This window comes from Sanguibacter sp. TS_SC_8, from assembly GCF_055361235.1.
Genome location: NZ_CM143955.1, coordinates 2,682,484 through 2,740,154, shown reverse-complemented (window position 1 = coordinate 2,740,154; position 57,671 = coordinate 2,682,484). Strand labels below are relative to the sequence as shown.

Below are 57,671 nucleotides of genomic sequence, written 5' to 3'. Positions count from 1 at the left end.
CCTCGACGACGCTGGGATCGCCGTGACCAGCCCTCCGGGCCCGGCGCTCCGCGGGGTGAACACGATCCGGGCGGCCTTCATGGAGGTGTGCGCGCGGCTGCCGGACCAGGCCCGGGGGCTGGTCCCCGGGGTCGCGATCGGTGACACGTCGATGCTCGACCCCGAGCTCGACGAGGCCCTGGTGACCACCAGCCTCACGCACATGACCGCCGTCTCCGGATCCCATTTCGCGATCATCGCGGCCGCGACGTTCTGGCTCTGCGCGCTGGTCCGCCTGCCCCGGTGGGGCCGGGCCGCGGGCGCAGCCCTCGTCCTGACCGGGTTCGTGCTCCTGGTCCACCCCGAGCCCAGCGTCCTGCGCGCGGGCGGGATGGGCGCCCTCACCCTGCTCGCCGTCCTGCTCGGGCGGACCGCCCAGGCCATCCCCGCGCTCTGCGCCACAGTCGTCGTGCTCCTGGTGACCGACCCGTTCCTGGCACGATCCTTCGCCTTCACGCTCTCCGTGCTGGCCACCGCGGGGCTGGTGATCGGGACGGCACCGCTCACCCGCGCCCTGGAACGGTGGCTGCCGTCCTGGCTCGCCCTGGCCCTGGCCGTGCCGATCGCCGCCCAGCTCGCCTGCGCGCCGGTGATCGTCCTGCTCGACCCGTCCGTCGCGATCTACTCCGTCCCCGCCAACCTGCTCGCCGCCCCCGCGCTCGTCAGCGCGACCGTCCTGGGCGTGCTCGGTGCGCTGTGCGCGCCGTGGTGGCCGGCGGCGGCCTGGCTGCTCGCCCAGGTCGCCGGGTGGTCGACCTGGTGGATCGCGGAGGTGGCCACGACCTTCGCGGCGGCCCCCGCCGCGCGGCTGCCGTGGCCGGGTGGGGGACCCGGGGCGCTGCTCCTCGCCGTCCTCACCCTCGCCGCACTTGCCGCGGCCGCCGGCTGGCCGGCGATCGTCTGGGGGCTGCGGACGTGGCTCTTCGTCCTCGGGCTGGCCCGCTCGCCGACGGTCCCACGCCCCGGACGGACGCCGCGGGACGTGCTGGGGCGCGCGGACTCCGCGGTCCTGCGTGCGGCGTGGGCACCGGTGCGGACCGGGGTCGTCGTCCTGACGGTCGTGGTCGCGGCGGCCGTCGTCGTGTGGTTCGCGCGCCCGCCGTGGCTCGCCGAGCTGGCCGGTGGGACCCCGGCCGGACCCGCGGGCTGGCCCGCCGACTGGGAGGTGGCGATGTGCGACGTCGGGCAGGGAGACGCGATGGTGGTGCGGACCGGCTCCGGTCGGGCGGTCATGGTCGACGTCGGCCCGGCCGGCGGCGGGGTGGGACGCTGCCTGGCCGAGATGGGGATCACCGGTCTTGACCTCCTGGTCCTCACCCACTTCCACGCCGACCACGTCGGCGCGCTCGAGGAGGTCCTGGCCGCCGCCCGGGTGGAGTCGGTACTGGTCAGCCCGGTGCTGGACCCTGGCGACCAGGCCACGGCGGTCACCGCGACCCTCGAGGACGCCGGGGTCGTCTGGGCGACGGCGCAGGCCGGCGATGCGGGGACGGTCCCGGCCGACGGGTTCGACGTGGGGTGGCAGGTGGTCGCCGCAGGCGGGGGGAGCGGCGGTGCGAACGACAGCAGCGTCGTCCTGGCGATCACGACCGAGCACCTCTCGGTCATGGCCCTGGGCGACCTGGAGAGCGCGGGGCAGGCGGACCTCCTGGCGACCCTCGAGGCCGGAGGCACGGGGCCGGTCGACGTCGTCAAGATGGCCCACCACGGATCGAGCACCCAGGACCCGGCCCTGGCCCGGTACCTCTCACCCGAGGTGACGCTGGTCAGCTCGGGGTCCGAGAACACCTACGGTCACCCCACCCGCTCCGCCCTGGACCTCTACCGCGGTGTCGGCTCGGCGATCGTGCGGACCGACACCTGTGCAACCTTCGCCCTGCTGGTCCGCGACGAGGAGACGTTGGTCGCGGGGACCTGCTCGTGACACCCTGGGACCATGGCAGCCCCCCGTTCCTCGACCAAGCGCGCGACCATCCCCGGACTGTCCTGGGAGGAGGCGCGGCTCGCGCCCGTCGTGCTGGTCCAGGGCGCCGAAGGGCTGCTCGTCGACCGCGCGATCGACCGCCTCACCCAGCTCGCCCGCACCGAGGACCCGGCCATGGAGAAGACCGAGATCCAGGCCGCGGGCTACCAGTCGGGCATGCTGTCGGTGCTCACCAGCCCGTCATTGTTCGCCGAGCCGCGTCTCGTCGTCATCGACGGGGCCGAGGCCACCACCGAGGCGCTCATCACCGACGTCCTCGAGTACCTGCGGTCACCGGCCGAAGACGTCTGGCTCGTCCTGGCGCACCGCGGCGGGGTCCGCGGCAAGAAGATGCTCGACGCCGTCCGGGCCAGCGGCGCCCCCGCGGTGGCCTGCGAACCGATCAAGAAGGACACGGACAAGGTGGCCTTCGCCGCGGCCGAGTTCAAACGGGGCGGCCGACGGGCCAGCGTGGGTGCCGTGCGCGCTCTCGTCGAGGCCGTCGGCAGCGACCTGCGCGAGCTCGCCGCGGCGTGCTCCCAGCTCATGGCCGACTCCGAGCGGGCCATCGACGAGCCCGCGGTGACCAAGTACTACGGCGGGCGGGTGGAGGCGACCGGGTTCCGGGTGGCCGACGCCGCGATCGCCGGCGACGCCGGACAGGCCGTCTCGCTGCTGCGGCACGCCCTGGCCACCGGCGCGGACCCGGTCCCGGTCGTGGCGGCGCTCGCGATGAAGCTGCGCACGCTGGCGAAGGTGGCGGCGCTGCGCGGGCGTGGGCTGACCCCGGCCGACCTGGGCCTCGCGCCGTGGCAGGTGGACCGTGCGCGCAAGGACCTGGCGAACTGGACGCCGGAGGGCCTGGCGACGGCGATCACCGCGACGGCCGCCGCCGACGCCGAGGTCAAGGGCGCCGGCCGTGACCCCGTCTTCGCGGTCGAGCGCGCCGTCCTCCTCGTCGCCGCCAGCGCCGGCCGCTGACCTGACGCCCACTCCTGCTGAGTGCGGCCAGATGGCTGCCTCGTGTCCGGTTTGGGCAGCCATCTGGCCGCACTCAGCGAGTGGGTCCGGTCGCAGCGAGGGGGTCCGGGGACGACAAAGGCGCCACCCCGACACGGGAAGTAGCGCCTTTGTTGCGAACGGTCACACCGAGGTGTGGCCGATCAGGAGACTCACAGGCCGTTGACGGCCTTTGCCAGAGCCGACTTACGGTTCGCGCCCTGGTTGGAGTGGATGACTCCCTTGGACACGGCCTTGTCGAGCTTCTTGGACGCGTTGACCAGTGCAGCGAGAGCGGCATCCTTGTCGCCGGAGGCGACAGCGTCGCGCACACGACGAACGTGCGTGCGAAGCTCGGACTTGACGGCCTTGTTGCGAAGGCGCGCCTTTTCGTTGGTGCCGATACGCTTGATCTGAGACTTGATGTTAGCCACGTGAGGACTCTCTTGTAATTTCGCCGGAGCGAGTGAACAGGTCGTAGAAGGCGTTTCCAGCACCGGGACTGGGGTGGGGAACCCGTGGAGAGGTACTGGAATGGTGCCCGCCGACCCTGACGGAGCACGCAATCGGTAAGGCTACCAGGAGAACTGTCCTCCTGCCGGCGTCGTGACCGCGGACTCACCCCATGGCGCGAGTGACCTTCTGGAACAGTGCCTCACCCATGATCGCGCCCTCGCGGCGCACCGCGGCGGGGTCCACCCGCAGCACCCGGTCCAGGCGCACCTCGGAGTCGCGGCCCTGGGCGTCCCACGGCCCGGAGCCGATGTCGAGCCACTGCGGACGGGTGTCACCCCCGCCGCCGGCGCCGTTGCGGGAGCGGTCCTTGCTCGTGAGCATGAGCCCGAGCAGCCAGGCGCCGTCGCGGCCGACGAGCAGCACCGGGCGGTCCTTGCCCTGGGTGAAGTCCTCTTCGTAGGGGACCCACGTCCACACGATCTCCCCGGGGTCGGGGTTCCCGTCGAGGGAGGGGGAGTACTGGGGTCGCACGACGCCGGTGAAGTCACCCGGGTAGCCCGCGCCTCGGGGCGCGGCGGGAGGCGACGGCGCGGGCGCCGGACGGGGCCCGGGCGCCGTCCGCCGCGTGGTCCGCGCCCGCTCACGCGAGACGGTCGACAAGGCCGAGCGTGCGGCGTCGGCCAGGGCTGAGATCCATCGGTTCATTGCCACACCGGCAATCTACCGGGGCACGCGACTGAAACGCCCATGACACATCGGCGTGACATCGCACCGGTACGTTCCGGGAATGACGGATCTTTTCGAGGGGTACCCACCAGCCGCGGCCTGGGACGAGATGATCGACTCTGACGCCCTGGTCAGAGCGGCCTACCGTCCCGTGCACGCGACCTTGACCAGCCTGAGCGCCACCGAGGTCGCGGCCCGCGCCGACACCCTCGCCCGCTCCTACCTCGCCCAGGGCGTGACCTTCGACTTCGCGGGCGAGGAGCGGCCCTTCCCGCTCGACGTCGTCCCGCGGGTCATCGAGGCGCAGGACTGGACGGTGATCTCCGCCGGCGTCGCCCAACGGGTCCGCGCCCTCGAGGCGTTCCTCGCCGACGTCTACGGTCCCCAGCGGGCGGTGACCGACGGCGTCGTGCCGCAGTCGCTCATCGTGTCGTCCTCCCACTTCCACCGCGAGGCCGCCGGCATCGAGCCGCCCAACGGGGTGCGCGTGCACGTCTCGGGGATCGACCTGGTCCGCGACGAACGCGGGGCCTTCCGGGTCCTGGAGGACAACGTCCGGGTGCCCAGCGGGGTCAGCTACGTCATCTCCAACCGGCGGGCGATGGCCCAGACCTTCCCCGAGCTGTTCTCCCAGATGCGGATCAGCCCGGTCGGGGACTACCCCCGCCGGCTGCTCGACGCCCTCATCGCCGCCGCACCGGAAGGGGCCGCCGACCCGACCGTGGTCGTGCTCACCCCCGGGGTCTACAACTCCGCCTACTTCGAGCACTCCCTGCTGGCCCGGCTCATGGGCGTCGAGCTGGTCGAGGGCCGGGACCTGTTCTGCGCGGGCGGGCACGTGTGGATGCGCACCACCCGCGGGCGGCGCCGGGTGGACGTCATCTACCGCAGGGTCGACGACGAGTTCCTCGACCCGGTCCAGTTCCGCGCCGACTCGATCCTGGGCACCCCCGGCCTGCTCACCAGCGCCCGGCTGGGCAAGGTGACCCTGGCCAACGCGGTCGGCAACGGGGTCGCCGACGACAAGCTCGTCTACACCTACGTCCCTGATCTCATCCGCTACTACCTCGGCGAGGACCCGCTCATCGCCAACGTCGACACGTGGCGGCTGCAGGAGCCGGAAGCGCTCGAGGAGGTGCTGGACCGCCTCGACGAGCTCGTGGTCAAACCTGTCGACGGCTCGGGCGGCAAAGGCATCCTCATGGGTCCCCAGGCCACGGCCGCCGAGCTCGAGACCATGCGCAAGCGGCTGCTGAGCCACCCACGCGGCTGGATCGCCCAGCCGGTGGTCCAGCTCTCCACCACGCCGACCTTCGTCGACGGCCGGTTCCGGCCCCGGCACGTGGACCTGCGGCCCTTCGCCGTCAACGACGGCTCCGACGTGTGGGTGCTGCCCGGGGGCCTCACCCGGGTCGCGCTGCCCGAGGGGCAGCTCATCGTCAACAGCTCCCAGGGCGGGGGGTCGAAGGACACGTGGGTCATGGGGGAACGCCCGCGTTGCGCGGACCCGGTGCCCTCACCGCTCGAGGTGGCTGCGGCGTCGGGCGCGGCGGTGGGCGGGGTGTCGGTGCCGATCGACACCAACCCGGCCGACGACTGGGCCGAGGCAGCCACCCGACAACAGCAGCAGCAGCAACAACAACAGCAGCTCGCCGACCGCACGGAAGGGGAACCACCATGCTCTCTCGGATAGCGGAGTCTCTGTTCTGGATCGGGCGCTACGTCGAGCGCGCCGACGACACCGCCCGGATGCTCGACGTCTACGTCCAGCTGCTCTCGGAGGACCCCTGGGTCGAGGAGGACCAGGCCTGCCGCTCCCTGCTCGACGTCATGGACAGCTCCCGGGCCCAGGACGGGCCGCCCGTGGACCGGGCGCAGATGCTCGCGATCCTCGCCTACGACCAGCACAACTCCTCCTCGATCGCCGGGGCGCTGGTGGCCGCGCGGGAGAACGCCCGCCGTGCCCGCGAGATCATCTCCACCGAGCTGTGGGAGTGCCTGAACACCACGCACAACCAGGCGACCGGTCTCATGCGCCTGGCCGGTCCGCACGAGTACTTCTCCTGGGTGCGCGAGCGGGCGGCCACCGTCGCCGGGCTCGTGGACTCCGCCACCAGCCGCGATGCCACGTGGCAGTTCATGATGCTCGGGCGGTCCCTCGAGCGCGCGGACATGACCGCCCGCCTCATCACCACCCAGACCCGGCTCGGGCAGTCCGGCCCGGGGTGGACCGCGCTGCTGCGGGCCTGCGGAGCGTACGAGTCCTACCTGCGGACCTATCGGGGGCTCGCCTCGGACGAGCGGGCGGCGGGGTTCCTGCTCCTCGATCGCCTCTTCCCGCGGTCGGTCGTGGCGGCCCTGGAGAACGCCGAGCGCCACCTGCGTGAGCTCGAGCCGATCGCCGACCGCTACGGGGTGGACGACGACGCCCGCCGGCACCTGGGCATCGTGCGCACCCGCCTGGAGTACAGCCCGATCGAGGAGACCCTGATGGCCCTGCCCGAGGCGATGGAGAGCGTGCAACGAGCCTGCTCGGCCGCGAGCGACTCGATCCGGTCCCGGTACTTCCCGTCCGTCGCCCTGACGACGTGGGTCGGGGGTGCGCTGTGAGCCAGCTGCACGTGGTCCACACGACCCTCTTCGACTACGCCTCCCCGGTCACCGCCTCCTACAACGAGGTCCGGATGACCCCCGTGCACGGGGGCGACCAGCAGGTCCGGTCGGCGTCCGTGATCGTCTCCCCGAGCACGTGGTCGACCGACCACGTGGACTACTGGGGCACCGCGGTCACCTCCTTCGAGGTGCTCGCCCCGCACAGCCGGCTGACGATCGTGGCCGAGTCGGTCGTCGACGTCCTCGACCACCCCAGCCCGCGAGCGGCGTCGGCCGGCTGGGAGACGCTGGGGAGCGCGTGGGTCCAGGACGCCTTCAGCGCCTACCTCACCACCTCACCCACGACCGCGGTCCCCGAGGAGGTCACCCAGCTCGCCGCACGCACCGCCGCAGGCCTCGACCCGCACGCCGCGGCCGAGCGGATCTGCCTGGACCTGCGCGGGGAGCTCGAGTACGTGCCCGGAGTCACGACCGTCCACACCCCGGCCGCGGAGGCCTGGGTGACCCGCAAGGGCGTGTGCCAGGACATGGCGCACCTGAGCATCGGGGCGCTGCGCAGCGTGGGCATCCCGGCCCGGTACGTCTCGGGGTACCTCTACCCCCTCGAGGGCGGGGGCGCCGGGGAGACGGTCCTGGGCGAGTCGCACGCCTGGATCGAGTGGTGGGTGGGTGAGTGGTTCGGCTTCGACCCGACCAACCGCAAGTTCACCGGTGGCGACCACGTGAGCGTGGGCCGGGGACGCGAGTACGCCGACGTCGCCCCGCTCAAGGGAGTGTTCGCCGGCGCGGGGTCCAGCGCCCTCGAGGTGAGCGTGGCGATGACCCGTCGCTGAGGCGCCCGGTCTCCGCTCGGTCCCTGCCCGGTCTCCGCCCGGTCCTCACCCGGCCACGGTCGTGGGAGAATCGACTCCGTGACTCCTATCCCTTCAGCGGCCAATCTCGCCCGCATTCAGCCCGCGGCCACTGCTCCGGAGCTCCTCCGCAACTTCTGCATCATCGCCCACATCGACCACGGCAAGTCCACCCTGGCCGACCGCATGCTCCAGCTGACCGGCGTCGTCGACCCGCGCGTCATGCGCGCGCAGTACCTCGACCGCATGGACATCGAGCGCGAGCGCGGCATCACGATCAAGTCCCAGGCCGTGCGCATGCCCTGGGAGGTCGACAACGCCGACGGCGTGCCCACCGGCTACGCGCTGAACATGATCGACACCCCCGGGCACGTCGACTTCACGTACGAGGTCTCCCGGTCCCTCGCGGCCTGCGAGGCCGCGGTGCTCCTGGTCGACGCCGCGCAGGGCATCGAGGCCCAGACGCTGGCCAACCTGTACCTCGCCATGGAGAACGACATGGCGATCGTCCCGGTGCTCAACAAGATCGACCTGCCGGCCGCCCAGCCCGAGAAGTACGCCGAAGAGCTGGCGAACCTCGTGGGCTGCGAGCCCGAGGAGATCCTCAAGATCTCCGGCAAGACCGGGATGGGCGTCCCCGAGCTGCTCGACCGCATCGTGCTCAAGACGCCGCCGCCGACCGGGGACCCCGACGCCCCCGCCCGGGCGATGATCTTCGACTCCGTCTACGACACCTACCGCGGCGTGGTCACCTACGTCCGCGTGGTCGACGGTCACCTCAGCCCGCGCGAGCGCATCGTCATGATGTCCACGCGGGCGACCCACGACCTCCTGGAGATCGGGGTGTCCTCTCCCGAGGCGAGCCCGACCAAGGGGCTGGGTGTCGGCGAGGTCGGGTACCTCATCACCGGGGTCAAGGACGTCCGCCAGTCCAAGGTCGGTGACACCGTCACCAACGCGCACAAGCCGGCCGAGGACGCCCTCGGTGGCTACTCCGACCCCAAGCCGATGGTCTTCTCGGGCCTGTACCCGGTGGACGGCTCGGACTACCCGATCCTGCGCGACGCCCTCGACCGGCTCAAGCTCAACGACGCGGCCCTCATCTACGAGCCCGAGACGTCCGTCGCCCTGGGCTTCGGCTTCCGGGTCGGATACCTGGGTCTGCTGCACCTGGAGATCGTGCGCGAGCGCCTCGAGCGCGAGTTCACCCTCGACCTCATCTCGACCGCACCCAACGTCATCTACGAGGTGACGATGGAGGACAAGACGGTCATCACGGTGACCAACCCGAGCGAGTTCCCCGGCGGCAAGATCGCCGAGGTGCGCGAGCCGATCGTCAAGGCGACGATCATCGCCCCGGCCGAGTTCATCGGCGCCGTCATGGAGCTGTGCCAGGGTCGGCGCGGCGAGCTGCAGGGCATGGACTACCTCTCCGCCGACCGCGTGGAGATGCGCTACATCCTGCCCCTGGCAGAGATCGTCTTCGACTTCTTCGACCAGCTCAAGTCGAAGACCCGCGGCTACGCCTCCCTCGACTACGACGTCATCGGCGAGCAGGCGGCCGCGCTCGTCAAGGTCGACATCCTGCTCCAGGGCGAACAGGTCGACGCGTTCAGCGCGATCGTGCACAAGGACAACGCCTACGCCTACGGCCTGTCCATGGTCGGCAAGCTCAAGAACCTCATCAACCGCCAGCAGTTCGAGGTGCCCATCCAGGCCGCCATCGGCGCCCGCGTCATCGCCCGTGAGACGATCCGCGCGATCCGCAAGGACGTCCTGGCCAAGTGCTACGGCGGTGACATCTCCCGCAAGCGCAAGCTGCTCGAGAAGCAGAAGGAGGGCAAGAAGCGCATGAAGACCATCGGTTCCGTCGAGGTCCCCAAGGAAGCCTTCATCGCCGCCCTGACGTCGGAGCAGACGGAGTCCAAAGACAAGAAGAAGTGACGTGAGCCCGGCACTCCCTGACGGCGACCCCGCCCCCGACGACGGCGCCCTCCCCGAGTGGGTGGCCGCCGGGGCCGGCGACCGCGGCTTCGGCGTCTACCTGCACGTCCCGTTCTGCACGGTGCGCTGCGGCTACTGCGACTTCAACACCTACACCGCGAGCGAGCTCGGGGGCGGTGCGAGCCAGTCCGCCTACGCCACGACCGCGCTCTCCGAGATCGCCTTCGCGGCGCGCGTCATGGACCGCGCGGGCCTGCCGGCCCGCGAGGTCGCGACCGTCTTCGTCGGCGGTGGGACACCCACCCTCCTCCCCGCCGGGGACCTCGCCCGGATGCTCGACGGCGTCCGCGACACCTGGGGACTGGCCCCCGGTGCCGAGGTGACCACCGAGGCGAACCCGGACTCGGTCACCCCCGCCTCCCTGCGGGTGCTGGCCGACGCCGGGTTCACCCGGGTGTCCTTCGGTATGCAGTCAGCGGTGCCGTCCGTGCTCGCGACCCTCGAGCGCACCCACGACCCCCGTCGGATCCCCGACGTCGTGCGGTGGGCCCGGGAGGTGGGCCTCGAGGTGTCCCTCGACCTCATCTACGGGACGCCGGGGGAGACCCTGGACGACTGGCGGGTGAGCGTGGAGACCGCGCTGGCCACCGGCGTCGACCACGTCTCGGCCTACGCGCTCGTCGTGGAGCAGGGCACGAAGATGGCCGCCCAGGTGCGCCGGGGGGAGCTGGCCCTGCCGAGCGAGGACGACCAGGCGACCAAGTACGAGCTCGCCGACGACCTGCTCACCGCGGCCGGCCTCGAGTGGTACGAGGTGTCCAACTGGGCCCGCTCGGTGGACGGTGCGCCGCGTGCCTGCCGTCACAACCTCGCCTACTGGCGCGGGGACGACTGGTGGGGCATCGGCCCGGGGGCGCACTCCTACATGGGCTCCGACACGCCCGGTGCCAGGGGCATCAGGTGGTGGAACGTCAAGCACCCGCTGCGCTACGCGAAGCTGCTCGGCGACGGGCTCAGCCCGGCCGCCGGACGTGAGGTCCTCGACGACGCCTCGGCCCACCTCGAGCGGGTTATGCTCGGTCTTCGCCTGCGGGAGGGGCTGGACCTGAGCGTCCTGTCACCCCACGCGCGGCAGCGGGTCGCGGTGCACGTGGCCAACCAGCTCCTGGACGGACGGGCCGCGCTGCGCGGGCGGGCGGTGCTGACCCGCAAGGGCCGGCTCCTGGCAGACACAGTGGTACGCGACCTCACAGATTGACCATGACTTCAGCTTCCTCCCACCCCACGACAGGTTCCACCGGTTCCGTCGGCACCGTCCGCAAGCCGGCGGTGCCCCGAGCGGCGGGCACCCGACCTCCGCGGATCCACGGGCTGGACAGCCTGCGGGCTGTCGCCGTCCTGGCGGTCATGACCTTCCATCTCGCCCCGGACCTGCTGCCGGGCGGGTTCATCGGGGTGGACGTCTTCTTCGTGCTCAGCGGGTTCCTCATCACGACCCTGCTGGTCCGCGAGCGGGTGCAGACCGGACGGGTGTCCCTGCGCCGGTTCTGGACTCGGCGCGCCCGCCGTCTGCTGCCGGCGATGGTCACGGTCGTCCTCACCTGCACCGCGGTGGCCGGGATCCTCGGCGGCGACGTGCTCGTGGGGATCCGGTCGCAGGTCCTGGGCGCGCTGACGTTCGCCAGCAACTGGGTGTACATCGTTCAGGGTGCCTCCTACTCCAGCGACCTCAGTCCCCAGCTCTTCGCGAACTTCTGGTCCCTGGCGGTCGAGGAGCAGTTCTACCTGTTCTGGCCGCTGGTCCTGGTCGCCGTGTTCACCGTCCGCCGATCGCGCACCGCGGGCCTCGTGGTCACCGGCGCCGTCGCGGTGGGGTCCGCGACCTGGATGGCCCTCCACTTCGACCCGGCGGCGGACCCGTCCCGGGTGTACTTCGGCACCGACACGCACCTGTTCGGGCTCATGGCGGGGGCATTCTTCGCGCTGTGGTTCGCCCCGCGCAGCGTGCAGGCGGCTGACGGGGCTGGCACCAACGCGGCTGCCGCCGGCGGGCCTGCCGCCGACGGCGGCTCCGCCCGGCGCCTGGCGCGGCTCGCGCTCGGCGCGGGCAGCGCCGCCGGGCTGGTGGCGGCCGCGGTCACGCTCACCGTCGACGGGGTGTTCACCTATCGCGGGGGCCTGGTCCTGGCGTCTGTGCTCACGGTGGGGCTGATCGCCTTCGTCGTGCGCAGCCAGCACCTCGCCCAGCGGTGCGAGATCGCGCCGCTGCGCTGGATCGGTGTGCGGTCCTACGGGCTCTACCTCTGGCACTGGCCGGTGCTCGTGCTCGTCTCGGAGGTGCTGGGGGCGGACCACCCCGGGCGCGCGACGCCGTGGACGGTCGTGGTGGTCACGCTGGGGCTCACGGTCGCGGCCGCGTGGGCGTCCTACCGGTTCATCGAGCAGCCCGTGATGGCCCGCGGGCTCGGTACACTCGCGCGGACGCTGTGGGGCTGGATGCGCCGGGTGGCGCTCGTGGCCTGGGCGGAGCGACGGTCCCCGGCGCGCACCGCGCGCGGCAGGGTGCGCCTGGTGGCTGCCGCGGCCGGGTCGATCGTCCTGGTCGGTGCGGTGACGGCGGCCTTCATCCGCGCGCCGGCCGTCTCCGAGCTGGAGGCGGAGATCCTGCGCGGGGCGGCGGCCGCCGCGGCGGGTCAGGTGCCAGGCGCCGGGCCGACCACGCCCGCGCCGCTGCCCGTCCCCACCCAGCAGGCACCTGCCCCCGACCCGGCGCCGGATCCGTCCATGGCCCCGGCCCCGTCCGAGGCCGCACCGCCGCCCGAGGTGGCACCCCCGGCGCCGGTCGTCGCGCCGCTGACCGGGGACCAGGTCACCGTGATCGGCGACTCGGTGGCGCTCATCAGCGCCCCCTCGCTCCAGGCAGCGCTGCCCGGGATCCACATCGACGCCGAGGTGTCACGGCAGATGAGCTCGGCACCTGAGACCGCAGCGGCCCTGAGCGCCGGTGGGGCGCTGCGCCCCTTCGTCGTCCTCGCGCTCGGGACCAACAGCACCGTCAACGAGCGGGTGATGGACGACGCGATCGCCGCAATCGGCCCGGATCACATGATCGTGCTGGTCACCGGCTACGGCGACCGGCCGTGGATGGGTCCCACCAACGACCAGATGCGTTCGGCAGCCGCGCGGTTCCCGCACGTCGTCGTGGCGGACTGGCAGGCCACGGCAGCCGCTCACCCGGAGAGCGTCGGCAAGGACGGCGTGCACCCGCAGGCCTCGGGGCAGGATCTCTACGCCCAGATGCTCGTGGCTGCCCTCGCCCAGGCGCAGGCCCAGGCGCTCGCGCTGCGCACCGGGTAGCCCGCCCGGGGGGCGCCCGAGTGTCTGAGGTGGAACGATTGTCCTGAGCGCGACTGCGCGGATCCGTCGAACGACTTGGAGACGCCATGAGTGAGAACCGACCCGAGGAACCAGACCGACCGGTCCCACCGGATCCCCGGGACCCTGCCCAGCCATCCCAGGCGCCGCAGCAGCCACCGCCGCAGCAGCAGCAGCCCGGTGGGTACCCACCGCCCAACGCCTACCCGCCGCCGGGCAGCTTCCCGCCACCCAGCGGCTACGCCCCACCGGGTGGGTACCCGCCGCCTGGCCCCTATCCACCGCAGGGCGCCTACCCACCGCCGGGCGCCTACCCGCCGCCCCCGCAGGCCGTCTACGGACCCGGGGCCACGGACGAGGTGCAGATCGGGGAGGCGTTCACCTACGGCTGGAACAAGTTCACCCAGAACGTCGGTGTCATCCTGCTCGCGGCCTTGACCTACCTCGGCATCTTCGTCGCGGTCGCGGTCGTCTTCTTCATGATCCTCGTCGGCACGGCGGCGGCGACCACGGACGACTCCGGAAACATCAGCAGCGGCGGGGCCGTCGGCTTCGGCTTCGGCATGGTGGTGTTCATCGTCGTCGCCGTCATCCTCGGGTCCTTCGTCCAGGCCGGGATCATCCGGGGCTCGCTGATCGCCACCCAGGGTCGCCCCCTGGCCTACCAGGACTTCTTCAGGTTCACGAACCTGGGCACCGTCATCCTCACCGCCCTGCTCGTGGGCCTGGCGACCGCGATCCTGTCCATCACCATCATCGGCGGGGTCATCTTCGCGTTCTTCGCGCAGTTCGCCCTGTTCTTCGTGATCGACAAGCAACTCGGTGCCATCGACTCGATCACGGCGAGCTTCCGCCTGGTCTCCGCGAACGTTGCTCCCGTGCTGCTGCTGTTCATCGGCGTGTACATCGCGGAGCTCGTCGGCAGCCTGCTGCTCGGCGTCGGCCTGCTCATCACCATGCCGGTCGCCATGATCGCCTCGGCCTACGTCTACCGCCGACTCATCGGCGAGCACCCCCTCTAGGCACGATCATGTGCGGGCCCAGCGCTGGTTCGCCGCGCCCGTGCACGTCCACAGCTGGATCTTCGTGCCGTTCGCGGTGCCCCACCCGGACACATCGAGGCAGAGCCCGGACTGGACGCCGCGGATCGATCCGTCGGCCTGGCTGACCCACTGCTGGTTCGCCCCACCGGAGCAGCCGTAGATGATCACCGCAGTACCGGGCGAGGTGCCGCGCCCGCTCGCGTCGAGGCACTGCGACCCGAAGACGCGCAGCTCGTTCGAGGCCGTCCGCGTCCACTTCTGGTTGTCCAGGCCGTTGCACGACCACACTGTCGCAGCCGTGCCGGCCGTCGACGCGGCGACGTCGAGGCACGTGCCCGCGTGAGCGTTGCGCAGGATGCTCGTGCTGCTGGTGGTCCCACCGAGCGTCGGCCAGCCGTCGACCCAGGTCATCTTCTCGATCGCGAGGGTCGGCACGCCGTTGTTCGATGCGTCGTAGTAGTGGAACGCGAGGTTGTCGCCGTACACCGACTGCCCACCCGGGCCCACGCGGTTCCCCGAGGAAGCCAGCAGGATCGTGCCGCCGCCGTTGAGCATCGACTTCCCGGACTTGTCGAGGTACGGCCCGGTGACGGACGTCGAGCGGCCGACGGTGATCTTGTACGTGGAGCTCGTGCCCTTGCAGCAGGAGTCGAAGGACGTGAAGAGGTAGAAGAATCCGCCGCGCTGCGTGATGTACGGGGCCTCGATGGCGTTGGTCGTGGTGCGCCGGTCGGCGAGCTGCACGGTCTTCGGGGCCCAGTCCGCGGTGGCCACCTTTCCGCTCGGCCACTGGAGCGGCACGAGGAAGATGCCGTCGAAGAACGATCCGATGGACATGTAGGGCTTGCCACCCGACTCGACGATGCCGGCGTCGATCGCGTTGAAGTTGTTGCCGCCCGGCAGCCCCGTCGCCGGGGAGGCGACCACGAGACCGGCGTCGACCCACCGGTATGCGGGGTTGGCGGGGTCGAGCGTCGTGTTCGTCGCGAGCGCCGTCACCGAGGTGTTCGTGCCGAACCGGGACGCCGAGTAGTAGAGGTAGAACGTCCCGTCCTTCTTGTAGATCTCCGGCGCCCAGAGGTTCTCGGGGAGGGTGCCGCCCGCGAAGTGCTGGTCGATCCACGTCGGGATCGAGTTCCACACGGTGCCGCGGTAGCGCCACGTGGTGCCCGCGTTCGTCGAGGACCACATCTGGATGGTCCCGCCGTTCTCGCGGTTGAGGCGGCCGGTCCCGTAGACCCACCACGTGCTGCCGTCGACGATGAGGGCCGGGTCGTGGATCGGGGTGGTGTCCCCGTCGACGGCCTGGGCGGCGATGCGTTGTGCCATCTGCCCGGCCAGCTGGGCGGACGCCTGTCCGCTTGCCTGCCCGCCTGCCGGTGCGGCAGCAGGGAGCGGGGCGGCGATCGCTGCGAGCGAGGTCGCCGGGCGGTCGGTGCCCGGACCTGCGCTCGCAGTCGCGGCCCCGCCGAGGGCGAGGCACGCGGCGAGCAGGGCGGTCGCGGCGGTGCGCATCCGGGTGGAGCGGCGGGTGGAGGTCTGTCTCATGAGCTGGTTCCGTTCTCTCGTACGCCGAGGAGGCGACGCGCACCGGTCGGTCGTCCGCGATCGGTGGGTGCGCGTGGCCAGTCACCGTTGACTGGGCTGTACATCGATGTAGATTCTCGCACGCTGACCGTACCGACCCCGAGGAAGATGGTCAAGACATGACGTGCGCCCGGCGAGGGACCGCCGGCGGAACTCAGCCGGCGGTGGTGAAGTCGATGAGCTCCTCCACCCGGGCCAGCAGGGACGGCTCGAGGTCGGCGTAGGAGCGCACCGTCCCGAGGATCTTCTTCCACCCCATCGCCACGTCCGTCTGGTTCTGCGCCGGCCACCCCAGCTCGCGCAGGATCCCGTACTTCCACTCCGTGCCACGCTCGATCACGGGCCACCGCTCCAGCCCGATCCTCCCCGGGCGGACCGCCTGCCACACGTCGACGTAGGGGTGGCCCAGGATGAGCACGTTCCCGCCGGGGAACTGGCGCAGCGCGTCGTCGGCGATCCGCTGCTCCTTGCTGCCACGGACGAGGTGGTCGACGAGCACCCCCACCCGCCGCCCCGGTGAGGGCTTGAAGTCGGCGAGGGCGGCGGCGAGATTGTCCACCCCCTCGAGCAGCTCGACGACGACGCCCTCGACCCGCAGGTCGTCGCCCCACACCCGCTCGACGAGCTCGGCGTCGTGGCGCCCCTCGACCCAGATCCGGCTGCCGCGGGCCACCCGGGCGCGCGCTCCGGCGACCTGCCGCGACCCGCTCGCGGTGCGGGCAGGTGCCTGCGGCGCCCGGGCGGCCACCGGCGGGGTGAGCTCGACCGGGGCGCCGTCGATCCAGAACCCGGGGCCGAGCGGGAAGGTGCGGGTGCGCCCCGCCCGGTCCTCGAGCACGACGACGTACATCCCCCCCGACTTCTCGGTGCGCACGACCGCGCCGACCCAGCCGGAGGTGACCTCCTCGACCACGAGCCCGCGGTCGGCGGCCACCGGCGTGGAGACGGGCCGGCGGGAGGCAGGGTGGGGCCCGGAGGACAGGACGTCGGAGGAGTAACGATCAGCGCTCACCGCGCAACGCTAGCCCGCCGGTCTTCCAGCCCGTGGAAGCGCCCGCGGGGTGTCGCGTAGAATTAGCACTCACCTACTTCGAGTGCTACGTCTGGCAGGAGGAACGCACATGGCGTCGAGCGACGACCGCAGGCTCGATGTGCTCCGTGCCATCGTCGAGGACTACGTCCACACGCGCGAGCCGGTGGGCTCGAAGGTGCTCGCCGAACGGCACGGCCTCGGTGTGTCACCGGCCACCATCCGCAACGACATGGCGGTCCTGGAAGAGGGCGGGTACATCGCCCAGCCGCACACCTCGGCCGGCCGCGTGCCCACCGACAAGGGCTACCGGATGTTCGTCGACCGCCTCGCCCAGGTCAAGGCGGTGTCCGCGGCGGAGAAGAACGCGATCGAGACCTTCCTCGCCGGCGCGGTCGACCTCGACGACGTCGTCTCGCGTGCCGGTCGGCTGCTCGCCCAGCTCACCGGTCAGGTCGCCGTCGTGCAGTACCCGTCGCTGCGCCGGTCCGGTCTGCGTCATCTCGAGCTCGTCGTGCTCGGCGACCACCGCCTGCTCGTGGTCATCATCACCGACACCGGCCGGGTCGAGCAGCGGACCATCGAGGTGGACTCCCCGCCCGACGAGCAGACCCTGCTCGAGCTGCGGACCCGGTTCAACGTGGCCGCCGCGGGCCGGCGCCTGCCCCAGCTGCGCCTGGCCCTCGAGGACCTCGCAGAGGCCTTCCACCCCCGCGACCGGCCGATGGTGACGCGGATCACGGAGGTGGTCACGGACACCCTCTCCCAGGAGAGCGAGGAGCGGATCGTGCTCGCCGGGACGGCGAACCTCGCCCAGGCGAACATGCGGTTCGAGCACGCGCTGAGCCCCGTCCTGGAGGCGCTCGAGGAGCAGGTCGTGCTGCTCAACCTGCTCACCGAGATGGTCGACGACTCCGCCGGCGTCACGGTGCGGATCGGGCACGAGACCCAGCTCAGCGGGCTCTTCGAGACGTCCGTGGTGACCACCGGCTACGGTGGCGTCGGTGACGCGGTCGCCACGATCGGGTCGATCGGTCCCACCAGGATGGACTACCCGGCCACGATGGCGGCCGTCCGGGCCGTGGCGCGGTACCTCTCCAGGATCCTCAGCACATGAGATGTCAGCGGATGGAATCACCACCGGCCCCGGAGGCGTTGTCTCACCAGAGGCGACCTGACCCGAGCTCGACCTGACCGCGGGTGACGACCCCATCTCGTCGCACCCGAGAATCGCCCAACCCCCGATCGGTAGAGAGTATTCAGTGAGCGACTACTACGACGTGCTTGGTGTGGCCAAGGACGCAAGCCAGGAACAGATCAAGAAGGCCTACCGCAAGCTTGCGCGTGAGTTCCACCCCGACGTGGCCGGCCCCGGCGCGGAGGACCAGTTCAAGGACGTGGGCCGCGCCTACGAGGTGCTCTCCAACCCCGAGAAGCGCCGCTCCTACGACATGGGCACCGACCCCTCCGCCCCGGGCGGCGGGATGGGTGGTGGCTTCGGCTTCCAGGACATCTTCGAGACCTTCTTCGGCGGCGGGCAGGCCCAGCGCGGCCCCATCCCGCGCGCGCGACGCGGCCAGGACGCGCTGATCCGCCTCGACATCGACCTCGCCGACGCCGCCTTCGGGGTGCGCCGGGAGATCCAGGTCGACACCGCGGTCGTCTGCGGTACCTGTTCGGGCTCGTGCTGCCGCCCCGGCACCTCCCCGCGCACCTGCGACGTCTGCAACGGTCGCGGGACGGTGCAGCGGGTCGCGCGCTCCTTCCTCGGTCAGGTCATGACGACCGCGCCGTGCGCCGCCTGCCAGGGGTTCGGCACCACGATCCCCGAGCCGTGCGCCGAGTGCGCCGGCGAGGGACGCGTCCGCAGCCGCCGCACGGTCACCGTCGAGGTGCCCGCGGGCGTCGAGACCGGCAACCGGATCAAGCTCACCTCCCAGGGTGAGGTCGGCCCGGCCGGCGGCCCCGCCGGCGACCTCTACTTCGAGATCCGCGAGCGCAAGCACGAGCTGTTCCTGCGCCGCGGGGACGACCTGCACGCCACCCTCGAGGTGCCGATGACCGCGGCCGCCCTCGGCACGGTCATCGAGCTCGAGACCCTCGACGGCCTCGAGCAGGTCGACCTGCGCCCGGGCACCCAGCCGGGCCAGATCATCACCCTCAAGGGCCTGGGCATCGGCCACCTGCACGTGGGCGGACGCGGTGACCTCAACGTCCACGTCGAGATCCAGATCCCCACGAGCCTGTCCGACGAGCAGGCCGACCTGCTGCGTCAGCTGTCGGTGCTGCGCGGGGAGGAACGCCCCGAGGGCCGCGTCGCCGCGGCGCACCCCGGCGTCTTCACCCGCCTGCGCGACAAGCTCTCGGGCCGCTAGTGAGCGCGCCGGTCTTCCTCGCCGCTCCGGGCGACCTGGCCACCCTCGCGCCGGGGGACACGTACGTGCTCGACGGCGACGAGGGTCGCCACGCCGGCGTCGTGCAGCGACGCGGCACCGGTGAGCGGATCGACGTGGTCGACGGCGCGGGGCTGCGCGTGGAGACGGTGGTCGCCGCGGTCGCCGGGGGCCGCCTCGAGCTCACCGTGACCGGCGTCCGCACCGAGGAGTCCGACGGCGTGCAGCTGGTGCTCGTGCAGGCCCTCGCCAAGGGGGACCGGGACGAGCTCGCGATCGAGGCGGCGACCGAGGTCGGCGTGGACGCGGTCCTGCCGTGGCAGGCCGAACGCTCGGTCGTGGTGTGGCGCGGGGACCGCGCCGCGAAGTCCCGGGCCCGCTGGGTGACCACCGTGCGGGCCGCGACCAAGCAGGCCCGCCGCACCGTCCTGCCCGACGTCGGCCAGGTCGTGGACGGCAAGGGGCTGGCGGCCGCGGTCGCCGAGGTCCATGCCGAGGGCGGGCTCACGGTCGTGCTGCACGAGGACGCCGAGCGTCCCCTCGCCGGTCTCGACCTGCCGGCCCCGGGGGGCGAGAAGGTCGCCCGGGTGCTCATCGTCGTCGGGCCCGAGGGCGGGATCAGCGACCGGGAGGTCGCCGCGCTCACCGGCGCCGGCGCGGCGCTGGCCCGGCTCGGTCCGCACGTGCTGCGCACCTCGACGGCGGGGCCGATCGCGATCGCGCTGCTGAGCCAGCGGCTGGGCCGCTGGGGCTGAGCCGGGCGCTGAACTGGGCTAGCCTCGAGCCATGACCTCTTCGCAGACGAACGAGCCGATCCGTACCGATCCGGAGTGCCTGTTCTGCAAGATCGTCGCCGGCACGGTGCCGGCCACGATCGTGGCGCAGACGCCTGACGCGATCGCCTTCCGGGACATCAACCCGCAGGCGCCGATGCACGTCCTGGTCGTGCCGCGCGAGCACTTCGGCGACATCGCCCAGCTCGCCGCGGGGGACCCGGGCCTGCTCGCCGGGGTGGTGGCGCTGGCCGACGAGATCGCGGGGGACCAGGCCGACGGTCAGTTCCGCCTCATCTTCAACTCCGGCCCGCACGCCGGCCAGAGCGTCTTCCACGTGCACGGCCACGTCCTCGGCGGCGCCCGGCTGGGGTGGTCACCGGCCTGAGCGGCAGGTGAGCGGTGGGTCGCTCGTTAAGATGGAGACACTGTCAGTTTGTGATCGACCCACACGACCCATCCAAGGAGCAGGCGCACCGCCATATGGCAATTCCAGAGAGCACGACCGGCTCCGGCAGGGGTGACGTCGAGCACCGCATCATCGTGCCCGCCGAGGTCTCGCTCGCACGGCTGCTGGGTCCGGTGGACTCGGTCCTGCGGGCGATCGAAGAGGGGTTCGACGCCGTCGACGTGCGGGTCCGCGACAACGAGATCGTGCTGCGCGGCCCCGTCGGGGACGTGGCCCTCGCCGCTCGCCTCGTCGACGAGCTCATCGAGGTCGCCGAGTCCGGCACCGCGCTGTCCGCCGACGTCGTCAAGCGCTCCATCGTCATGCTCACCGCAGCCACCGAGACACGCCCGGCCGAGGTGTTCACGCTGAACATCCTCTCCAACAAGGGCCGCACCATCCGGGCCAAGACCGTCGGGCAGAAGCACTACGTCGACGCGATCGACGCGAACACCGTGACCTTCGGGATCGGGCCGGCCGGGACCGGCAAGACCTACCTCGCGATGGCCAAGGCCGTCCAGGCGCTCCAGGCCCGCCAGGTCAACCGGATCGTGCTCACCCGCCCGGCCGTCGAGGCGGGGGAACGGCTGGGCTTCCTGCCCGGGACGCTCTCGGAGAAGATCGACCCGTACCTGCGTCCGCTCTACGACGCCCTGCACGACATGATCGACCCGCAGTCCATCCCCAAGCTCATCGAGGCGGGGACCATCGAGGTCGCCCCGCTCGCGTACATGCGTGGACGGACCCTCAACGATGCGTTCATCATCCTCGACGAAGCCCAGAACACCTCCGTGGAGCAGATGAAGATGTTCCTCACCCGGCTGGGCTTCTCCTCGAAGATGGTCATCACCGGTGACGTCACCCAGGTCGACCTGCCCGGCGGGACGCCCTCGGGGCTGCGCGTCGTGGAGGACATCCTCACCGGTGTGGACGACGTGGAGTTCTGCCGGCTCGGCTCCTCCGACGTGGTCCGCCACCGGCTCGTCGCCGACATCATCGACGCGTACGCCCGCTGGGACATCGCGGTGACCACCCCGACCGGCGGCTACCGTCGCGACCACACCCCCGAGAAAGGCCACCGCAGGTGAGCATCGAAGTGAACAACGAGTCCGGCTACGAGGTCGACGAGGCCGAGTTCGCCGCGCTGGGCCGGTTCGTGCTCGACGAGATGCACGTGCACGCCCAGACCGAGCTGTCGATCCTCTTCGTCGACACCGAGGTGATGACCGAGCTGCACATCCAGTGGATGGACGAGCCCGGCCCCACCGACGTCCTGTCCTTCCCGATGGACGAGCTCCGCCCCGGCCGCGACGGCGACGTCACCCCCGCGGGCCTGCTCGGCGACGTCGTGCTGTGCCCCGAGGTGGCCGCCGCGCAGGCGGTCACGGCCGGGCACTCCACGGTCGAGGAGATGCTCCTGCTGACCACCCACGGGATCCTGCACCTGCTCGGCTACGACCACGCCGAGCCCGAGGAGGAGAAGGAGATGTTCGCGCTGCAGCGCACGCTGCTCCTCACCTTCCTCGCCGGTCGCCCGACCGGATGAGCGCCTCCGGACACATCCCGGTCGGCCTCCTCATCCTGCTCGCGGTCCTGGGCATCGGCCTCGCCGCAGTGCTCAGCGCGGGCGAGGCCGCCGTCATCCGGATCTCCCGCTCCGCGGTGAACGAGATCGTCGAGAGCCGCAAGACCATCGCCGGGCGGATCCAGCGCATCACGGCCGACCCGGTGCAGACCGCCGCGTCGGCGGCCTTCGTGCGGGTGTTCGCCGAGATGCTCGCCACCGCCTGCATCACCGTCTCCCTGGCCGCGGTCGTGGACCAGTGGTGGCTCGTGCTCATCCTCGCCGTCCTCATCAGCGCGGTCGTCTCGCTGGTCCTGGTGCGCATCAGCCCGCGCAGCCTGGGCCGCAACCGACCCGCACAGACCCTCGTCCTGCTCAGCCGGGTGCTCGCGGTCGTGCTGGCGGTGGCCGGTGACGTCACCCGGCTGACCAGCGCCGCTCGGGTCAACCACGAGGCCGACGACTCCCGCGAGCTGCGCGACATGGTCGACCGGGTCAACGACTCCGACGTCATCGAGGACGCGGAGCGGATGATGCTCCGGTCCGTCTTCGAGCTCGGCAGCACACTGACCCGCGAGGTCATGGTCCCGCGCACCGACATGGTCACCTGCGCGGCCCACACGCCGCTGCCCAAGGCGCTCGCGCTGTTCCTGCGTTCGGGGTTCTCCCGGGTCCCGGTGATCGGGGAGTCGGTGGACGACATGCTGGGTGTCGTGTACTTCAAGGACGTCGTACGGGTGCTCAACGACGCCGAGGGCGGGGAGGACCGCACCGTGTCCACGGTCATGCGGGCGGCGACCTTCGTCCCGGAGTCCAAGCCCGTCGACGACCTCATGCGCGAGATGCAGGTCTCCTCCTCCCACATGGCCCTCGTGGTCGACGAGTACGGCGGCATCGCCGGGCTGGTCACCATCGAGGACGCGATCGAGGAGATCGTCGGTGAGGTCACCGACGAGCACGACACCGCCGCCCCCGAGATCGAGGAGATCTCGCCGGGCCTGTTCCGGGTGCCGTCACGGATGCCCATCGACTCCCTCGGGGAGATCTTCGACCTGGAGATCGACGACGACGACGTCGACACCACCGGTGGTCTGCTCGCCAAGACGCTCGGCAAGGTGGCGCTCCCGGGAGCCACCGCCGACGTCTACGGCCTGCACCTGGTGGCCGAGCACGTCGAGGGCCGACGCCGCCAGCTCGCCACCGTCCTGGTCTCGCGCAGCGCCGCGGGCGAGCCCGAGACCACCCAGGAACGACAAGTGCTTGATGACCACCGCGCGAGCGAGGATCGCCGCGTGTCCGCAGACCAGCAGGAGACTGACTCATGACCCCCACCACCTCACCGGACGCCCAGGGCGAAGCCCGGACCTATCGGTCGGGCTTCGCCTGCCTGGTCGGGCGGCCCAACGCCGGCAAGTCGACGCTCACCAACGCGCTGGTCGGGCAGAAGGTCGCGATCACCTCCGACCGTCCCCAGACCACCCGCCACACCATCCGCGGGATCGTCAACCGCCCCGACGCCCAGCTCATCCTCGTGGACACCCCCGGGCTGCACCGCCCGCGGACGCTGCTCGGCGAGCGGCTCAACGACCTCGTGCGGGAGACCCTCACCCAGGTCGACGTCGTCGTCTTCTGCCTCCCGGCGGACCAGAAGATCGGCCCCGGGGACCGCTACATCGCCGAGCAGCTCGCCCAGCTGAGCTCCGGCCGCCACAAGACGCCGATCGTGGCCGTGGTCACCAAGGCCGACCTGGTCACCCGGGACGAGCTCACCAAGCACCTGCTCAAGGTCAACGACCTGGGGGAGTGGGCGGACATCGTGCCGGTCTCGGCCCAGGGAGAGTTCCAGGTCGACGTCCTCGAGGAGGTCCTCGTGGGGCACCTGCCCGTGGGCGTCGAGCTCTACCCGGACGGTGAGCTCACCGACGAGCCCGAGGCGATCATGGTCGCCGAGCTCGTCCGGGAGGCCGCGCTCGAGGGCGTGCGCCAGGAGCTGCCGCACTCCCTCGCCGTGGTGGTGGAGGAGATCTCCGAGCGTGAGGGCAGCTCGGGCGCGAACCCGCTGCTCGACGTGCGGGTCAACCTCTACGTCGAGCGGGACAGCCAGAAGGCGATCATCATCGGGCGGGGCGGGTCCCGCCTGCGCCACGTGGGCACCGAGGCGCGCAAGGGGATCGAGGCGCTGCTCGGCAACCGGATCTACCTCGACCTGCACGTCAAGGTCGCCAAGGACTGGCAGCGCGACCCCAACCAGCTGCGCAAGCTCGGGTTCTGACGGGGGAGGCTACCGGGTGGGACGGGCGGTGAACTGCCGCTGACCCACCCGGACGCTGCCGTCCCCGGGGACGTAGACGCGCACGCCGATGACGACGTCGAGCGGCTCCCCGTGCGGGGTGAGGACGGACGTGCCGTTGGTGGAGCCGAGGTCGCTCACCCAGAAACCCTGCTCGTCGATGCCGAACTGCAGGTGCGTCTTGGAGACGGACCGGTCCTCGTCGACGATCTCGAGCAGCTGGGCGTCGGGCGTCTCGGGCTGGGCCTGCGGGCGCCGGCCGATGAACCCGGCACCGGCGACGGTGAAGGACTGGCCGTTGTCGAAGGAGAGCCGGTGCGGGCCCGGTCCGGCCTGCGCGGCCGCGCGGGCCGCCGCACGCGTGGCCGCGGGCGGGCTCGGCGGCGGGCTCGGCGGCGGGTTGTGCGGGGTACGACCGGGAACCGCCTGGATGACCGGCATGGGCGCGAGGCTCGGCCGCTGGGTGGGCTGCGGCGGTGCCGGGAGCACCGGCAGCGCAGCGGGCGCCGGGAGCGCGGCCGGCACCGGCAGCGCAGCCGGCGCCGGTGCCACGGGGAGCACGCGTGGCGCAGGGGGCTGGGGGAGGGGCTGGGCCGGAGTCTGCTGGCCCGGCATCCCCGCCGCGCGGGGCGCCCGGGCGACGTCGATCATCATGGTGTTGGCGACGGCGTCGTGCCAGCCCTGCTTGAGCGGGCGGCGGTCCCAGGCGCCTGAGGACACGACGGCCCACTGGCCCAGCCCGGCGGCCAGGAACCCGGCCGCCACGACCAGTCCGCGCAGCGCGCTGCGCCGGATCCCTGGGGCGTAGGGCCCCTCGACACGCACCGTGCGCACCCGGCACAGGGCGTTGCCCACGGTCAGACCCGAGCGGGCCTCCCACACGCACAGGGCCACGGCCACCTGGACCAGGGCCAGGCCGGCGAGCACCGGCTCACCGGTGGCCACCCACACCCCGCCGGCCACTGCCAGCGCGAGGGCGAAGTCGATCGTGAAGGCTCCCACGCGCCGCAGGACGGGGGCGATGCGGGGCGGCGCTGGCGTGGTGGTCATACGGTTCCCTCGGCGGGTGTCTTCGATGGGTGGGGTGCGTCGTGGCCTGCACCAACAGGTCGGGCCGATGCTAGCAGGGGGCCCACGATCGGCCCGGTCCTCACGCCGTCACCGCGAGAACGCGCTGCGGATGAGCTCGATGGCGCCGATGCTCGCCAGGGCGGCCGGCAGCGCGAGCGCGACGGAGAGGCCTTCGACGGCGTCGACCAGCCGGGAGAACGCGACCGACCGGTGCCCCCGGGCCACCGGGATGGCGAGGAACCCCAGCCCCAGGCCGACGACGACAGCCGCGACGGCGAGCCCGGTGAGGTTGGCCTGCCCGTCCAACACCACCCGGACCGCGAGCGTGAGCAGCATGGCGCCGGCGGCGGCCCGCGGCACGGTCTTGGACGTCACGTTCCGGGCGCTGCGCGGGATGCACACGAGGGCGAGCGCCACGACGAGGACGAGGGCCTGCGCGGCGCCGTGCTCGAGGCCGGTCGGCGCCGCGCCGAAGAGGACCACGGGCGTGGCGATCGCGGAGACGACCGCGAGGGTGACGATCCCCGAGCCCAGCAGCCGGTCACCGCGCCGCACGCTCGCCAGCACGACGGCGTTGCGCAGCGGCGGGGTCGGCCGCGGCGGTGCCCCGCGCACCGACAGCGCGGCCCGGGTGACGTGCTCGGCGTCGACCAGGAACACGTCGGGGACCTGCAGGGACCAGGAGGGCAGCATCCGCAGCGCGGGCGGGACGGACCCCAGGGCCAGGGCGGCGAAGGTCCAGGCGGGCAGGGCCAGGAACAGCGCACCGAGGGCGAGGGCCGCGCACCAGCCGAACACCACCGCCAGGACGAGGGCGACCTGCAGCCCGTCGCCGCCGGCGCGCCGGGTCGAGACGGCGCCCACGGCGCTCACCGCGGAGGCGCACACCAGGCCGGTGGCCAGGGCGAGCTGGTGGCTCTGGGCGAGCCCGGCGTCGATCGCGCTCGCGCCGCCGGCGCACGCGAGGAAGGCTGCCACGACGAGGCACATCTCGTTGCGACCGTCCTGGAACACCCGCGGGCGCAGGGCGAGACCGGCTGCGGCGCCGAGGAAGGCCGCCGCGACGATCGTCTGCTGAGTCGAGCTGAGGGTGAGGTCCGAACCGAAGACCGAGGTGGCCATGACGGCGAGCGCGCACACCCCGGCCAGCGCCATGAGGACGACCTGGGGGAGCAGTGCGGTCGCCCGGACCGCGTCGCCGATCGCGTCGTGGGGGTCGCCGGGCCGGTCATTGGACCGGTGCGGTGCGGGGTCGCGGGTCACGCGGCGCCGGGGCGGGCGGGCGGTGATGTGCAGGACCGTCCCGTCCGTGAGCACGTCGGCGGTCACCTGGGAGGTGTCCACGGGTGTGCCGTCGGAGGCCACCACGACGACCCCGGGGTCCCCGGCATCGATGCCGACGGACCGCAGGGCGTCGCTGAGCCGCAGGTGGGCCGGGACCACGACGTCCACATGGTGCTCGGCGAACTGCAGGACCACGCGTCGAGTCGCGGCGATCGTGTCGCTCACGTCGTTCCTCCCGGTTGCCCACCGCTCGCGGCGCACGCACGGTTGCGCGTACATCCCTACTATTGTGTGGGCTGAGCCGTGCTGGTCCGTCCACCGGTCCATCATGAGACATCGCGCGCGACCTCCGCCCCGACCCAACCCCGACCCAGCCGAGACCCGGTCGCGACACACAGCCTAGGAGAGGGCACATGACGACCCCGCACTATCGGGACACCCGCGTGCCGCAACCACCGCTGCCCTCGGGCCGAGTGGTCCTGCAGGCACCTCCTGAGCTCGTCCCCTCCGACGGCATCAGCGGACTGCTCACCTCCTTGGTCCCGATGCTGGGGTCCGTGGGGTCCATCGTCTTCGTGGCGATGGCCTCACCCGGCCCCAAGGGGATGATCGCCGGTGGCATGTTCCTCGTCGCCTCCCTCGGGTTCGTCGTGGTCAACGGGTGGCGGCAACGCTCCCAGCACCAGGCGAGCGTGCTCGGCAGCCGCCGCGAGTACCTCGCCTACCTCACCGACCTGCGGTCCACGGTCCGTCAGGCGGCTCGCCAGCAGCACCGGCACGCCCTGTGGAACAACCCCGACCCCTCCTCCCTGGCCGCTCTCGCCGAGCAGGGCCAGCGGGTCTGGGAACGCTCGCCCGGGCAGAGCGACCACCTGCACGGGCGGGTGGGCGTCGCGACCCAGCCGCTGTGCCTGGCGCTCGAGGCGCCGGAGGTCCCCCCGCTCGCCCAGCTCGACACGGTCGCCTCCTCCGCGGCCCACCGCTTCCTCGTGACCCACCAGCTGCAGCCCGACCTGCCCGTCTCGGTCGACTTCACCCACTTCTCCCGGATCGAGGTGACCGGCCCGGAGAGCGAGGCCCGCGCCCAGGCCCGCGCCATGGTCGCCCAGCTCGCCACCTTCCACTCCCCGGCGAACCTGCAGATCGCGATCGTCGCCTCCGCGCAGGCCCTGCCGCAGTGGGAGTGGGCCAAGTGGCTCCCGCACACCCACTCCACCCGGGCCAAGGACAGCGTCGGCCCCGCGCGGATGATCGGGGGGTCCCTCGACGACCTCCAGGACATGCTGCCCGAGGGCATCGAGGCCCGCCCCCGCTTCTCCCCGAACGGCCAGGAGTCCGCCCCGCACCTGCTCATCGTGCTCGACGGCGGCCACATCGGCCCCGGCAGCGCCTTCGCCCCCGAGGACGGCGTCATGGGCGTCACCGTCCTGGAGCTGCCGGCCCTGTGGGACGACCTCGACGACCCGCTGCGCCTGCGCCTGGCGGTGGGTCCTACCGCCCAGGCCGGGGCGAACCGGGGCCGGGCGCAGATGCAGATCCTCAGCGTCGGCAACGACCCGATCGAGGCCTTCGCCGACTGCGCCTCGATCCCCGACGTCGAGGCCCTCGCCCGTCGCCTGACACCTCTCCTGACCGGCTCGGCCGACTCACCGGCCGACTCCGACGCCGTCTCGGCCGAGCTGGTGGACCTGCTCGGCATCGGTGACATCCGCGACCTCGACCTCGACGTCACGTGGCGTCCGCGGCTGCAGCGCGACCGGCTCCGGGTGCCCATCGGGCTGACCGAGCAGGGCCAGCCGATCTCCCTCGACATCAAGGAGTCCGCCCACCAGGGCATGGGCCCGCACGGCCTGGTCATCGGGGCGACCGGGTCGGGCAAGTCCGAGGTGCTTCGCACCCTCGTGCTCGCCCTCGCCCTCACCCACTCGCCCGAGGACCTCAACTTCGTCCTCGTCGACTTCAAGGGTGGCGCGACCTTCGCCGGCATGGCCGACATGCCGCACGTCTCGGCGATCATCACCAACCTCGGTGAGGAGCTCACCCTCGTCGACCGCATGCAGGACGCGCTGCAGGGGGAGATGACCCGGCGCCAGGAGCTGCTGCGCGCCTCCGGCAACTTCTCCAACGTCACCGACTACGAGAAGGCCCGCCTGGGCGGGCGCACCGACCTGGCTCCGCTGCCTGCGCTGCTCATCGTCGCCGACGAGTTCTCCGAGCTGCTGGCCGCCCGGCCGGACTTCGTCGACCTCTTCGTCGCGATCGGCCGGCTGGGCCGCTCGCTGCAGATGCACCTGCTGCTGTCCTCCCAGCGGCTGGAGGAGGGGCGGCTGCGGGGTCTGGAGTCGCACCTGTCCTACCGGATCGGCCTGCGCACGTTCTCGGCCGCGGAGTCCCGTTCGGTCATCGGCGTGCCCGACGCGTACACGCTGCCGCCGATCCCCGGCGTGGGCTTCCTCAAGCCCGACACCTCGACCCTGATCCAGTTCCGCGCCTCCTACGTCTCCGGCCCGCCGAAGGGACGCAGCGCCACGCGGCGCGGGATCGAGCAGGCCGGGGGCACCACCCTGGAACCGTTCACCGCCGCACCGGTGGCCCGTCGCACCCTCGCTGACGCCACGGTCGCCGAGATCGCCGAACCGGTCGAGGACGAGGGGGTGACCTTCGACATCGCGGTCCGTGCGATGGCCGGGCGCGGCCCGGCCGCGCACCGTGTCTGGTTGCCGCCGCTGATCACCCCGCAGACCTTCGACGAGCTCATGCCCGACCTCAGCGTCGACCCGGCGCTCGGCCTCGTGTCGCCGTCCTGGCGGGCCGCGGGCGACCTCGTGGTGCCGCTCGGCATCGTCGACCGCCCGCTCGAGCAGCGCCGCGAGAACATGATCGTCTCCCTCGGCGGGGCGGCCGGGCACATGGCCGTCATCGGCGGTCCGCGCACCGGCAAGAGCACGCTCGCGCGCTCGGTGGTCACCGGCCTCGCCCTCACCCGCACCCCGCTCGAGGTGCAGTTCTACGTGCTCGACTTCGGGGGTGGGACGTTCAGCCCGCTCGCTTCCCTCGCCCACGTGGCCGGGGTGGCCAGCCGCTCCGAGCCCGACGTCGTGCGGCGGATCATCGCCGAGCTGCGCGGGATCGTGGACTCCCGGGAGCAGTACTTCCGTGCGCAGGGCATCGACTCGATCGAGACGTACCGCCAGCGCCGTCGCGAAGGGCGCGCCGACGACGGCTACGGCGACGTGTTCCTCGTGGTGGACGGGTGGAGCACCATCCGCGCGGAGTTCGACGAGCTCGAGCCGCAGATCCAGGCGCTGGCCGGGCGCGGGCTGACCTTCGGCCTGCACCTGCTCGCCACCGCGACCCGCTGGATGGACTTCCGCAGCCAGGTCAAGGACGTCTTCGGGACGAAGGTCGAGCTGCGGATGGGCGACCCGATGGACTCCGACATCGACCGCAAGGTCGCCGTCAACGTGCCCAAGGACCGCCCCGGGCGTGGGATCGTCGCCTCCAAGCACCACATGCTCGGTGCGCTGCCGCGCATCGACGCCGACCCGCAGTCGTCGACCCTCGGCGCCGGGGTCGAGCACCTCATCACCACCATCAACGCCAGCTGGACCGGGCCACAGGGCCCCAAGCTCCGCCTGCTGCCCGACGACGTCACGCTCGACCAGGTGCGCGAGCTCGGGGAGAGCGTGGCCGGGCGGACCGCCCCGGGCACGGCACCGGGCCGGATGATCTGGCTCGGCGTCGACGAGTCGAACCTCGCCCCGGTGGGCCTGGACCCGATGGTCGAGCCCCACCTCTACGCCTTCGGCGACGGCGGGTCGGGCAAGTCCGGCCTGCTGCGCGGCTACGCCCGGGAGGTCATGCGGCAGTTCACCCCCGCCCAGGCGCAGTTCTTCGTCGTGGACTACCGCCGGTCGCTGCTCGGGGAGATCCCCGCGGACTACCTGGCCGGCTACCTCACCACCCACGAGGCCGCGAGCACCCAGCTGACCGACGTGGCGGCCTACCTGCGCGGGCGGCTGCCCGGGCCTGACGTGACCGCCGAGCAGCTGCGCTCCCGGACCTGGTGGACCGGCGCGGAGGTGTTCGTCCTCGTCGACGACTACGACCTGGTCGCGACGTCGATGGGGAACCCCGTCGCCGCGCTCGCCACGCTCGTGGCGCAGGCTGGTGACGTCGGTCTCCACCTCATCGTCGCGCGGCGGTCCGGTGGGGCGAGCCGGGTGCTCTTCGAGCCGGTGCTGCAGGCGCTGCGGGACACGGCCGCCCCGGGCATGCTGCTCTCGGGCAGCCCCGAGGAGGGTCAGCTCATCGGCTCGGCCCGACCGATCGTGAGCATCCCCGGGCGTGCGCAGATGGTCACCCGGGAACGGGGACGCGAGGTCATCCAGGTCGCCTCCACGGCCCCGACGCACTGACGGGACGCACTGACGGTCAGCGGGCCCGGCGCCTCTTGGTGGCGAGCTGGCCGGCCAGGACGGTGGCCAGGGTGGCGACGACGCCGCCTAGGGCCCACCACATGGCGACCCGGTGGGTGGCGTCCAGCGGGGAGATGACCTGGTCCAGGTCGAGGGCCTGCGCCTCGGTGGCCGGCGGGACCGGTCGGGGGTGGGCCGGGCTGTCCGGGCCCCTCGCCGATCCGTCGTCGACGAAGGCGAGCGCCTCAGCGGGCCGGATCACCCCCCAGCCGGTCACGTCGTCGCGGCGGTCGAGGGTGCTCCGCGAGGCGGTGACCTCGAGCCGGAAGGCCCACTGCGCGGGGGTCTCCCCGGGGTGCGCCTGCGCGATCAGCGCCGCCGCCGCGCTGGCGTAGGCCGTCGCGTAGCTCGTCGAGGGCAGTCCGGAGGAGAGCAGGCAGTCTCCGGCGGCCAGGAAGGTCGTCAGGACGTCGGTGCCGGGGGCGGCGACGTCGATGTGGGGTCCGTGGATCGCGTCGGCCGTCCCGATGCCCGCGGCGTCGACCGAGGTCACCGACAGCACCTCGGGGTAGGCCGCCGGGAACCGGGGGGAGTCGGTCTGGTCGTCGGTGGTGTTCCGGTTGCCCGCGCTGGCCACCACGAGGGCCCCGGCCGCGGTCGCGTGGGCGACCGCCTCGCGCAGCTCGGGGGTGTCCTCTGTGGTGCTCATGGAGACGTTGACGATCTGCGCGCCGCCGTCGGCCGCGGCGCGGATCCCGGCGGCCAGGCGGTCGCTGCGCGGGCCGTTCCCGGCATCGACGACCTGCTGGTCCTGGGAGTAGTACACCCGGACCGGGAGGATCATCGCGTCGGGCGCCAACCCCACGACCCCCGACCCGTCGACGGCACGCGCCGCGATCTGCCCGGCCACGGCGGTGCCGTGGGCCATGACGTCGGTCGTGGCGGAGTTGTCCGCCTCCGGGACGTCGGTCAGGGAGGCCCCGGGCAGCACGGCGGCGCTCAGGTGGGTGTTTGCGGCGGCGACGCCGGAGTCCACGACGGCGACCGTCACCCCCCGACCCGTCGCGGTCTGCCACGCGAGCTCGGCGTTGAGGCTGGTCAGGGCTGTCGGGATGGCGGGGGAGTAGCTCGGGACGTCGGGGGAGCAGGTCTCGTTCGCCGCCGGCAGCACCGGGGTGGCCGCCGCGCCCGGTGCGAGCAGCACCCCCCCGCCGAGCTGGGCGGCGGCGAGGAGGGGGACCAGCAGCCAGCCGCGCGGGCCGGTCACGAGCCGCTCGTGCCGGCCGGCGCCCGGGATGCGGCGGCGACGGTCAGCTCGGGCCCGGCGGGCAGGAACGCCAGCCACGACTGGGGGACGGGGGAGATGTCGGCCTCGGTGTAGCCGAGCTGGGCGAGCACCTCGGTCGAGGAGTCGGGAACCGCGAAGACCGTCCCGGACTGGTCGATGATCGCGACCGTCCCCTGGTCGGTGAGCTGGTTCCCGGTGGCCCGGACGAGGGCGCCCTTGCCGGCGCTCACCTCGACCTCGGCCTGGCCCGTGGTGGGCAGGGCGTCGGCCGGGGTGGCGGCCAGCGCCAGGTGGGCGACGGGCTGGGCGCCGGGGGCGCTGCCGTCAGGGACCTGCAGGACGGCGCACATGGCCTCGGAGCCGGTGACGGCGGCGGCCGGGTCCTGCGGCCAGGTCTGCGGGGCGAGCTCGGGCGCGGTCCGCACGTCCCGGATGTCGGCGCTGGTCACCTCGACCGGTGCGCCGAGCTGGGCGCCGCTGCCGAGCTGGTAGAGCTGGTAGCCGATCGCGGTGAGCGGGGCCAGCTCGCCCGCGGCGGTCACCACGTAGCGCCGGGACTCGGTCCCCGAGCCCGTCTGCTCCACGACGGAGCCCACGACCGTCCCGCTCGGCAGGGTGCTGGTGACCAGCGGGTCGCCCGCTCCGGGCAGGAACAGCGGAGCGAGCGTGTCGCCGGGGGCGAAGACGTTGAGCCAGGGACCGGTCACCGCGCGCACCGGAGCGGACTCGAGCCCGAGCGCACGGAGCACCGCGGTGACGTCCTGAGCGGGGACGAGATAGCGGTGGGAGCCGTGGACGACGTAGGTCTCGTCCGCGACGGTGACGACCGCGCTGTCGGCGGTGGCCGCCCCGGCCGTGTCCTGGGTGATCTGGATACGGCTCGCGCCGTCCTCACCCACGCAGGCCAGCCAGCCGGAGCCGACGAGGTTCGCCGGTGAGGGCAGCTCGTCGGGGGCGCCGGTGATGCCGATCTGCTTGCCGCGGGGGACGTCGGAGATCTTGGCCTCGGCGACCTCGACCACCGCGAAGCTCTCCGACGGGATGACCAGACGGGCGCTCGTGGTGTTCAGGACCGGGTAGAGCGTGCCCTTGATCGAGACGAACCGGGCGCCGCTGCCCTTGGTCAGGACGAGCTTGTTGTCGTCCCATCCGGTCGGCAGGCCCGGCTTGAGGAAGCCGTAGCCCAGGCTGGCGAGCACGAGCAGGACGGACAGCGCGATGCCGGCGATGACAGCCCGCATCGGTTTGGTCGGCTCGAGCTCACGCCCGCCGGGTGACCCGCTGACGAAGGCGGTGAGCAGGCGACGACGACCGAAGGTCTGCGCCTCGACGAGCTCCTTCTTGGATGCCATGTCCGCGCCCCGCTCAGAGGAGCCCGGCGGCGGCGACGCCGAGCGGGAGCAGCAGGGCGAGGCTGAGCAGCTCGACCGAGTCGGCGATCCGCCCGAACGTGGCACGAGGGCGGGGGGCGATGAGGCAGGCCCCGACCACGACCGCCGCGACGACCGCGACCGCGACCATGAGCGAGGAGCGCCACTGCGGGTGCGCCAGCGCTGCGGTCAGGGTGGTGAAGGTCAGCCCGAGGATCCCGGTCGCCATGACGACGAAGACGTCGGCGCGGGAGAAGGTCTGGCGGACGCTGAGCAGCATGCCGGTGTAGCACAGGACCATGAGCAGCACCCCGGTCAGACCGAGGGCGGCGACGGGGGGCGTCGCGATGAGCGCGACGACGGCGACGGCAGCACGCAGACCGAACTGCAGCCGGTAGCCGCGCTGGTAGCTGCGACCCACCGCGTCGGGGTCGATCGGGGCCGGGTCGGCGAAGACGTCCTCGTCGCTCTGCGCGGACACGACGCGCAGGTTCGTGGTCGACAGCGCCAGCCAGGGGATGCCGTTGCTCGCGGTGACAGCGACGGCGACCGTCATGGCCAGCACGTTCCCCGCAGAGAGGTCCGTGGTCGCCACGACGGTCCCGGCGGAGGCGAGGATGAATCCCGCCCCGAGCGGGACCACGCAGATCTCCTGGGCGCGGGGCAGGAGGGCGAGGCCGGCCGCGCCGGCGAGGACCGCGCCGCCGCCCGCGGCGGCGAGCGGCCAGCCCCACAGGCTCACGGCGTCGGGGGCGGTGAACAGCAGTCCGGCGACGGCCCAGAACACGGCGCCGCACAGGACCATGGCCTGCGCGCCGCTGAGGTGCACCTCGCGGCGCGCGATCACGGCGGCGCTGATGAGGACCAGAGCGCCGACGCAGGTGGAGATGACCGCAGGCACCACGGTCGCGCTTCCGGCCCCGAGCAGCATGATCGCCCCGGCGAGCAGGAACGCCGCGGCGGCTCCGACTGCGGCACGTGAGCTGTCCTGCTGCGTCCAGGGGGCGAAGTCCTTCTCGACGGCGTCCGAGACGGCCTCGACGACGTCGTCGTAGACGCGCGGTCGGGGTGCGTCCGCACCGACCTCCATGGTGAGGACCTCGCCGTCGGACACCGACTGGGCGATGAGGGACACGCTCGTGCTCAGCGCGGACCCGTCCGCGCGGAGCAGGCGGTACCCGCCGTGCACGGAGGAGGCGTCCAGCAGGCGCAGGGTGCGCGCGAACCCGGGGATGATCTCGGCGACCGGGATGCTCCCGGGCGCGCCGACGTCGAGGCGGCGATCACCGGCGACCACGGAGATCCGGAGCAGCGTGCCCAGTGTGGTGGGAGCTGATGACACCTCGACCATGACGATCCTTTGGTGCACGACGACGACGGGGGACCTCGACAGCATAGTGAACGCCACGCTGGTGGATGAGAATCTGCTGCCGATGTCGGCCTGAATGCAGGTCACAGGGGGCTCATGGGTACCTCTACCCACGCCAGAAGAGTGCGCAAACACCCTCTGTGGACATAGTGTCCAACCTGTCAGCAGGTATTCAGACCTGGTGAGACACCGGCCAGAGACCGATGTCTGAAGATCCGGCCCTTTGGGCCTGTTAAGGAGTTCATTGTGGCAGGTGAAGTTTCTGCAGTTGATGGCGCACTCAAGCAGGGCGCCAAGGCGGTCAGCCAGTCCAAGACCGAGCTTCAGGGCGAGCTCAAGGGCCTCGAGGGCAAGCTCGCCTCGATCGGCCAGGCGTGGACCGGTCAGGGCGCGGTCGCGTTCAACCAGCTCATGACCCGGTGGCGCGAGGACGCGACCAAGATGGTCGGCGCACTCGACGAGTTCGAGCGCAACCTCACCGACTCCGGCACCGCCTACGACACGTCGGACGACCAGCAGTCCGCCGGCCTGAGCGCGCTCACCGCGCGCCTCGGCTGACGTCACCCCCAACGGACCAGGAAGGACAGACACGATGAGCGATCTCAAGGTCAACTTCGGAGCACTCTCCACCGCAGCTGCAGACATCCAGTCGAGCTCGGCCAAGCTCGAGCGCATCCTCGATGACATGGACCGTGCCCTCGCCCCGTTGCGGGCGAGCTGGGACGGTGAGGCCTCCACCGCCTACACGACCGCCAAGGCCAAGTGGACCAGTGCCATCACCGACATGAAGGCGCTGCTCAACGACGTCGGACGCCGCGTCGACTCGAGCAACACCGAGTACCAGGCCGCCGAGCGCGCGAACTCCGGGCGCTGGTAGCCCTCCGACCGCCGGCAACGCTGACGGTCGTGCCGAGGAAGCCGCCAGGAGCGCGCGTCCTCGGCACGAGCCGTGAACGTTCCCGCAGCCTCCGTGCGCGCTCCCCGTCACCTGGTGGGACGGCGCGCACGGATGGCGTAGGCACGACCGGTGTGATGTGGATAGGTTGTGACCGGCATCCACGTGGCAGGACGGTGGCGTGGGACCCGGCGCGTGCTCGGGAGCCCGCAGCCACAGCAACGACGAGAGGGAGATCATGAGTTACGAAGGTCAGGCTCCGCCACCCGGCGGCTACCCGCCGAACGGCGGACCGGGGCAGTACCCCCAGCAGCCGCAGCAGCAGCAGCAGCCCGGTCAGCAGGGCGGCTACGCCCAGCCGGGACAGCAGCCGGGGCAGTACGCCCCCCAGCCCGGTCAGCAGGGCGGCTACGGCCAGCAGCCGGGTCAGGGCTACCCGCAGGCTCCTGGTCAGCAGGGACAGTACGGCTCTGGTCAGCAGGGGCAGTACGCCCCGGCGCCCGCTGCACCGCGCCCCAACCCCTTCACCGGGATCCCCGTCGCCGACTTCGTGCGGGACGGTCTCGCGGCGCTCCTGCTCCTCGTCTCGCTCGCCCTGCCGGTGACGGTCGGGAGGGGCTTCGAGGGCATCGGTGACCGCTTCCACTACGTGGTGACGCTGGCGACCGTGCTCTCGGTCCTCTCCCTCGCCCTGCCCTACCTCGCCCGCGCGAGCGTGTTCCCGCCGAGCTGGACGGTGCACACCACGCGCCTGGTCCGGCTGCTGGCCAACGCGCCCTACGTCGTCGTCGTCCTCGTGTACGTCGTCCTCGACGCCATCACTGGGGACGACACCCAGGGCGTCGGCACGATCTTCGCGCTCGGCCTCGCCGGTGCGGTCCTGGCCGCCCAGCCCCGCCAGTGCGAGATGGGTCCCGAGGACCTCGACCGCGGCGTGAGCAAGCTGTGGTGGACCATCACGGCGGGGATCGGCGGGTTCATCGCCTTCACGTACCTCGTCTCCCTCGTCCTCTTCCTCATCGACATCGGCGACTACTCCGACTTCTACGGGACGTCCGCCGTCATCGGCACGATCGTCGCGTGGCTCTTCGCCGCCGGATTCTGCCTCTGGGCGATCTACGGCACCGTCATCGGACGGTCGCCGAGCTGGCGTCTGGTGCTCATCGGGCTCGCCACGATCCTCGTGTGCGCCTTCGTCTTCGGTGCCGGCGAGGGATCGTCGCTGCTCAAGATCGAGTCCCTGCGGGGCGTCGGCGCGACGTTCCTCTTCCCGATCTCGCTGCAGGAAGGTCTCGGAGCGATCTTCCTCCCGGCGGCCGCTGCTGCTGCCGCCGCACCGGCGACGGTCCGCGCACTGACTCGCGAGCCGCGATCCAAGAGCTGGATCTTCGCTGCCGTCCACGGCCTCGACTACCTCGCCCTCGTCGCGGCGGCCACCGTGGTCAGCTCGGTCTTCTGGTTCACCATCGACCAGTTCGAGCGCCCCACGGGCGTGCTCATCACGACCATCATCCTGGGTCTGGTCATCGCGGGCGGTGCTGTCTACGCCCGTCTCGCGCTCGCCAAGGACGCAGCCTCCAACCGGACCCTCGCTCTCGGTGTCGCAGGAGGCGCCTTCGTGCTCGGCCTCGTCATCGTCATCATGGTGCCGAGCGACACGCTGGTCGACGGGAAGTACATCACCGTCGGTCACCTGCTCCTGGCCTTCGGCCTGCCGGCGCTCATCGCGATCGCGCTCACCGCGCCCAAGGAGGTCCGCGAGTACTTCGCGACGAACCGGCCCGCCCCGCGCGGGGTGAACAACGCCGCATACCAGTGGTCCGCGCCGCCGGTGCAGGCCCCGGGGTACCAGTACCCGGGCCAGCAGGGGGCTCCCGCTCCCTACGGCACCGCACCGGTCGCGCCGCAGGCCTATGGCGCCCCTGCCCAGGCGGCTCCGTGGCAGACCCAGACCGCAGCTCCCGCTCAGGCTCCGGCTCCGGCTCCGGCCTACGGTCAGCAGGCACCGCAGCAGGAGCAGGCGCCGGTCGCCCCTCAGCCGGTCGCTCCGCAGCCGGTCGCCGAACCGGAGGCCGCGGCTCCCGTGGCGGCCCCCGCACCACAGGCCGCGCCGGCTGCGTCGGCTCCAGCGGTGAGCGGCTTCACCGCCGCTCAGGCGCTCGACCCTGCAACACCGGGTGCTGTCCTGGCACAGATCGTCCAGGACGCCCCCGAGCTCCGGGCCCAGGTCGCGGCGAACCCGTCGACCTACCCGGCTCTGCTCGGGTGGCTCGGGCAGCTGGGTGACCCTGAGGTCGACGCTGCACTGCGCAACCGCCAGGGCTAGTCCAGCCACCTGCCAGGACGGGGGCAGCAGGCGCATCCGTTCGACGGACGCACCTCCTGCCCCCGTTCGCCGTCCACCGCGAACCACCACAGAAGATTGGTAGCAATGACGAACCCGAGCGAGTTCACCCCGGCCCAGGCCGCGGATCCCTCGACCCCGGCCGCGCTCCTCGGAGAGATCGCGACGCACCGCCCGGACCTGCGCCCGGCAGTCGCCTCGAACCCGACCGCCTACCCGGCGCTGCTCGACTGGCTCGGGTCCTTCCGTGACCCCGCGGTCGACGCCGCGCTCGCGTCCCGCGGCGCAGCGGCGGGGGGCCCGGCGCAGCCGGAGCAGTCCGTGCCGGTCGCGCAGGACCCCGCGCAGACCCAGCAGATCCCGACCAGCCAGGCCAGCCCGGTCTACGGGGGCTACGGGTCCGTGCCTGCGGCCACCGCACCGGCCGGCCAGTGGGGCCCGCCCGCCGCCGCGCAGGGCAGTCTTCAGCAGAGCAGTTCTCAGCAGAGCAGTTCTCAGCAGGGTGGCTTCCAGCAGGGTGGCTTCCAGCAGGGCGGTTTCCAGCAGGACGCGTACCAGCAGGGCGCGTGGGCCCAACCGCAGCCCGCGACCAAGAAGTCCCGCAAGGGCTTGTGGATCGGCATCGGTGTCGCCGGGGCCCTCGTCGTCAGCGGCGGGGCTTTCGCCGCCAACGCGCTGTGGTTCTCCAAGGTCGGCGGGGCGGCGACACCCGAGGAGGCAGCGACGCAGATGATCGAGGCGGCCGTGGCCAAGGACCTCGTCGCGCTGTACGGGGTCACCTCGCCCACGGAGTTCGACACCATGTCGACCGCCTACGCGCTGTTCTCCGACCGCATGGAGTCCTCCAGCGACCTCGAGCTGGAGTCGGTGACCGACGCCTACAAGGACTACTTCGAGGCCTTCGACCTCGAGCTCGACGGTCTTGAGGTCGAGGTCGAGGAGCTCGAGGACGGGCTCGCAAAGGTGAGCATCACCGCCGGCGACCTCACGATCGACGCGGACGCCGACAAGGTCTCCGAGGCGACCGTCGCGCTGCTCGAGGATCTCGGGGACGGTCCGTTCGGGGAGCTCGTCGACCTGAGCGGTGGCTCGATCCCCTCCGACTCCGAGATCCGCGACGATGTCACGACCGCGGTCGAGGAGACCTTCCCGGTCGACGTCTCGGTCGAGGACCTCCAGATCGACCCGGCCGAGCTCGGTTCGGAGCTCGGCCTGGACCTCGGCGACGAGCCGATCGACCCGTTCCTCATCGTCGTCGAGGAGGGGGGCGACTGGTTCGTGAGCCCCACCCTGACGTTCCTCGAGTACGGTGCCATGTCCCAGGGGATCGAGCGAGGCTCCCTGCCCTCCGCCGACCTCGCGGGCCAGTACGACACCCCGGAGGCCGCGGCCGAGGGCCTCGTCACCGGACTGATGGAGTACGCCGAGTCCGGCGACCAGGACGCCTACCTGTCCGCGCTCCCGCTGGGCGACCGTCGCGCGATGTCCCTCTACGCCGACACCGACCTGTCGAGCATGGAGGGCTACGACGAGCTGCAGGAAGCGCTCGACGCCACCGAGGTGACCGCCTCCTTCTCGGTCCGGGAGGAGGACGACGGCGTGGCCTGGCTCCAGGTCGAGTCGCTGACCATCACCACCGAGATCGAGGGGACGACGGGGTCCTTCGAGCTCGACGCCGAGTGCTTCTCCGCCGACGTGGACGGAGAGCAAGTCGACGGCTGCCTTGCCGACATCCCGGCGCTCGAGCAGCTCGGGATCGGGGATCTGTCCCTCATCGCCGTCGAGGAGGACGGCAGCTGGTACATCAGCTATGCCGGCACGGTGGGCGACGCGTCCGGCGTCCTGGCCTCCAACGCGCTGCGCCTCTACGAAGAGGGCCACCTCACCGACGAGGAGTGGTGGATGGACAACCTCGGAGTGCTCGGGGACCAGCTCTCCTGAGCGGCGACTGACAGAGACGACGGGTGAGTCCGCGACGCGGACCCACCCGTCGTCGTCGGGCAGGAGGAGTAGAGTGTTTGACGTGCAGCGCGTTCAGCAGGTCTCCCTGCTCCTTCTGTGCCGCGACGGGGCCTCGTAGGCCGGTCCCTCGTCGCGGTGGTTGGTGTGCCGGCTTGCAGGACCCCACCCACAGACGCAGCAACAGACGAAGGATCTTCCCGCCATGAATGCACACGCAGCCCCCCAGCAGCCCTCGGCGATGCCCGTGAGCAAGTACCAGCCCTACGCCCAGCAGTTCACCGTCGACCTGCCCGGGCGCACGTGGCCCGACAAGGTCATCACGAAGGCGCCGCGGTGGTGCGCGGTCGACCTGCGCGACGGGAACCAGGCGCTCATCGAGCCGATGAACCCCGAGCGCAAGCTGCGGATGTTCGAGCTGCTCGTGGGCATGGGCTACAAGGAGATCGAGGTCGGGTTCCCCTCGGCGTCCCAGACGGACTTCGACTTCGTCCGGATGCTCATCGAGAAAGACCTCATCCCCGACGACGTCATCATCCAGGTGCTGACGCAGTCCCGGGAGCACCTCATCGCCCGGACGTACGAGTCCATCCGCGGCGCCAAGCACGCGATCGTGCACCTGTACAACTCGACGTCGGTCCTCCAGCGTGAGGTGGTGTTCCGCACCGACCAGGACGGGATCGTCGACATCGCGCTCGAGGGCGCGAAGCTGTGCCGCAAGTTCGAGCAGACCATCCCCGAGACGACGGTCTACTACGAGTACTCGCCCGAGTCCTACACCGGGACCGAGCTCGAGTTCGCGGCCAGGATCTGCAACGAGGTGATCGAGGTCCTCGAGCCCACCCCGGAGCGCAAGGTCATCATCAACCTGCCCGCCACGATCGAGATGGCGACGCCGAACGTCTACGCCGACTCGATCGAGTGGATGAACCGGCACCTCAACCACCGCGAGAACGTCATCATCTCGCTGCACCCGCACAACGACCGCGGGACCGCGGTGGCCGCCGCCGAGCTGGGCTACCAGGCCGGTGCGGACCGCATCGAAGGTTGCCTGTTCGGCAACGGGGAGCGGACCGGCAACGTCGACCTGGTGACCCTCGGCATGAACATGTTCAGCCAGGGCATCGACCCGGAGATCGACTTCTCCGACATCGACCACGTCCGCCGCACCGCCGAGTACTGCAACCAGCTCTCCGTCCACGAGCGCCACCCCTATGCGGGCGACCTCGTCTTCACAGCCTTCTCCGGATCGCACCAGGACGCGATCAAGAAGGGCCTCGACGCGATGGCCGCCGAGGCCGAGGCCGCGGGCACGAGCATCGACGACCTCCTCTGGGGCGTGCCGTACCTGCCGATCGACCCGCGCGACGTCGGACGCAGCTACGAGGCAGTGATCCGGGTCAACTCCCAGTCCGGCAAGGGTGGCATCTCCTACCTGCTCAAGACGGAGCGCCACCTCGACCTGCCGCGCCGCCTGCAGATCGAGTTCTCCCGGGTGGTGCAGGCAGTAACCGACGCCGATGGGCGCGAGGTGACCGGTGAGGACATCTGGCAGATCTTCGCCGACGAGTACCTGCCGGCCCCGGCCGGTGGCGCGCTCGAGCCGTGGGGCCGGTTCTCCCTGCGCGGCACCCGGGCCTCGAGCGTCGAGGGCGGACTGGACACCCTCTCGGTGGACCTCGTCGACGACGGCACACCGATCACCCTGGAGGGATCCGGCAACGGGCCCATCGCCGCCTTCGTCGACGCCGTGGCATCGGTCGGCGTCGATGTGCAGGTCCTCGACTACGCCGAGCACGCGCTCTCCGAGGGTGGGGACGCGACGGCGGCGGCCTACGTCGAGTGCGCGGTCGGCGAGGAGGTCCTGTGGGGGGTGGGGATCGACCCGTCGATCACGACCGCCTCGCTCAAGGCGATCATCTCCGCCGTCAACCGCCAGGGACGCATGGCCCAGTAGCGTGGTCCTGTATCGAGACGAAGCGTTGGTCCTGCGCACCCACAAGCTCGGTGAGGCAGATCGCATCATCACGTTCCTGACCCGGGAGCACGGCAAGGTGCGCGGGGTGGCCAAGGGTGTGCGCCGCACCTCCTCGAAGTTCGGCGCCCGCCTCGAGCCGTTCATGTTCGTCGACGTGCAGCTGCACGTGGGGCGCAACCTGGACATCGTCACCCAGGCCGAGACCGTCGAGCCCTACGCCCGCGCGATCAGCGAGGACTACGGCCTGTACACCGCGGGCGCCGTGATGCTCGAGACCGCCGACCGGCTCGTCGACGCCGAGCGGGAACCTGCCGTGCAGCAGTTCTGGCTGCTCGCCGGTGCGCTGCGAGCACTGTCCTCACGCGCGCACGCCCCGGGCCTCGTGCTCGACTCCTACCTGCTGCGCGGGCTGGCTGTGGCCGGGTGGTCGCCGACCTTCTCCGACTGCGCGCGGTGCGGTGAACCCGGACCGCACCGCGCCTTCTCGGTCGCCCAGGGCGGGACGGTGTGCCCGCGCTGCCGCCCACCCGGGGCGACCGCCCCGGCCCCCGAGACGATCGCCCTGCTCGCAGCCCTGCTCAGCGGCGACTGGTCGGTCGCCGACCTGGCCGGGGAGCGGATCCGGCGTGAGGCCAACGGGCTCGTCGCGGCGTACAGCCAGTTCCACCTCGAGCGGTCGCTGCGGTCCTTGCGGATGGTCGATCGCAGCGAGCCCTCACCCCTCACGCCCGACGTCCCCGTCCACTGAGTCACCCACCGAGTCACCCACTGAGAGGTCCCGCCCATGGTCCGCGGCCACAGAGCTGCTCGAGGTGCCGCCCCGGTGCCCGTCGTCCCCGTGCCGCCGCCGGCGCACCCCTCCGGAGCCGTGGCGCCGTCGATCCCGCTCGAGTTCGTGCCCAAGCACGTCGCCGTCGTCATGGACGGCAACGGGCGGTGGGCGAACGCCCGGGGGCTGCCGCGCACCGCGGGCCACGAGGCCGGGGAGGCTGCCCTGCTCGACGTCGTCGCCGGGGCGATCGAGGTGGGTGTCACGCACGTGTCCGCCTACGCCTTCTCGACCGAGAACTGGAAGCGGTCACCGGAGGAGGTGCGCTTCCTCATGGGCTTCAGCCGCGACGTGCTGCGCCGCCAGCGGGACACCATGAGCTCCTGGGGGGTGCGGGTACGGTGGGCCGGGCGCCGGCCGCGGCTGTGGCGCTCGGTGATCAAGGAGCTGGAGACCGCGGAGGAGATGACGGCCGAGAACACCGTCTGCACGCTGACCATGTGCATCAACTACGGCGGCCGCGCCGAGATCGCCGACGCCGCGAAGGCCATCGCCCAGGAGGTCGCCGCGGGCAGGCTCGACCCGGACCGGATCACCGAGAAGACCGTCGCACGGTTCCTCGACGAGCCGGAGCTGCCCGACGTCGACCTGTTCCTGCGGTCCTCGGGCGAGCAGCGGATCTCGAACTTCATGATCTGGCAGTCGGCCTACGCCGAGCTCGTCTTCCTGCCCGAGCCGTGGCCGGAGGTGGACCGGCGGAGCCTGTGGCGCGCGGTCGAGGAGTACGCGAGCCGGGACCGGCGCTACGGCGGCGCGATCGACCAGGCTGCCGGTACGGCCTCCGGCAGGGCTGCCGACACGGCTGACGTCTAGGGCACCTGCAGGTCGGCGCTGAGCGGCTCGGCGCGGCTGGTGCCGCCGTTCCTGGACTCGGTGCTGCGGCGTCGTGCGCTGCGACGCCGGGCGACGGCGAGCGCTGCGGCGAGCACGAGCCCCAGGAGCACGGCGATCCCCCAGGGGGAGCCGGCGGCGGCGGCGAGCGCCGCCTCCCAGGCGGCCCAGCCCACGGTCGCGTAGATCGTCGAGTGGATGACGCAGCCGACGAGCATGGCGGGCAGGTAGCGGGCGAAGGGCATCCGGGTCAGGCCGGCGGAGGCGTTGACGACCGTCTTGAAACCCACCGTGAGGAAGCTCGCGGTGACGGCCAGGACTCCCCAGCGGTTGAGCGCCGCGATGCCGCGGGCGGCCGAGGGGCCCTGCGACCACACCTGGGCGCGCGCCAGCACCCGGTTCTTCGGCGCGGGGCGGCCCATGGTCTGGGCGACGACGAGCCGGGCGATCCAGTAGGTCGCCTGGCTGCGCAGACACACGATCGTGAAGAAGAAGCCGAAGATCGCGAAGAAGGGCGCGCCGTCGAGGTCGAGCATGTCCTACTGCCGCGAGGCGCAGTCGGAGCAGGTGCCGAAGAGCTCGATGGTGTGCTCGATGTCGATGAAGCCGTGGGTCGAGCCGACCAGCGTGGCCCAGGACTCGACCGTGGGCCCGTCGATCTCGATGGTCGCGCCGCAGGAGCGGCACACGAGGTGGTGGTGGTGCTCGGTGCGCTCACAGCGGCGGTAGAGGTTCTCCCCGTCCGCGGTGCGCAGCACGTCGACCTGACCGGCGTCGGCCATGGTCTGCAGGGTGCGGTAGACGGTGGCGAGCCCGGTGGGTTCCCCACGGGAGCGCAGGACCTCGTGCAGCTGCTGGGCGCTGCGGAAGTCCTCGGTCGCCTCCAGCAGGTCGGCGATGCTCGCGCGCTGGCGCGTCATTCGCTGCATGACTGGGCTCCTTGGTCGAGTGCGACGTCGTCCAGCATATCGGGGTGGGGGTCCTGACCGGCGCGGCGTCGGCGCATGATGAGCGGTCGCACGGCCGCCACGACGGCATAGACGACGATGGCCAGCACGACGATCGTCGCGCCGGGGGACTGCGGCTGCCAGTAGGTGATCGAGAGCCCGACGACGCACACCGTGACCCCGACCCCCACCGCCACGGCCATGGTGCGCCGGAAGGAGGTGGTGACCAGCTGGGCGACCGCGACCGGGATCACCATGAGTGCACTGACCAGCAGCAGCCCCACGACCCGCATCGAGACGGTGACGGTGAGCGCGGCGATGACCGCGATGGCGATGTTGAGGGTCCGGACCGGCAGCCCCGACGCGCGGGCGAACTCCTCGTCGTGGGAGACGGCGAACAGGGCGGCGCTGAGCCCCACCCCGACGGCCAGGATGGCCGCGCCCAGGCCGACGGTGAGGGCGAGGTCGGTCGTGGTGACGGTCGAGATCGACCCGAAGAGGTAGGACATGAGGTTGGCGTTCGTGCCGCCGGCGAAGCCGATGATGAGCACGCCGCCGGCCATCCCGCCGTAGAAGAGCAGCGCGAGGGCGACGTCGCCGCTGGTGCGGCCCCGTTCGCGGACCAGCTCGATCGTGATCGACCCGGCCACCGCCGCCACGACCGCACCGGGTACCGCCAGCGCGTCGTTCTGGACCAGGCCCATCGCGGAGCCGACCAGCCAGCCCAGCGCCACCCCGGTGAGGGCGACGTGGCCGATGCCGTCCCCGAGCAGGGAGAGCCGGCGCTGGACGAGGTAGGTCCCCATGACCGGGGCGGTGAGCCCGACGATGACCGCCGCGGCGAGGGATCGCTGCATGAACGGGTCGGTGAGCATGCCGAGGATCTCGGTGAAGACGTCCGTCATGACCCGAACCCTGCGTTGTGGATGAGCGGTGAGCCCTCTGCTGGGCTGTCGTGCGGGTGGACGTGGTCGTGCTCGGGGGAGGCGTGGTCCGCCGCGGCCGGCAGCGCACCGCCGTCGTGCACCTTGCGGCCGTGGCGCAGCACGACGGTCCGGGTGACGAGCGGGGCGATGGCGCCGAGCTCGTGGAGCACGACGAGGATCGTGGTGCCGAGCTCGACGAGGCCGGTGAGCGTCGTCGCGAACGACGCCTGGCTCTGCTGGTCGACGCCGGCCACGGGCTCGTCGAGGACGAGCAGGTCGGGGTCGCGCACGAGCGCTCGGGCGATGAGCACCCGCTGCTGCTGCCCGCCGGAGAGCTCGCTCACCGCGCGGCCGGCGCGGTCGGCGAGACCCACCCGGTCCAGGGCGTCCATCGCGCTCGCCCACGCCCCCCGGGGCATCCGGATCCGGCGGCCGTAGAGCAGACCCGAGGAGACCACCTCGAGAGCGGTCGAGGGGACTCCGGTCGTCGCGCTGACCCGCTGCGGCACGTACCCCACCCGCTGCCAGGGCGCGGACCGCCCGAGCGGCTGGCCGTAGAGGGCGACGGACCCCGACGCCACGGGCAGGATCCCGACGAGGGTGCGCACGAGGGTCGACTTCCCCGAGCCGTTCGCCCCCAGCAGCGCGACGACCTCGCCGGTGGTGACCGACAGGTCGATCCCGCGCAGGATCCGGGAGCCGTCGAGGGTGACGTGCAGGTCACGCGCCTCGATCACCTGCTCGGGGGCGGTGGGGTGGCCGCTCATGCGCAGCCGAGCCCGGTGCGCAGCGCCTCGAGGTTGGCGTTCATGACGGAGACGTAGTCACCGTCGGGGTCGTTGAGGCTCTCCAGCGGGTCGAGGACGGTCGCGGTGATCGCGAGGTCGCTCGCGAGGGTCTCGGCGACCTTCGGGCTGATCAGCGTCTCGAAGTAGATCGTGGTGACCCCGCGGTCGCGGATGATCGTCGAGACGTCCTTGATCCGCGCCGGTGACGGCTCAGCCTCGGGGTCGATCCCGGAGATCCCGACCTGCTCGAGGCCGTAGCTGTCGGCCAGGTAGCCGAAGGCCTCGTGGGTGGTGACGAGGAGGCTGCTCGAGCACTGGGACAGGCCGGTGGTGAACTGCTCGTCGAGGTCGGTGAGGGAGGCGACGAGCTCGGCACCGCGGGCGGCGTACGTCTCGGCGTTGGCGGGGTCGATCGCCGAGAGCTCGGCGACGACGTCCTCGCTCACCGCGGCCAGCCGGGTGGGGTCGAGCCAGAAGTGCGGGTCGAGGGCGCCGTGGTCGTGGCCGTCGTCGGCGGAGTGGGTCTCTTCCTCGGCCTCGTCGGCGTGCTCGTCCTCGGTGCCCTGCAGCTCGTGCGACTGGAGGTCCGCGGAGGCGGCCGCGTCGACGACGTGCGCGGGCTCGCGGGCGGTGATCGCCGTGTCGACGGCCGGCTGGAAGTCGGAGAGGAAGACGACGAGGTCGGCCTCGCCGATCTCGCGGGCCATGGCCGGGGACAGCTCGAGGTCGTGCGGCTCCGCCCCGGGCGGGGTGAGCGAGGAGACGTCGACGAGGTCGCCGCCGATCTCCTCGGTGATGAACTGCAGCGGGTAGAACGAGGTGAGGACCTCGACCTTCCCGTCGTCCGCGGTGTCGGCTCCTGAGCAGCCGGAGAGGGCGAGCGCGGCGCAGAGGGCGCCGCCCGCGAGGGTCACCAAGGGACGAGGGAGAGCGATGTACATGAACATCATTATCAATTGCCGGTCTCGGTGGTGTCAAACGAGCCGTCCGGCGCCGGTGAGAGCGCCCACGCCGAGTAGCCTGGGTGACTGGCGCACGACGTGCGCCAGTCACCTCTGCCCCACGAGCCACGTGCGGGCACCGAGTCCTCTGGAGTGTTCATCGTGGCCAAAGCGCCCTCTCACCTCGAATCCGTCATCTCCCTCGCGAAGCGTCGTGGCTTCGTGTTCCAGTCCGGCGAGATCTACGGAGGTTCGCGGTCCGCCTGGGACTACGGACCCCTCGGCGTCGAGCTCAAGGAGAACATCAAGCGCCAGTGGTGGCGCACGATGGTCACGAGCCGCGAGGACGTCGTCGGCCTCGACTCCGCGGTCATCCTGCCGCGCAAGGTCTGGGAGGCCTCGGGCCACGTCGGGGTGTTCACCGACCCGCTGACCGAGTGCCTGTCCTGCCACAAGCGGTTCCGCGAGGACCAGATGATCGAGGAGTTCCTGGAGAAGAAGGAGCGCGAGCCCGTCGGCGGCCTGGCCGAGATCGCCTGCCCCAACTGTGGCAACCGTGGGCAGTGGACCGAGCCGCGCGACTTCAACATGATGCTCAAGACCTACCTCGGCCCGGTCGAGGACGAGTCCGGGCTGCACTACCTGCGCCCCGAGACCGCCCAGGGCATCTTCGTGAACTTCGCCAACGTGGTTACCACGAGCCGCAAGAAGCCGCCGTTCGGCATCGGCCAGATCGGCAAGTCCTTCCGCAACGAGATCACCCCGGGGAACTTCATCTTCCGCACCCGTGAGTTCGAGCAGATGGAGATGGAGTTCTTCGTCGAGCCCGGCACGGACGCGGACTGGCACCAGTACTGGATCGACCTGCGCACCAACTGGTATGTCGACCTCGGCATCGACCGCGACAACCTGCGCCTGTTCGAGCACCCGCAGGAGAAGCTCTCCCACTACTCCACCCGCACCGTGGACATCGAGTACCGCTTCGGCTTCACCGGGAGCGAGTGGGGCGAGCTCGAGGGCATCGCGAACCGCACCGACTTCGACCTCAAGACGCACGCGGAGCACTCCGGCAAGGACCTCAGCTACTTCGACCAGGGCAAGAACGAGCGCTGGGTGCCCTACGTCATCGAGCCCGCGGCCGGCCTGACCCGCTCGGTCATGGCGTTCCTCGCCGACGCCTATACCGAGGACGAGGCCCCCAACGCCAAGGGCGGCGTCGACGTGCGCACCGTGCTCAAGCTCGACCCGCGCCTGGCCCCGGTCAAGGCCGCGGTTTTGCCGCTGAGCCGCAACGAGCAGCTCTCCCCGAAGGCCCGCGACCTGGCCGTCGAGCTGCGCAAGAACTGGAACGTCGACTTCGACGACGCCGGGGCGATCGGACGCCGGTACCGCCGCCAGGACGAGGTGGGCACCCCGTTCTGCATCACCGTCGACTTCGACACCCTCGAGGACCAGGCCGTCACGATCCGTCACCGCGATGACATGTCCCAGGAGCGCGTCTCCCTGGACCAGGTCACCGCCTACCTGGCGGCCCGCCTCATCGGGTCCTGACCGCCTCGGAGCCGCCCGTGCCTGCCTGCGCCCGCCCGTGCCTGCCCGTGCAGGCACGGGCGGCTCCGGGTGTGGGCGATGGGATACTGGGGGGATGAGTTCCCCCTCCACCTTGAGCGCGCCCGCAGCACGTTCCGTCGGCGGCCCCGTCGCCGCCCCGCTGCTGCCCCCGCTGCGCATCGGTCAGTTCACCGTGGCCTCCCCGGTCGTCCTGGCCCCCATGGCGGGTGTGACGAACACCGCCTTCCGCAAGCTGTGCCGTGAGCACGGCCCGGGCGGGCTCTACGTCGCCGAGATGGTGACCTCGCGCGCGATCGTCGAGCGCAACGACCAGGCGCTGCGCATCGTCACCTTCGAGGAGGGCGAGTCCCCGCGCTCGGCGCAGGTCTACGGCGTCGACCCCGCGACGGTCGGCGCAGCCGTGGAGATCATCGCGGGGGAGGGGCGCGCCGACCACATCGACCTCAACTTCGGCTGCCCGGTGCCCAAGGTCACCCGCAAGGGAGGCGGTGCGGTGCTGCCGTGGAAGCGCGAGCTGTTCACCCGCATCGTCCACGCGGCCGTCGATGCCGGCGCCCGGCACGACGTGCCGGTGACCATCAAGATGCGCAAGGGCATCGACGCCGACCACCTCACCTACCTCGAGGCGGGTCTCATCGCCGAACAGGCTGGCGTCGCGGCCGTCGCGCTGCACGCACGCACCGCGGCCGACTACTACTCGGGCACGGCCGACTGGTCGGCCATCCGCCAGCTCAAGGAGACCGTCACCTCCATCCCGGTGCTCGGCAACGGGGACATCTGGTCGGCCGAGGACGCCCTGGAGATGGTGCGCCAGACGGGGTGCGACGGCGTCGTCGTCGGGCGCGGGTGCCAGGGGCGCCCCTGGCTCTTCGCGGACCTCATGGCCGCCTTCAACGGGTCCGACGAGCGCGTGACGCCCGGTCTGGGGTACGTCGCGGAGACCATCTACCGGCACGGCGAGCTCATGGCGGAGTTCTTCGAGGACGAGGACAAGGGCACCCGCGACCTGCGCAAGCACATGGCGTGGTACCTCAAGGGCTACGCGGTGGGCGGCGACGCGCGCCGGGCCCTGGCGATGGTGTCCTCCCTCGCCGAGCTGCGCACCCACCTCGACGCCCTCGACCACGACCAGCCCTACCCGGGCAAGGACGCGGAGGGCCAGCGCGGCCGTCAGGGCACCCCGAAGAAGCCCCACGTGCCCGACGGCTGGCTCGACTCCCGCGAGCTGAGCGACGAGCACCGAGCCAAGCTCCTCGACGCCGAGCTCAGCGTCTCCGGCGGCTGACCCCGCCCCACCACCCACCACCCACCACCCACCACCCAGCACCCAGCACAGACGCTGAGAGCACCGCTTCCGCCCCTGTGTGTCCAGACGATGGGGCGGAGAGACGGTGCTCTCAGCGGCGGGGGTGGGGGTGGGGTCAGGCGGCTAGCCAGACTGTGGTGTCCTGGGGGACTCCGGCTGGGGTCAGCGGGCCACTGGTGATGAGGACCTGGGCGCCGGTCGGCAGGGCGAGCGGCGCCTCGCCGAAGTTCGTCAGGATCAGCACGCCGTTGTTGACGAAGGCGAGCACCGACTCGGCGTCGGCCAGCTCGTCGACCCAGGCGAGGGAGCCCAGCCCGAGGTCGTGGGCCTTGCGCAGGGCGAGCGCGTCGCGGTACATCACGAAGGTCGACCCCTCGGTCGAGCGCTGCACGTCGGCCGCGCACTCGCGGTAGGAGTCAGGCTGGGGCAGCCACGGCGTGCCGGCCGGGCCGAAGCCGTAGCCGGGCTTGTCGGCCTCCCAGGGCAGCGGCACGCGGCAGCCGTCGCGGCCTGCCTCGGTGTAGCCCGAGCGCCACCACGCCGGGTCCTGGCGCAGGTCGTCGTCGAGGTCGGTGTGCTCGGGCAGGCCGAGCTCCTCACCCTGGTAGACGTAGGCGGAGCCGGGCAGGCCGAGCATCTGCAGGGTCGCGGCGCGGGCGCGGCGCAGGCCGAGCTCGGCGTCGGGCTGGGGGTCGTTCTTGCCGATCCCGTTGGGGCGCACCGCCGCGCCGGACAGGCCCATCCGGGAGGCGTGGCGGACGACGTCGTGGTTGGAGAGCACCCACGTGGTGGGTGCGCCGACCTCGTCCGAGGCGTGCAGCGACGCGGTGACGACCCCGCGCAGGGCGGGTGCGTCCCAGGCGGTGGTGAGGTAGGAGAAGTTGAAGGCCTGGTGCATCTCGTCGCTGCGGACGTAGCGGGCGAGCCGGGTCAGCGGCTCCACCCAGGCCTCGGCGACGAGGGCGCGGTCGCCGGTGTACTCGGCGAGGACCTTGTGCCAGGCGCGGTAGATGTCGTGCACGCCCTCCTGGTCGAACATCGGACCGGAGTTGCCGGCGCCGGTCGAGCCGTCCTCGGCCGCCTCGGTCGTCCCTTCGACCATGGCGACGTCGCCGTCCCAGTCGGGCAGGCCGGCGGCCTTGACCATGCCGTGCGCGACGTCGATGCGGAAGCCGTCGACCCCACGGTCCAGCCAGAACCGCAGCACGTCCTCGAACTCGGCGCGCACCTGCGGGTGCTCCCAGTCGAGGTCGGGCTGGCGGGTGTCGAACATGTGCAGGTACCACTCGCCGTCGGCCACGCCGTCGGTCGCGGAGGCGGGCGACGTGCGCTCGCTCACCCGGGTCCAGGCCGGTCCGCCGAAGATCGACTTCCAGTTGTTCGGGGGCAGCTCGCCGTTCTCGCCGGTGCCCTCACGGAAGAGGTAGCGGGCGCGCTCGGGGCTGCCGGGGCCGGCCGCGAGGGCCGCCGTGAACCACTCGTGCTCGTCGGAGGTGTGGTTGGGCACGAGGTCGGCGATGACCTTCAGGCCGCGGCTGTGGGCCTGGGCGAGGAGATCCTCGAAGTCGGCGAGGGTGCCGAAGAGCGGGTCAACGTCCCGGTAGTCGGCGACGTCGTACCCGGCGTCGGCCTGGGGGGAGCGGTAGAACGGGGAGAGCCAGACGGCGTCGACGCCGAGCGCGACGAGGTGGTCCAGGCGCGAGGTGATGCCGGGGATGTCACCGATCCCGTCGCCGTTGCCGTCGGCGAAGGACCGCGGGTAGACCTGGTAGATGACGGCGGTGCGCCACCACTCGCGAGCGGACGCGCTCGCGGGATGGACGAGAGTGGCTGCCGGGTGGGTCGAGGTCAGCTCGAGGGCAGGGGAGATCACGGTCGAGTCAAGAGTCACGGAGACAAAATCCTTGTCAGAGAGGGTGCGGCTGGTCAGTGAGGAAGGTGTGTGGGCGTCAGCCGTTGCGCTGAGCGGCGTGCAGGCGCATGTCGGGGGAGGCGCCGGTGGAGTTGCGCACGATGAGCTCGGGGTGGAACAACAGCTCCGAGCGGGGGGTCGGTGCACCGGAGATGACGCTCATGAGCGCGCTGATCGCTGCGTGGCTCATCGCTGAGACGGGCTGGCGCACGGTGGTCAGGGGCGGGTCGGTGAAGGCGATGAGCGGGGAGTCGTCGTAGCCGATGATCGACACGTCGTCGGGGACGGCGAGCTTGCGCTGGTGCGCGGCGCGGACCGCGCCCAGGGCCATGAGGTCGGAGCCGCAGACGATCGCGGTGTGACCGGAGTCGATGAGATCGCCGCCGGCTGCCTGACCGCCCTCGACGGTGAAGAGCGAGGTGACGATGTGCTCGGTGGCGTCCTCGATGCCGAGGTGGCGGGCCATCGCCTCGCGGAAGCCGTCGACCTTGCGCTTGGCGGTGATGAACCGGTCGGGACCGGTGGCCAGGCCGATCTTGTGGTGGCCGAGGGAGACGAGGTGACGGACCGCCAGCTCCATCGCGGCGATGTCGTCGGCCGAGACGAAGGGGGCGTCGATGTCGGCGGCGTAGCCGTTGATGAACACGAGCGGGACGCCGCGGCTGCGCAGCTGCTCGTAGCGGGTGCGGCTGGCCTGGGTGTCGGCGTGCCGTCCGGAGAGGAAGATGATGCCGTCGATCGAGTGGTCGAGGAGCATCTCGATGTACTCGTCCTCGGTCGTCCCACCCGGGGACTGGGTGCACAGCAGCGGGGTGTAGCCGCGCTGGGACAGCATGCTCTCGATGGTCTGCGCGAAGGCCGGGAAGACCGGGTTGGTGAGCTCGGGGACGATCAGCCCGACGAGGCCCGCGGACCGGTTGCGCAGCTTCTCGGGACGCTCGTAGCCGAGCACGTCGAGGGCGGCCAGGACGGCCTGGCGGGTCTCCGAGGCGACCCCGACCTTGCCGTTGAGCACCCGGGAGACGGTCGCGGTGCTGACGCCGGCCTGCTTGGCGAGATCAGTCAGTCGGGTCTTGGGTCCCAGCGTCTCGGCTGGGATGTGGGTCAGGGACACACCAGACCTCCTTGTCTCGTGCCGGGCGTCGTCACGCCGGTTCGCGTGTGTGGGTGAGGGGTTCTTGCAACGACTTGCAGACTACCTGCCAGCGCTCGATGCTACGGCAGATGGGAGCGAACTCCTAGGATATGGGGAAAAACCCGTCAGCCGCACTGCCCCACGATCGATCGTTGCATGAAAGTTACTGTAACGGCTTGCAAGTCGTCCGGGCTTCGGCTTAGGGTCGGTGACATCAGGGCCAACGTCGGTGGATTCACCGGCTGCGGCCGGACCACCCTCATCCTTGGAGACAGACGATGCGACGGAGCATCCTTCTTACCGGCGTGCTGGTCACCAGCTTCGCCCTCGCGGCCTGCGGGTCGAGCGACAACGGCAGCGACACCACGCCCTCGGCAGACGCGACGAACGGAGCGGCCGCCGCAGGCGAATTCACGATGTGGGTCGACGAGGTCCGCATCAATGACGTCAAGGGCGTCGCGGAAGCATTCGCCGCGGAGTCTGGCGTCAAGGTCAACCTTGTGCAGAAGGCCTCGGGTGACATCCGCGAGGAGTTCGTCCAGCAGGCCCAGACCGGGGAGGGCCCCGACGTCATCATCGGCGCGAGCGACTGGCTCGGCGAGCTCGTCAGCAACGGCCTCGTCGCTCCCGTCGAGCTCGGTGACGCGGCGTCCGGCTTCGTCCCCTCGGCCGCCACCGCCTTCGCCTACGACGGCCAGAACTACGGCACGCCCTACGCGATCGAGAACATCGCTCTCGTGCGCAACAACGCGCTCGCCACCGAGACCCCGGACACCTTCGAGGCGCTCGTCGAGCAGGGTAAGGGCCTGGGAACCTACCCGGTTCTCATCCAGCAGGGTGCCGAGGGCGACCCGTACCACATGTACCCGATCCAGTCCTCCTTCGGTGCCATCGTCTTCGAGCAGAACGCTGACGGCTCCTACACCGACACCGTCGCCATGGGTGGCGAGGCTGGCACGAACTTCGCCAACTTCCTCCAGAAGATGGGCCAGGAGAAGGTCTTCGACACCGCGATCGACGGCGAGAAGGCCAAGCAGGCCTTCATCGACGGCCAGAGCCCCTACATCATCACCGGACCGTGGAACACCACGGCCTTCACCGAGGCCGGCCTGGACATCTCCGTCCTGCCGATCCCGAGTGCCGGCGGTGAGGTCTCTCGTCCCTTCGTCGGTGTCCAAGGCGCCTACATCAGTGCCTTCGCCAAGAACCCGGTCCTGGCGAACGACTTCGTCGCCAACTACCTCACCACCGAGGCAGCTCAGGACGCGCTTTACGAGGCCGGCGGCCGCTCGCCCGCCCTCGCCGCGTCCGCAGCCAAGGTCGAGGACCCGATCCTCGTCGGCTTCGGCGAGGCCGGCGCAGACGGCATGACCCAACCCTCCATCCCCGCGATGGCCTCGGTCTGGTCGTTCTGGGGCATCGGTCAGGCAGAGATCATCTCGGGCGCCGCAACCGACCCCGCCGCGGCATGGACCACGATGATCTCCAACATCGAGGCGGCCATCGCCAGCTCGTGATCTGAGACATCGCACGTATCGCGCAGATGTGGGAGCCTTCGACGGCTCCCACATCTGCGTCCCGAGCACAGGTCCTGAGGACATCGCCGTCCCGGCCGCACCATTCCCGAGGGGAAGACCATGACTGACCAGCCGACGGCCGTCCGACCGCCTGACAACCGCCGACAGCGCACGAACGCGAGCGAGCCCACACCCAGAGCCGACCGCTCCGCGGCCCGCGACATGAAGCCCGGATTCGTCGCCAAGCTCGTGCTCATGGCGCTGGTGAACGCCTTCGGCCTGTACGGGATCCTCGCGGCCGCCGGAGTGGAGTCCTGGGGCATCGTCGTGTTCCTCGTGCTCGCGCTCATCGCCGCCAACTACGTGTATTTCTCCCGGCGCGCGATCCCGATGAAGTACCTGGTCCCAGGGCTGCTGTTCCTGCTGGTCTACCAGATCTTCACGATGTTCTACACGGGCTACATCGCCTTCACGAACTACGGCGACGGTCACATCCTCGACAAGCAGGGGGCCATCTCCTCCATCGAGCTGCAGACCGAGACGCGCGTCGAAGGCTCCGCGAGCTACCCGCTGACGATCCTGGCGAACGACGACGGACTCGCCTTCGCCATCGTCCAGGACGGTGAAGCGCTCGTCGGTGACACCGACACCGCGCTCGAGCCGGTCTCCGACGCGACCATCGAGGCGAGCAAGGTGACCGGCGTCCCCGGGTACGACGTCCTCAGCTTCGCCCAGGTTGCCCAGCGCCAGAGTGAGGTGACGACGATGCGGGTCGCCTTCTCCGACGAGCTCGGCGGTGGCAGCCTGCGTACCCAGGATGCCTCCAACGGCTACGTCTACGCACCGACGCTGAACTACGACGAGGCGACCGACACCTTCACGAACATCGAGAACGGTGTCGTCTACTCCCCGGACGACCGAGGCAACTTCGTCTCCGAGGACGGTGAGCGGCTCACCCCGGGCTGGAAGGTCTCGGTCGGCTTCGAGAACTTCACCAAGATGTTCACGGACTCGCGGATCTCGGGAGCCTTCTTCCAGATCGCGCTGTGGACCTTCGCCTTCGCCTTCCTCTCGGTGGCGACCACCTTCGTCCTCGGGCTGGCCCTCGCCCTCGTCTTCAACGACCCGCGCATCCGCGGCCGGAAGGTCTACCGGGCGCTGATGATCCTTCCGTACGCCTTCCCGGGGTTCCTCGCGGCGCTGGTCTGGAAGGGGATGCTCAACGAGCGCTTCGGCTTCATCAATGAGGTGATCTTCCGCGGCGCCGACATCGGGTGGCTCAACGACCCGTGGCTGGCCAAGCTCGCCGTGCTCGGCGTCAACCTCTGGCTCGGCTTCCCGTACATGTTCCTCATCTGCACCGGAGCCCTCCAGGCGATCCCGAACGACGTGATCGAGTCGTCCAAGCTGGACGGCGCAGGGCCGTTCCGGATCGTCTCGAAGATCATCTTCCCGCTGCTGCTCATCTCGGTCGCGCCGTTGCTCATCTCCTCGTTCGCCTTCAACTTCAACAACTTCACCCTCATCTACATGCTCACGGGTGGTGGCCCCAACTTCCCAGGGAGCCCGCTCATCATCGGATCGACTGACCTGCTCATCTCGATGGTCTACTCCGTGGCCTTCGAGAGCGGCGTGAAGCAGTACGGACTCGCCGCGGCGGTCTCGATCCTCATCTTCATCTTCGTTGGATTCATCTCCTGGCTCGGCTTCCGCCGCACCCGCTCACTCGAGGAGCTCTGACATGATCACTGCAACCACGCAGGTGTCACCGTCGACCGGCAAGCCGGTCGAGTATCGCGGCGATGCGCCCAAGGGTGCCCGCTGGTGGCGCGAGATCGGCTGGCGCCACCTCGTCGGGATCGTCACGATCATCTACTGCGCGTTGCCGCTGCTCTACGTGCTCTCCGCAGCGCTCAACCCCGGAGGCACGCTAACCGGCTCGAACGACCTCTTCAGTACGGTCAGCCTGGAGAACTTCCAGCGCCTCTTTGAGACAGACTTCGGCTACTGGGCCGTCAACTCCCTGGTCATCTGCACGGTGACGGCGATCGGCACGGTCCTCATGGGTGGTGCGGCCGCGTACGCCTTCTCCCGGTTCCGGTTCAGCGGGCGTCACTCCTCGCTCACCGCGCTGCTGCTCATCCAGATGTTCCCGCAGATGCTCGCCGTCGTCGCGATCTTCCTCGTCCTGCTCAGCCTGAAGGACGTCTTCCCGATCCTCGGTGTCAACAGCCAGATCGGCCTGATCATGGTCTACCTCGGCGGTGCGCTCGGGGTGAACACCTTCCTCATGTACGGGTTCTTCAACACCATCCCCCGGGAGATCGACGAGGCCGCCAAGATCGACGGCGCCAGCCACGCGCAGATCTTCTGGACGATCATCCTGCGCCTGGTCGCCCCGATCCTCGCGGTGGTCGGCCTGCTGTCCTTCGTCGGGACCTACGGGGAGTTCATCATCGCCAAGACGGTGCTGCAGAGCACCGACAAGCTCACCCTCGCCGTCGGCCTCTACCAGTGGGCCTCCGACGAACGCAACGCCCCCTGGGGGCAGTTCGCCGCCGGCGCGGTGCTCAGCGCGATCCCGGTGATCCTGCTGTTCCTCTTCCTGCAGAAGTACATCGTCTCGGGCCTGACGGCCGGGTCTGTCAAGGGATGACGGTGCCGTCCACCCGTGGTGCGGGTCACCTCCTCGGCGACCCGCACCACGACGGCTCCTCGCTGTACGTCTCCACCCTCGTGCCGCGCCTGGGTGAGAGCGTCACCGTCCGGGTGCGCATCCCGCTCGGCCCACCCGAGCAGGACGGGCAGGCCGACCGCACCGAGCGCGGCGTCCACCTGCGGGTGGTGCGCGACGGCGAGCCGCGCATGTCGCAGGCGCGCCTGGCCGAGGTCACCGC

At 71.3% G+C, this 57,671-nt stretch carries 47 protein-coding genes (2 of these 47 only partly in view); 31 read left to right on the top strand and 16 right to left on the bottom strand.

Annotated elements, in window-relative coordinates; all coding sequences use genetic code 11:
• Positions 1 to 1,963 carry the 3' portion of a ComEC/Rec2 family competence protein gene (locus tag ACWA15_RS12410; RefSeq protein WP_464055610.1) on the top strand. 563 nt of this gene lie to the left of the window's left edge, so the window shows 1,963 of its 2,526 coding nt (coding positions 564-2,526); its start codon lies off the left edge, out of view; it ends in the stop codon at positions 1,961 to 1,963.
• A 12-nt stretch (positions 1,964 to 1,975) separates the two neighbouring features.
• Complete coding sequence (holA, locus tag ACWA15_RS12405; RefSeq protein ID WP_464055609.1) at positions 1,976 to 2,983, top strand: DNA polymerase III subunit delta; 1,008 nt, start codon at positions 1,976 to 1,978, stop codon at positions 2,981 to 2,983.
• Positions 2,984 to 3,174: 191 nt separating this feature from the next.
• On the opposite strand, the gene rpsT is transcribed toward holA, so the two are convergent.
• Together rpsT and ACWA15_RS12395 are read right to left on the bottom strand one after the other, a co-directional pair.
• Entirely contained in the window at positions 3,175 to 3,435 is a 261-nt protein-coding gene (gene rpsT, locus ACWA15_RS12400) for a 30S ribosomal protein S20 (protein WP_464055608.1), read from the bottom strand.
• Positions 3,436 to 3,619: 184 nt separating this feature from the next.
• Positions 3,620 to 4,162: a type II toxin-antitoxin system PemK/MazF family toxin gene (locus tag ACWA15_RS12395; protein WP_464055607.1), complete on the bottom strand. Its 543-nt coding sequence runs from the start codon at positions 4,160 to 4,162 to the stop codon at positions 3,620 to 3,622.
• Positions 4,163 to 4,244: 82 nt separating this feature from the next.
• On the opposite strand from ACWA15_RS12395, the gene ACWA15_RS12390 reads away from it, so the two are divergent.
• From ACWA15_RS12390 to ACWA15_RS12360, 7 genes are all read left to right on the top strand, one after another.
• The gene (locus tag ACWA15_RS12390) at positions 4,245 to 5,876 is read left to right on the top strand and encodes a circularly permuted type 2 ATP-grasp protein (RefSeq protein WP_464055606.1); all 1,632 of its coding nucleotides are present in this window, start codon (positions 4,245 to 4,247) and stop codon (positions 5,874 to 5,876) included.
• Positions 5,861 to 6,793 carry an alpha-E domain-containing protein gene (locus ACWA15_RS12385; protein WP_464055604.1) on the top strand — a complete coding sequence of 311 codons (933 nt, stop codon included), beginning with the start codon at positions 5,861 to 5,863 and terminating at the stop codon, positions 6,791 to 6,793. Before ACWA15_RS12390 ends, ACWA15_RS12385 begins: the two co-directional genes overlap by 16 nt.
• Positions 6,790 to 7,629, top strand: coding sequence for a transglutaminase family protein (locus ACWA15_RS12380; protein WP_464055602.1), 840 nt, complete (start codon positions 6,790 to 6,792; stop codon positions 7,627 to 7,629). Before ACWA15_RS12385 ends, ACWA15_RS12380 begins: the two co-directional genes overlap by 4 nt.
• Before the next feature lie 78 nt (positions 7,630 to 7,707).
• Entirely contained in the window at positions 7,708 to 9,591 is a 1,884-nt protein-coding gene (lepA, locus tag ACWA15_RS12375) for a translation elongation factor 4 (RefSeq protein ID WP_464055600.1), read from the top strand.
• 1 nt (position 9,592) lies between these two features.
• Positions 9,593 to 10,849 (top strand): radical SAM family heme chaperone HemW, encoded by a 1,257-nt coding sequence (gene hemW / locus ACWA15_RS12370; RefSeq protein ID WP_464055599.1) that lies wholly within the window; start codon positions 9,593 to 9,595, stop codon positions 10,847 to 10,849.
• 2 nt (positions 10,850 to 10,851) lie between these two features.
• A complete protein-coding gene (locus ACWA15_RS12365) occupies positions 10,852 to 12,948 on the top strand; it encodes an acyltransferase family protein (protein ID WP_464055598.1) in 2,097 nt (698 codons plus the stop codon).
• An 86-nt stretch (positions 12,949 to 13,034) separates the two neighbouring features.
• Positions 13,035 to 13,988 (top strand): hypothetical protein, encoded by a 954-nt coding sequence (locus ACWA15_RS12360; protein WP_464055597.1) that lies wholly within the window; start codon positions 13,035 to 13,037, stop codon positions 13,986 to 13,988.
• Between the two features lie 6 nt (positions 13,989 to 13,994).
• Here ACWA15_RS12360 and ACWA15_RS12355 read toward each other — a convergent pair whose 3' ends face one another.
• Positions 13,995 to 15,557, bottom strand: coding sequence for a family 43 glycosylhydrolase (locus tag ACWA15_RS12355; protein WP_464055596.1), 1,563 nt, complete (start codon positions 15,555 to 15,557; stop codon positions 13,995 to 13,997).
• A gap of 193 nt (positions 15,558 to 15,750) precedes the next feature.
• Entirely contained in the window at positions 15,751 to 16,608 is an 858-nt protein-coding gene (locus tag ACWA15_RS12350; protein WP_464055595.1) for a DUF3097 domain-containing protein, read from the bottom strand.
• Between the two features lie 109 nt (positions 16,609 to 16,717).
• Here ACWA15_RS12350 and hrcA point away from each other — a divergent pair, with 109 nt between their 5' ends.
• The 8 genes from hrcA to era all read left to right on the top strand — a co-directional run bounded on the left by hrcA (position 16,718) and on the right by era (position 24,076).
• Complete coding sequence (gene hrcA, locus ACWA15_RS12345) at positions 16,718 to 17,743, top strand: heat-inducible transcriptional repressor HrcA (protein ID WP_464055593.1); 1,026 nt, start codon at positions 16,718 to 16,720, stop codon at positions 17,741 to 17,743.
• Positions 17,744 to 17,888: 145 nt separating this feature from the next.
• Complete coding sequence (gene dnaJ, locus ACWA15_RS12340; RefSeq protein WP_464055592.1) at positions 17,889 to 19,001, top strand: molecular chaperone DnaJ; 1,113 nt, start codon at positions 17,889 to 17,891, stop codon at positions 18,999 to 19,001.
• Positions 19,001 to 19,774: a 16S rRNA (uracil(1498)-N(3))-methyltransferase gene (locus ACWA15_RS12335; RefSeq protein WP_464055591.1), complete on the top strand. Its 774-nt coding sequence runs from the start codon at positions 19,001 to 19,003 to the stop codon at positions 19,772 to 19,774. Before dnaJ ends, ACWA15_RS12335 begins: the two co-directional genes overlap by 1 nt.
• A 31-nt stretch (positions 19,775 to 19,805) precedes the next feature.
• Complete coding sequence (locus ACWA15_RS12330; protein ID WP_464055589.1) at positions 19,806 to 20,180, top strand: histidine triad nucleotide-binding protein; 375 nt, start codon at positions 19,806 to 19,808, stop codon at positions 20,178 to 20,180.
• Between the two features lie 95 nt (positions 20,181 to 20,275).
• A complete protein-coding gene (locus tag ACWA15_RS12325; RefSeq protein WP_464055588.1) occupies positions 20,276 to 21,328 on the top strand; it encodes a PhoH family protein in 1,053 nt (350 codons plus the stop codon).
• Positions 21,325 to 21,786 (top strand): rRNA maturation RNase YbeY, encoded by a 462-nt coding sequence (gene ybeY / locus ACWA15_RS12320; RefSeq protein ID WP_464055586.1) that lies wholly within the window; start codon positions 21,325 to 21,327, stop codon positions 21,784 to 21,786. Before ACWA15_RS12325 ends, ybeY begins: the two co-directional genes overlap by 4 nt.
• Positions 21,783 to 23,129 (top strand): hemolysin family protein, encoded by a 1,347-nt coding sequence (locus ACWA15_RS12315; protein WP_464055585.1) that lies wholly within the window; start codon positions 21,783 to 21,785, stop codon positions 23,127 to 23,129. The genes ybeY and ACWA15_RS12315 overlap by 4 nt, the downstream gene beginning before the upstream one ends.
• Complete coding sequence (gene era / locus ACWA15_RS12310; protein ID WP_464055584.1) at positions 23,126 to 24,076, top strand: GTPase Era; 951 nt, start codon at positions 23,126 to 23,128, stop codon at positions 24,074 to 24,076. Before ACWA15_RS12315 ends, era begins: the two co-directional genes overlap by 4 nt.
• Before the next feature lie 9 nt (positions 24,077 to 24,085).
• On the opposite strand, the gene ACWA15_RS12305 is transcribed toward era, so the two are convergent.
• Together ACWA15_RS12305 and ACWA15_RS12300 are read right to left on the bottom strand one after the other, a co-directional pair.
• Positions 24,086 to 25,144 carry an RDD family protein gene (locus ACWA15_RS12305; protein WP_464055583.1) on the bottom strand — a complete coding sequence of 353 codons (1,059 nt, stop codon included), beginning with the start codon at positions 25,142 to 25,144 and terminating at the stop codon, positions 24,086 to 24,088.
• 108 nt (positions 25,145 to 25,252) lie between these two features.
• A complete protein-coding gene (locus ACWA15_RS12300; protein ID WP_464055581.1) occupies positions 25,253 to 26,674 on the bottom strand; it encodes a hypothetical protein in 1,422 nt (473 codons plus the stop codon).
• Positions 26,675 to 26,862: 188 nt separating this feature from the next.
• Between ACWA15_RS12300 and eccCa the strand changes: the two genes are divergently transcribed.
• Positions 26,863 to 30,867, top strand: a complete 4,005-nt coding sequence (gene eccCa / locus ACWA15_RS12295; protein ID WP_464055580.1) for a type VII secretion protein EccCa — start codon at positions 26,863 to 26,865, stop codon at positions 30,865 to 30,867.
• 16 nt (positions 30,868 to 30,883) lie between these two features.
• On the opposite strand, the gene ACWA15_RS12290 is transcribed toward eccCa, so the two are convergent.
• The 3 genes from ACWA15_RS12290 to eccD are packed head-to-tail and all read right to left on the bottom strand — an operon-like array spanning position 30,884 to position 34,876.
• Complete coding sequence (locus ACWA15_RS12290) at positions 30,884 to 32,134, bottom strand: S8 family serine peptidase (RefSeq protein WP_464055579.1); 1,251 nt, start codon at positions 32,132 to 32,134, stop codon at positions 30,884 to 30,886.
• A complete protein-coding gene (gene eccB / locus ACWA15_RS12285) occupies positions 32,131 to 33,507 on the bottom strand; it encodes a type VII secretion protein EccB (RefSeq protein WP_464055578.1) in 1,377 nt (458 codons plus the stop codon). The genes ACWA15_RS12290 and eccB overlap by 4 nt, the downstream gene beginning before the upstream one ends.
• Positions 33,508 to 33,520: 13 nt before the next feature.
• Entirely contained in the window at positions 33,521 to 34,876 is a 1,356-nt protein-coding gene (gene eccD / locus ACWA15_RS12280; protein WP_464055576.1) for a type VII secretion integral membrane protein EccD, read from the bottom strand.
• Between the two features lie 264 nt (positions 34,877 to 35,140).
• Between eccD and ACWA15_RS12275 the strand changes: the two genes are divergently transcribed.
• The 7 genes from ACWA15_RS12275 (at position 35,141) to ACWA15_RS12245 (ending at position 43,712) form a co-directional block, all read left to right on the top strand.
• Positions 35,141 to 35,452 (top strand): WXG100 family type VII secretion target, encoded by a 312-nt coding sequence (locus tag ACWA15_RS12275; protein ID WP_464055575.1) that lies wholly within the window; start codon positions 35,141 to 35,143, stop codon positions 35,450 to 35,452.
• A 34-nt stretch (positions 35,453 to 35,486) separates the two neighbouring features.
• Positions 35,487 to 35,771, top strand: a complete 285-nt coding sequence (locus tag ACWA15_RS12270; protein WP_464055574.1) for a WXG100 family type VII secretion target — start codon at positions 35,487 to 35,489, stop codon at positions 35,769 to 35,771.
• A 256-nt stretch (positions 35,772 to 36,027) separates the two neighbouring features.
• Entirely contained in the window at positions 36,028 to 38,115 is a 2,088-nt protein-coding gene (locus ACWA15_RS12265; RefSeq protein ID WP_464055573.1) for a DUF7937 domain-containing protein, read from the top strand.
• A gap of 105 nt (positions 38,116 to 38,220) precedes the next feature.
• Positions 38,221 to 40,074, top strand: coding sequence for a variant leucine-rich repeat-containing protein (locus ACWA15_RS12260; RefSeq protein ID WP_464055572.1), 1,854 nt, complete (start codon positions 38,221 to 38,223; stop codon positions 40,072 to 40,074).
• A 223-nt stretch (positions 40,075 to 40,297) separates the two neighbouring features.
• Complete coding sequence (leuA, locus tag ACWA15_RS12255; protein WP_464055571.1) at positions 40,298 to 42,049, top strand: 2-isopropylmalate synthase; 1,752 nt, start codon at positions 40,298 to 40,300, stop codon at positions 42,047 to 42,049.
• 1 nt (position 42,050) lies between these two features.
• Complete coding sequence (recO, locus tag ACWA15_RS12250; RefSeq protein WP_464055570.1) at positions 42,051 to 42,818, top strand: DNA repair protein RecO; 768 nt, start codon at positions 42,051 to 42,053, stop codon at positions 42,816 to 42,818.
• 36 nt (positions 42,819 to 42,854) lie between these two features.
• Positions 42,855 to 43,712, top strand: coding sequence for an isoprenyl transferase (locus ACWA15_RS12245; RefSeq protein WP_464055569.1), 858 nt, complete (start codon positions 42,855 to 42,857; stop codon positions 43,710 to 43,712).
• Here ACWA15_RS12245 and ACWA15_RS12240 read toward each other — a convergent pair.
• Genes ACWA15_RS12240 through ACWA15_RS12220 form a run of 5 tightly spaced genes read right to left on the bottom strand, consistent with a single transcriptional unit; the run spans position 43,709 to position 47,332 of the window.
• Entirely contained in the window at positions 43,709 to 44,266 is a 558-nt protein-coding gene (locus ACWA15_RS12240; RefSeq protein ID WP_464055568.1) for a DedA family protein, read from the bottom strand. The two genes, ACWA15_RS12245 and ACWA15_RS12240, sit on opposite strands and share 4 nt — an antisense overlap.
• Positions 44,267 to 44,269: 3 nt before the next feature.
• Complete coding sequence (locus ACWA15_RS12235; RefSeq protein WP_464055567.1) at positions 44,270 to 44,659, bottom strand: Fur family transcriptional regulator; 390 nt, start codon at positions 44,657 to 44,659, stop codon at positions 44,270 to 44,272.
• Positions 44,647 to 45,582: a metal ABC transporter permease gene (locus ACWA15_RS12230; RefSeq protein ID WP_464055565.1), complete on the bottom strand. Its 936-nt coding sequence runs from the start codon at positions 45,580 to 45,582 to the stop codon at positions 44,647 to 44,649. The genes ACWA15_RS12235 and ACWA15_RS12230 overlap by 13 nt, the downstream gene beginning before the upstream one ends.
• Entirely contained in the window at positions 45,579 to 46,370 is a 792-nt protein-coding gene (locus tag ACWA15_RS12225) for a metal ABC transporter ATP-binding protein (RefSeq protein ID WP_464055563.1), read from the bottom strand. Before ACWA15_RS12225 ends, ACWA15_RS12230 begins: the two co-directional genes overlap by 4 nt.
• Entirely contained in the window at positions 46,367 to 47,332 is a 966-nt protein-coding gene (locus ACWA15_RS12220; protein WP_464055562.1) for a metal ABC transporter substrate-binding protein, read from the bottom strand. Before ACWA15_RS12220 ends, ACWA15_RS12225 begins: the two co-directional genes overlap by 4 nt.
• Positions 47,333 to 47,494: 162 nt before the next feature.
• Here ACWA15_RS12220 and ACWA15_RS12215 point away from each other — a divergent pair, with 162 nt between their 5' ends.
• Together ACWA15_RS12215 and dusB are read left to right on the top strand one after the other, a co-directional pair.
• Complete coding sequence (locus ACWA15_RS12215; RefSeq protein ID WP_464055561.1) at positions 47,495 to 48,883, top strand: glycine--tRNA ligase; 1,389 nt, start codon at positions 47,495 to 47,497, stop codon at positions 48,881 to 48,883.
• A gap of 94 nt (positions 48,884 to 48,977) precedes the next feature.
• Positions 48,978 to 50,189, top strand: a complete 1,212-nt coding sequence (dusB, locus tag ACWA15_RS12210; protein WP_464055560.1) for a tRNA dihydrouridine synthase DusB — start codon at positions 48,978 to 48,980, stop codon at positions 50,187 to 50,189.
• 136 nt (positions 50,190 to 50,325) lie between these two features.
• On the opposite strand, the gene ACWA15_RS12205 is transcribed toward dusB, so the two are convergent.
• Together ACWA15_RS12205 and ACWA15_RS12200 are read right to left on the bottom strand one after the other, a co-directional pair.
• Positions 50,326 to 52,101 (bottom strand): glycoside hydrolase family 13 protein, encoded by a 1,776-nt coding sequence (locus ACWA15_RS12205; protein WP_464055559.1) that lies wholly within the window; start codon positions 52,099 to 52,101, stop codon positions 50,326 to 50,328.
• A gap of 58 nt (positions 52,102 to 52,159) precedes the next feature.
• Positions 52,160 to 53,230: a LacI family DNA-binding transcriptional regulator gene (locus ACWA15_RS12200; RefSeq protein WP_464059495.1), complete on the bottom strand. Its 1,071-nt coding sequence runs from the start codon at positions 53,228 to 53,230 to the stop codon at positions 52,160 to 52,162.
• A 305-nt stretch (positions 53,231 to 53,535) separates the two neighbouring features.
• On the opposite strand from ACWA15_RS12200, the gene ACWA15_RS12195 reads away from it, so the two are divergent.
• The 4 genes from ACWA15_RS12195 to ACWA15_RS12180 form a co-directional block, all read left to right on the top strand.
• The gene (locus ACWA15_RS12195) at positions 53,536 to 54,774 is read left to right on the top strand and encodes a sugar ABC transporter substrate-binding protein (RefSeq protein WP_464055558.1); all 1,239 of its coding nucleotides are present in this window, start codon (positions 53,536 to 53,538) and stop codon (positions 54,772 to 54,774) included.
• Between the two features lie 120 nt (positions 54,775 to 54,894).
• Entirely contained in the window at positions 54,895 to 56,514 is a 1,620-nt protein-coding gene (locus tag ACWA15_RS12190; protein WP_464055557.1) for an ABC transporter permease subunit, read from the top strand.
• 1 nt (position 56,515) lies between these two features.
• Entirely contained in the window at positions 56,516 to 57,430 is a 915-nt protein-coding gene (locus tag ACWA15_RS12185; protein ID WP_464055555.1) for a sugar ABC transporter permease, read from the top strand.
• A protein-coding gene (locus ACWA15_RS12180) for a glycoside hydrolase family 13 protein (protein WP_464055553.1) crosses the window boundary here: on the top strand, positions 57,427 to 57,671 show its 5' end (the start). Its footprint extends 1,627 nt past the window's final position; the window shows 245 of its 1,872 coding nt (coding positions 1-245); it begins with the start codon at positions 57,427 to 57,429; its stop codon lies off the right edge, out of view. Before ACWA15_RS12185 ends, ACWA15_RS12180 begins: the two co-directional genes overlap by 4 nt.

Bases quoted from the DNA above. Each gene is read 5' to 3' on its own strand.
- holA (WP_464055609.1), top strand. From the start codon at position 1,976: ATGGCAGCCCCCCGTTCCTCGACCAAGCGCGCGACCATCCCCGGACTG.
- hrcA (WP_464055593.1), top strand. From the start codon at position 16,718: ATGGCGTCGAGCGACGACCGCAGGCTCGATGTGCTCCGTGCCATCGTC.
- ACWA15_RS12185 (WP_464055555.1), top strand. From the start codon at position 56,516: ATGATCACTGCAACCACGCAGGTGTCACCGTCGACCGGCAAGCCGGTC.
- ACWA15_RS12360 (WP_464055597.1), top strand. From the start codon at position 13,035: ATGAGTGAGAACCGACCCGAGGAACCAGACCGACCGGTCCCACCGGAT.
- ACWA15_RS12220 (WP_464055562.1), bottom strand. From the start codon at position 47,332: ATGTACATCGCTCTCCCTCGTCCCTTGGTGACCCTCGCGGGCGGCGCC.
- ACWA15_RS12225 (WP_464055563.1), bottom strand. From the start codon at position 46,370: ATGAGCGGCCACCCCACCGCCCCCGAGCAGGTGATCGAGGCGCGTGAC.
- ACWA15_RS12270 (WP_464055574.1), top strand. From the start codon at position 35,487: ATGAGCGATCTCAAGGTCAACTTCGGAGCACTCTCCACCGCAGCTGCA.
- ACWA15_RS12245 (WP_464055569.1), top strand. From the start codon at position 42,855: ATGGTCCGCGGCCACAGAGCTGCTCGAGGTGCCGCCCCGGTGCCCGTC.
- ACWA15_RS12195 (WP_464055558.1), top strand. From the start codon at position 53,536: ATGCGACGGAGCATCCTTCTTACCGGCGTGCTGGTCACCAGCTTCGCC.
- ACWA15_RS12190 (WP_464055557.1), top strand. From the start codon at position 54,895: ATGACTGACCAGCCGACGGCCGTCCGACCGCCTGACAACCGCCGACAG.
- leuA (WP_464055571.1), top strand. From the start codon at position 40,298: ATGAATGCACACGCAGCCCCCCAGCAGCCCTCGGCGATGCCCGTGAGC.
- ACWA15_RS12260 (WP_464055572.1), top strand. From the start codon at position 38,221: ATGACGAACCCGAGCGAGTTCACCCCGGCCCAGGCCGCGGATCCCTCG.
- ACWA15_RS12365 (WP_464055598.1), top strand. From the start codon at position 10,852: ATGACTTCAGCTTCCTCCCACCCCACGACAGGTTCCACCGGTTCCGTC.
- ACWA15_RS12330 (WP_464055589.1), top strand. From the start codon at position 19,806: ATGACCTCTTCGCAGACGAACGAGCCGATCCGTACCGATCCGGAGTGC.
- dusB (WP_464055560.1), top strand. From the start codon at position 48,978: ATGAGTTCCCCCTCCACCTTGAGCGCGCCCGCAGCACGTTCCGTCGGC.
- ACWA15_RS12385 (WP_464055604.1), top strand. From the start codon at position 5,861: ATGCTCTCTCGGATAGCGGAGTCTCTGTTCTGGATCGGGCGCTACGTC.
- ACWA15_RS12355 (WP_464055596.1), bottom strand. From the start codon at position 15,557: ATGAGACAGACCTCCACCCGCCGCTCCACCCGGATGCGCACCGCCGCG.
- ACWA15_RS12240 (WP_464055568.1), bottom strand. From the start codon at position 44,266: ATGCTCGACCTCGACGGCGCGCCCTTCTTCGCGATCTTCGGCTTCTTC.
- eccCa (WP_464055580.1), top strand. From the start codon at position 26,863: ATGACGACCCCGCACTATCGGGACACCCGCGTGCCGCAACCACCGCTG.
- ACWA15_RS12265 (WP_464055573.1), top strand. From the start codon at position 36,028: ATGAGTTACGAAGGTCAGGCTCCGCCACCCGGCGGCTACCCGCCGAAC.
- ACWA15_RS12315 (WP_464055585.1), top strand. From the start codon at position 21,783: ATGAGCGCCTCCGGACACATCCCGGTCGGCCTCCTCATCCTGCTCGCG.
- era (WP_464055584.1), top strand. From the start codon at position 23,126: ATGACCCCCACCACCTCACCGGACGCCCAGGGCGAAGCCCGGACCTAT.
- ACWA15_RS12305 (WP_464055583.1), bottom strand. From the start codon at position 25,144: ATGACCACCACGCCAGCGCCGCCCCGCATCGCCCCCGTCCTGCGGCGC.
- ACWA15_RS12325 (WP_464055588.1), top strand. From the start codon at position 20,276: ATGGCAATTCCAGAGAGCACGACCGGCTCCGGCAGGGGTGACGTCGAG.
- ACWA15_RS12390 (WP_464055606.1), top strand. From the start codon at position 4,245: ATGACGGATCTTTTCGAGGGGTACCCACCAGCCGCGGCCTGGGACGAG.
- ACWA15_RS12230 (WP_464055565.1), bottom strand. From the start codon at position 45,582: ATGACGGACGTCTTCACCGAGATCCTCGGCATGCTCACCGACCCGTTC.
- ACWA15_RS12235 (WP_464055567.1), bottom strand. From the start codon at position 44,659: ATGCAGCGAATGACGCGCCAGCGCGCGAGCATCGCCGACCTGCTGGAG.
- eccB (WP_464055578.1), bottom strand. From the start codon at position 33,507: ATGGCATCCAAGAAGGAGCTCGTCGAGGCGCAGACCTTCGGTCGTCGT.
- eccD (WP_464055576.1), bottom strand. From the start codon at position 34,876: ATGGTCGAGGTGTCATCAGCTCCCACCACACTGGGCACGCTGCTCCGG.
- ACWA15_RS12395 (WP_464055607.1), bottom strand. From the start codon at position 4,162: ATGAACCGATGGATCTCAGCCCTGGCCGACGCCGCACGCTCGGCCTTG.